This is a genomic window from Cruoricaptor ignavus, assembly GCF_900141665.1.
Lineage (GTDB): Bacteria > Bacteroidota > Bacteroidia > Flavobacteriales > Weeksellaceae > Cruoricaptor > Cruoricaptor ignavus.
In genome coordinates, this window is record NZ_FQYI01000011.1 from 1 (window position 1) to 56,405 (window position 56,405).

Here is a 56,405-nt window from a genome sequence, read left to right on the forward strand (position 1 = left end):
CTATCTCGTTCCTCCAGAAGCAGGATTTGCAAGGATGTAGATTATGCTTATCCCAACAAAGGATTTTGTGCTTCGCAGAACCTGCATTTCTATGGATATAAACTACATGCTGTCTGTTCCATTTCTGGGGTTTTTCAGAGTTTTGATATTTCTCCTGCATCCGTTCACGACATCCACTACTTGCAAGATATAAAACTCCAAATGTCTGACTGTGTGTTGCTTGGGGACAAAGGCTATTTGTCCCAAACCATCCAGTTAGACTTATTCAATGAGGTAAATATAGAATTAGAAACTCCTAAAAGGAGAAATCAAAAAGACTACAAGCCACAGTTTTATCAATTCAAAAAATATCGGAAAAGAATCGAAACGTTATTTTCCCAACTTTGTGACCAATTTATGATTAGAAGGAACTATGCCAAAACTTTTCAAGGTTTTAAAACCAGAATTTTGGCTAAAATTGCAACACTAACAACTATTCAATATCTGAATAAATTTCTTTTCGGCAGAAATATAAACAACCTGAAAATAAATCTCGCGTGATAATGCACTACGGGTTAAAACAACTAAAGTTTCAGTATTTGAAAGCGAAGTACCGCAGGAAATACAGCTGGTAAAATCTAAACTGGCCGATGCCGGTATTGAAAACACGGTCGAAAATAAATAAATATATGACCTTCACCAGGACGCCGACGGCGAATACTTTGAAAATAATGGTAAGCCTCGAAGATGAAAAAAAGGCATTTGAAATCATTGATGCCTGGCTTCAAAAATCGGATAATGTTTAACCCAAAACAATCTCATAATTTTAAATTTTACTACTTTGACCGGAACATTTGGGGTTCCGGTTTTTTTTTTGAAATTTGTCAAAGGAATTTATTTGCAGCGGTCGCAAATTTGCACGTTCAATTTTACAAACAAACAGAAAATGAAAACTATACACAAATTCCTTATGGGCGCAGCTTTTTCGTTGCCGCTCACGCTTTATGCGCAGCAGGCACCTACGCTGCAGGAACTCATCAGCAGTGCGCTGCAGAATAATGAAACGCTGAACCAGCAGGTTTTAGAAAATAAGTATACGAAACTCGACGACGAAAAACTGAATGATGTGTTTCTCCCAAAAGTGGAGATTACCGGGAAAACAGGTTACATGTACACCTCGGCGCATATCAATTCACCGGAAATTAAAGTTCCGGCAGTTCCACCGGTTTTTCCGGGAGCGGTGGTGCCTGAAGGACAACTGAGCAATACATTCAATATTTCCGGTCTTTCTGCCTCTGCAAAAGCCGAAGCCAGTATGGTGATTTATTCCGGCGGAAAGGTGAAATATCTGAAGGAAGCCAACCGCGAGAAAAATCTTTCGGAAGAAGTGATGATGCAGAAAACCAAGGACGACGTCATCACCGAAATTTCCAAAGCATACGACCAATTGTCGCTGGTTTACGAATCCAAAAAAGTTCTCGATCAGTCCAAAAAACGTTTGGAAATCAATAAAAAAACGGCCGACAAAGCCTTGGGTTACGGTCTGATTACGCCTTACGACCACAAAAAAATCGAACTTGCACAGGCCACTTTGGATTCTAAAATGGTGGAATATGAAGGTAAAAAGGATCTTCTGATCACTCAGATCCATCTGTTGACCGGCATTGAAAGGGAGCGTATTGCCCTGATTGAACACGATCTTCAGCCGATAAACTACGAAGTTCTGAACGAATCCGTAGAAAACAGGGCAGAGGTGAAAGCGCTTCAACACGGCATTAACGCGACAGATTATAAAATTAAAGCCGAAGAGAGATGGTGGGTTCCGAAAGTGCAGGCGCAAACTTCGCTGTCGTATTTCGGGCTTTACAACAACCGCATTTCAACCTCGGATGAAATTTTTCCCGGCACTGGAAAAAAACTCGATTTGCATCCCAGTGCCATAAACGTATTTCCCATGTTTACCGCAGGAATTGGCTTCAAATGGGAGGTTTTCGACGGTAATGAAGGCAAACACGCCATCGAAAAAGCCAAAATAGATAAAGAAATTCTGGAGAGCAAACAGAAAGACGCAATTAAAAAATTGAACTTAAATCTCGCCAACAACCAAACCAATTACAACATCGCGAACGCACAAATCAAACTGAAAGAAAAGGCAAGACAAATCGCCGCCAAAGGTTTGGAACAGGTGGAAAAGGAATTCAGATACGGCACCAAAACCTCCGCCGCGCTTATCGAAGCAGAAACGGATTTACAGAATGCCGAACTGGAACTGCAGACCGCGATTTTCAATCAGAGAGTTTCCGCTATTGAACTGATGAAATCTACCCAAAACCTTAATCCTGAAAATCTTTAATTATTAAAAAAAAATTAAAAAACAAGCAAACGAAATGAAATCTACATCAAAAATACTTTCTGTTCTTACCCTGTTAACTTTAGTTAATTGCAACCAAAAGCCCACAGAACGTGCCATTGAAGGTAAAACGAGAAAAGAACTCGTTACTTTTTCACCAAAAGTAACCGGGCGAATCCTGGAAATTTATGTGGAAGAAGGGCAAACTGTAAAAGCCGGTGATACGCTGGCAAAGCTAGATGTACCTGAAGTTTCCGCAAAAATTGCACAGGCAAAGGGGGCGACTTCCGCAGCCAGGGCACAGGCTCAAATGGCAAGAAACGGTGCTACCGCCGACCAGTTGCGACAGTTGAGAGCCAAACAAAAAGGGCTGCAGGAGCAGTACCAGTATGCGCAGAAAGCCTACAACAGGGCTAGAAATATGTACCGTGACAGCGTGCTTTCGCCACAAAATTATGATGAAGCCTTTGCGAAATACCAGGGCGCCAAAGCACAGTTGGACGCTGCAAATGCCGAACTTCGCGATGTGCAGATCGGTACGCGATACGAAAAAATAGAAATGGCGGAAGGACAGGCTAATCAGGCGATGGGTGCGCTGCAGGAAGCGAATGTGGCTTATTCTGAAAGATATGTGATCGCTACAAACGATATGGAAATCGAAACCATTTCTTTGAACAAAGGCGAACTCGCGACTGCCGGTTTTGCGCTCTTTTCAGGCTATATTCCGGACACGACTTATTTCAGATTCACCGTTCCGGAAAGTAAAATTTCATCTTATCAAAAAGGGAAAACCGTAAAAGTGGTGGTGAATTACAACCAAAAAGAAATTACCGGCCGCATCGTTTCCATCAAACAACTGGCAAGATACGCCGATATCACGGCGGCTTTTCCGGATTATAATCCTGAAGATGCGGTTTATGAGATTAAAGTGATTCCAGACAATCGGGCCCAGTTGGGCAATATTCTGGTGAACTCCAATGTGGTTTTAAAATAAGTGACGGAATTTTTATTCTATTAAAATGAAACAGTTAAGATACTTACTGAAAAGAGAATTTCGGCTCTTTTTTACCAATAAAACCATGCTATCGGTGTTCTTTATGGCGCCGGCATTCTACGCATTGCTTATTGGGTTCACTTATAAAGAAGGTAAGGTTGAAAATATTCCGGTAATCCTCATCAACCACGATAAAACACCTCTTTCCGACCAGGTAACCCAAATGTTTGAGGACAACCACACCATCAAAGTCCTGAATTATATCGATGAGTCGGCTCCCCTGAAAGACGAGGTCATCAAGACCGAAGCTGCGGCTGTTGTCATCATTCCGGAGCGGTTTGAAGCGCTGATGCTCCAGAAAAAATATCCGGAAATTACGGTTTACATCAACACGTCCAATGTCCTCACCGCGAATTTTGCTTCGAAAGCGATTCAGCAGATCTTGGGAACATTTTCGGCAGGTGCAGAGATCCAGGCGCTGCAGAAAAAAGGCATGAATGCAGAAATTGCGAAAACCCAGTACGAACCGTTTAAAGCCAATTACATCACGCTATTCAACACCACGAGTAATTACCTGATTTTTATGTGGCCTCCGATGATGGCGGTGGTACTGCAGCAGGTCATTTTGATGGCAATGGCCGTAACTTTTGCCGAGGAGTTCAAGCGCGACAGTTTTAAACGTGATTTTGTCGGTAAACACAAATATGCGGTGCTGGTGATGGCTATAAAATGCCTTCCGGTGTGGATTTTCGCCAATTTCAACATCCTGTTTTTCTACCTGTGCAGCCTTTATTTTAAAATTCCGTCACCGGTAAATGTGCCCAACTTCTTCCTTCTGACCGCAATTTTCGTGCTGGCATCAACCAATTTGGGCGTGCTGTTCAGTATTTTGGTTCCTGATGCGCTGAAGGCGACACAATATCTGATGGTGATTGCTTCTCCGGCGTTCATTGTAAGTGGATTTACGTGGCCAACATCGGCGATGCCTCAGTTTGTGCAGTATTTCAATTCCATTATTCCCTTGACTCCTTATCTGGAGGCATTGAAAATCATGGTTGTGGGGCGTGGTTCAGATTATTTAACCCAAAAATACTTCATCCATCTTTTAATTTTGGCGTTAGTGTATTTTGTATTAGGCTGGATTGCGCTTAAAATTAAAATCAATTCACTTTACAAAAAGTACCATATTTCAGAAGATGATGAAAGCGATGATTTCGATGAAATTACAGAATCAGAAAATAACCTCAAAGAAAACGGCTCAACACCGCAAGAAATATAAAGTTTTCATTTCTTTATAGTTTGTTTGTTCGTCCGGGAAGCAATTTCCCGGACTTTTTTTTAGTTTTTGAAAGGATGTAGGAAAGAAATGTAATCTAAATTCTCTCCAAGTAATTTGAGATAGGTATTTAACCTCATAAGCGACCTATTATTTCGGTTGTTTCGCCTCTTAATAAGTGGATCTCCCTGTCTTGCTTCTTTGGTTTTATCGATTCTTTTTTTTAATTTTTTATTGAAACCTAATGTCGAGCTCATAAGTAAAAGATTTATTTTAATTTTTTTTAGTTTCCTCCTCAAACGCAAACAGCTTCATTATATCAATGTTTAGAGCTTGGGCAATTCGATAGATATTTTGCAGAGTTATATTTTTCTCTCCGCGTTCAATCATTCCGATATAAGTACGATGCAAATCTGCTTTATCCGCCAAATCTTCTTGCGACAGCCCTTCGGTTTTTCGCAATTCCCTAACTCTGCTGCCAAACTGAATTAATATTTCACTTCTCATTCTGCTAACTTGAGTATTCAAATCTACAATCAAAAGCATTGGCAAATCAACATACTATAGTTAGCAATTTAATATTTACAAAATTTTTATCTTTGCAAAATAATTATGTCAATACAGGTCAATAACATTAAGGTTGGTAATACGTTAATTTATTTAAGAAATAGATTACCAGAACTGTATTTAACTAAGGCTCTTAAACTTCTGTATATTCTTGACGAAACTTCTATTAAAGAAACTGGAGTACCTTTCACTTGGATGGACTACAAGGCTTGGAAGATGGGACCAGTGCCTAGTGAATTATATGATGAATTACAGTATAAAATCCCGGCAGGCGAAAGTGATAGTGTTTTATCAAAATTTGTTGATGTAAAGAAAATTTCTGCGCCACCTCACTATGAATCAGATCTCCTTTATCCAATTGAAAGTGTTAGCGAGTTTTGTGATGATGAATTTTCAGATTACGAGATAGAATTAATGGATAGGATTCTTAATGAATATGGTGATAAATCCGCTTCTGATATTATACGGATGCTTCACGAAAAAGGTTCCTTATGGGATAAAGTTGTGCAGGATAATAATTTGGAATATCAATTTCGTTTAATGCAGAATAAGAGCAATTTTACAATTCCTTTCACTGACCTGCTTAAAGATGACGAATTAAAACAGATGGCTTACGCATCGGCTTTTGATTCAAATGATATTTTTTCAGAATTTTCTATATAAAAGTGTTTACACCTGGAAGTATCTATTTTATTAAAAAGTATGAATATGAAGATGGTGGTGCTCCTTCTGATAAATTGTTAATCGTCGTCTGCATTGATTCTGAAAATTCTTTGATTTTAAGGGCTCTTACTACTTCACAACAGAAGGTTCCTGATTCAATGTTAAATCACGGTTGTACCACCAATGATATTTTTTCTTTTTATCTTTTCTTAGGAAACAGAATTGTTGGTGTTGATAAAGATGGTAATGATTTTTCCTTCGATCTTAATACTTTTGTTTTTTTTAGAGACAATGTTAAAATTATTCCATATGCAAAAATTTTAAATTACTATCCCGATAGAATAAATTTACTTGCTACACTAAAGAATGACGAATTGAAAAGATTTTTGAAATGTATCACTTCAAGTAAATTATTAGGTCGAAAAGAAAAAAAATTCCTCTTAGAACATAAATAGCCTCACTGCCACAGTCAAGTAACATAATCGAAATTATAGAAATTGTCCACCGGCAAACGGCCGTTTCCGCTAGGCTACATCGTCAGCCAGCCTATTCCTATAATTTGGGATTATGTTAAATACTTTCCCACCATTCGGGCGCAGCCCTCATTCCTCATCCGCCTTGCCATCGCTAATTTCCCACCCACCCATTTCAGCGGTTGCGGAAAAAATGCCGTGCTGAATACTGATTTTTTCGGTGGCTTACAGCTGCTATTCCGCAGGGGAGTGCGGTCTTGCATCCTCCGGTGCCGATAGCCTTCACAGCAGTTCCGGCTTCCGCCACTCAGCCACCTATTTTTCAGCGGACATCCCGGCATTTTTTCCGCGGATTTTTTGTCCCGCTTTATCGTAGCACCTCTTAATTTCCCACCCACCCATTCCAGCGGAGCTCTTTCAGGCTGCTGTTCTTTTCTATTTCCCTTCGTGCTGCGCCAGGTTTCTTCGGTGCATCAGAATTTTAGTGGTCTGATGCGGTTTCTGCACCTCATCCACCAGCCTCGCACACGCGCATACCAGCCTTCCTTGCTTCCGTCGCTAAATATCGGTCAGGCAGTCAGGCATCCTTTTTTTTCAGCGGCTAAAGGTTTGTTTTGTTGGTCTGCCGGCCGCCTTACCGCTACCGCTCCATTCGCTGCATCAGGCAGCTATTTTTCCCTCCGCCGTTTTTGGTCAGCAGCCTTCTTTCGCGGATTTATTTACCCTCTCATTTTAGCACCACACTATATACTTTTTCCTTTCGCCTTTTTCCTTTTGACTTGGCTCTTGGCTCTTATATCTAATATCTGAAATCTAATTTCGGTTTCCCACCCACCCGTTTATAGGTGCGCGGTTATGCTGCTCCCTGATAGTATCGCGGCGCTATCGGTGCAGCACTACACGCCGGTGTAGGTCTGCACCTGGTGTGCCGTATGCCTTCACAGCAGTTTAGGCAGCCGCCACACCGCCAGCCGCTAAAGTCAGCGGTGCAGCATTCACCGCGCGCCATTTTTGTCCCACTGTTTTTTCCCAACTTGTTCCCAACCTTCTTTTTCAGCGGAAGTCTAAAATTCAAAAAAAGGAAAGCAATTTAGACGGTTCCCTTTTTCCTTTCCTTCCGTGCTGTAAAGGTCAAGCCCTCCGGGTTTTTCAATAAAATCTGCATCCTGCGGATAGTATTTTTCAAAAAAACCTTGACAGCACTTCCCACACCGTCTGAAAATTGGCTTTCTTTTTTCTTTTTTTTCCGTTTTTTTCTTTTTTCTTTTGAAAAATTTTCGCCTTCCGCACAAAAATTTCCCAAAAACCAACCGCCAGCTTTAATTTTGCCCAAAAAAAAAGCCCTCCATATCGGAAGGCCTAAAAATGTTCCCTAAAAGTCACCACAACTTATACCTGGAACAAAGATTTTTAAAAAATTTTATCATTATCCGCCACAAAACCGTTGCGGTAAAACTGCATATTCCGCCCAGCGAAGCCAAAACCGCGGTTTTTATTATATCCTCGCTGTTTATGTTTACAAAGATAGTTAAAAGTGCGCCAAACGCTGTGCTTATTTTCATTGAATTATCCACAACCTCTCTTGTTTCTTGGCTCTTTTGCCTTTTCCTTTTTACTTGGCTCTTGGCATTTTTGCTTTTTGCCTTTTGCCTTTTGCCTTTTTCCTTTTTACTTGGCTCTTGCATTTTTGCCTACTCATCTTCATATACTGCCGCCTGGCTTACAGCGGATGCAATGCCACCGGCAACAGCCAGATATCCAGCTATTTTAACTATTAACGCTGGAAGTCCAATTTCTGCAGATAAAACTACACTCCCAGCTGCAGTAAGCCCAAGTCCAATATTTCGCAAACGCTTGAAAAATTTTGGTGTCGGCTCTTTCAGCCGTTCAATTAAATTTGCTTTCATCGCGCTTTCCTTATCGTTAAAATCACATCTTTTTTGGCTTCCAGCAGCGGAAAAACCATCTTTTTCACCTTCTCGTTGGCAACGCGGGATCGTAGTCCCACGCCTTCACCAACAAGTTCAGAAACCGGCGCTATGCAGCCGTGCAGTTCCTTTAAGGCATTATTTGCAGGATGAAACAAAATAAGAGCCCTGCCTGGAACATCACTCACCAGCAAATGGTAACCTCTTTTTTCGGTATATCGCTTTTTTAAACGATAACTTCCTTCCGGAATGCAGGATTTGCCACGCATATTGTCACGCCACGGCAACTCAATCGTTTTGCAGATTTCTTCCGCTGATAAATACAGCGTTCCGTTCGTTCCGCCTTTATAATACCGCCGCTCTAAAATAAGTTCCATATCCCGCACCATTATTTCCAGCCCTTTTGCCTTTTGCCTTTTGCCTTTTGCCTTTTGCCTTTTTACTTTTTACTTTTTCCTTGGCTCTTGGCTCTTTCTACACCACCTCAACAATCTGCAAACTGTTAAATGCACCGTTTTTTAGTGGGTACATCTCATTGTTCACCTCTTGCAGGAATTCCACGCCAAGCACCAGGAAGGCAGTATTTGGCGTTCCTGCAGGTAAAGTCAAATCCAGGTTAAGCCCCTGCACAGTAGAAGCTTCCCACGGCATTATCGCAGTTTCCTGGGAGGATACCTCATAAGTTTCTTCATCAAAATCCACCGCTGCAGCTGCCGCCAGGATTCGGAAGTGCGTAGTTCCGCCCGGTGCGTTCACCATCGTAGTAGGAGAGAAGTCAGGGATGCTTACAGAAGCAGTTCCTGCCGCTTTATCCAGTGCTTTATTCCACGGCATATAAAGCGTAGTCCCCAATTTACCGTTAATATTGAAGTCAAAACCAATCAAAATTTTAGGATCGCCATCCTTCACCGTTCTTTCGCCTCTTGGGTTGGTCGTGTCCGCCTGGATTACCGTTACCATATCCTTTGTTAATCGGCTCACCATTCGGGAATCGCTTGCCTTCTGCAATTGCGGCCTGATGGAATTCCTCAGAGCCTTACCAGCTTTTCCTGCACGGCCAAATTCATTTCCGTTCTCTCTCGTTCTTTGAAACTTCGGGTCATTTTTAATCCTTTCCGCGGAAACGCCACCTTTTTCTCTTGCCAAATAACCATCCTGGGATTTGTAGAAGGTAATATCTCCAATCGTCCCATCCAGCTTGATAATACTTTTTTGTCTTGCCATTTTTTTAAGTTTTTTTAATGTTAAAATTCATCGGGATTCTGCGCCCAATCCCAAACACACTGTGATACCACACCGCAAAATTTCAAATAATATCAACGCCAGCCACCACAGCACCGCCGCACACGGCAGAAAATGCCGTTTTTTCCGCATTATATCCTATCGCCCTCTATTGCATAGGTTTACCTTTGTAATGCCTTATAATCCACCCCTATATAAAGTATAGCCTAAGTATGGATAGTGTATAGTATTAATATGAAAAGAATGTGCATTTACCCAAAGGACATTATGCAAATCACTGGCAGAAGTGAGCGATACAGCCGCGAATTATTGCAGAAAATCCGCACGGATTTAGGCAAGAATGAGCATCAGTTTATAAGTGTCCGGGAGTTCTGCAGTTGGGCAGGCCTCAATTACGAAGAAGTTCGCCAAATTCTTAAAAATTAACCTGTTCAAAATTCATACAGGTATCAGTTTATTTATTACCTTTGTCGCATCTGCTGACGAAAAAATTCAGAAAGTGGAAAAGGTTACCGATTCGGATACCTGTTTTGTTTAACTTAAAGCAACTGTTAATATTACTGATTTAATGGGGTGGTGGCATCTTCCTGGAGAAACCACAAGAAATTAAACGGGAAAGACGCTGGTAAATTACTATATTTATCAGCGTTTATTTTTTACTGAAACTTATGAGCAATATTGTGGCAATTGTCGGCCGGCCGAATGTCGGGAAATCTACCCTGTTCAACAGACTGCTGGAAAGGCGGGAAGCCATTGTGGACAGCACTTCTGGTGTGACGAGAGACCGGCATTACGGAAAATCCGACTGGAACGGCGTGGAGTTTACCGTGATTGATACCGGTGGCTACGAAGTGAATACGGGTGATATTTTTCAGGAGGAAATCGATAAGCAGGTGGAGCTTGCTGTGGATGAGGCCACATCCATCATCTTCCTCGTAAATGTGGAGGAAGGCCTTACCGAAACCGATAAGGAAATGTTCCGGATGCTGCGGCAGAGCGGAAAACCCTTCTATACCGTGGTGAACAAAGTAGATTCCGCCAAGGAAGAATTGCCTGCCACGGAATTTTATCAGCTGGGCATCGAAAAATATTATACCATTTCTTCCGCCACAGGTTCTGGAACCGGAGAACTGCTGGACGATATTGTGAAGGATTTCCCGACCACAGATTACACCGATCCGTTCGAAGGCCTGCCAAGAATCACGATAGCAGGCAGACCGAATGTCGGGAAATCTACCCTGACCAACGCTTTGCTGGATGCGGAAAGAAACATCGTAACGGATATTGCCGGCACAACGAGGGATTCCATCGAAACGCTTTACAACAAGTTCGGCCACGAATTTGTGCTGGTGGATACTGCGGGAATGCGCCGCAAAGCCAGGGTGAAGGAGGACCTGGAATTCTACTCCGTGATGCGCAGTGTGAGGGCGATCGAGCATTCTGATGTGGTGATAATAATGGTGGATGCCACGCAAGGCTGGGAAAGCCAGGATATGAATATTTTCGGCATTGCGCAACGCAACAGAAAGGGCATCGTAATCCTGGTGAACAAATGGGATCTGGTGGAAAAGGAAACCAATACGATGCGCGATTTTGAGAAAGGCATCCGCGAAAAACTCGGGCAGTTTCAGGACATCCCGATACTTTTCGTGTCGGCAAAAAACAAGCAGCGCATCCTGAAAGCCGTGGAAACGGCAATGGAAGTTTACGAAAACCGCAGCAAAAAAATCAAAACATCCCAGCTGAACGAGGTGATGCTGCCAATATTTGAGGAAAATCCACCACCAGCTTTGAAGGGCAAATACATCAAAATAAAATATTGCGTGCAGCTGGGAACGCCATCGCCACAGTTTGTATTTTTCTGCAACCTGCCGCAGTATGTGAAGGAGCCTTATAAACGCTTCACGGAGAATCAGCTGCGGAAAAATTTTGGCTTCACCGGAGTTCCGCTTGAGGTGTATTTCAGGCAGAAATAAAATTGAAAAGTATGACCATCCTTTCCCAAAATTTTTCGCTGGTAAATTCCTGGGTGAACGAACTACGTGATGTGGGCGTGCAGCAAGACAGACTTCGCTTCCGCAGAAATCTAGAACGCATCGGCGAAGTTGCGGCCTACGAAATTTCTAAAACGCTGGATTTTTCGGAAAAGAAGATCCAGACGCCTTTGGACAAAATCACGGTGAAGGAAATCGCAGTGCAGCCTGTGATCGTCACTATTCTTCGTGCTGGTGTACCGCTGTTTCAGGGCGTACTGAATTATTTCGACAAAGCGGATTGCGGTTTTGTGGCGGCATACCGAAAGCACGATGCCAACGATTATTTCTCCATCAAGCAGGATTATCTCACCTGCCCGAATATTGACGGCAGGCCTCTAATCGTTGCCGATCCAATGTTGGCAACAGGTGCAAGCTTAATCGAAGCGCTGAAGGATTTGCTCAATCACGGTACGCCGTCGCAAATTCACATCGTGGCGGCAATTGCAGCGCAGCAGGGTGTGGATGCATTGCAGGAAGCCTTTCCAAAGGCCAAGCTTTGGATAGGTGCATTAGACCAAAACCTGACGGCGAAAGGCTACATCACGCCTGGCCTTGGCGATGCCGGCGATTTATCTTTCGGAGAAAAACTACAGCGCTAATCCATTGCCATTACCAAAACGCTCACCCTGTTGCCCTCTGATTTCAGGAATTCCCACGCAATGCTTGCCATCGTATTGCCCGTGGTGAATACATCATCTACAACCATAATGTGCTGATTTTCAATTGTTTTGGTGAGGCTAAAAAGGTTTTGTGTTTTAAATCTCTCGTCAAATTTACTTGTGGCTTGGGATTTTTTGTGGATGTTTCTTTTCAGCAAATTTTTATCGTGCGGAATTTTCCATTTTTCCGACAAAGCATCCGCAAAAAGATGCAGCTGATTGTAGCCACGCTGGCGGAGTTTTTTAGGATGAAGTGGCACCGATGCTATCAGCTGCGGTTTATCGTCATCAAAAACAATTCGCTCGGCAACGCGCTCGGCAAGCATTTTACCAAGAATTTCGCGCTGCCTGTATTTCAGGCTGTGGATGAGTTCGCGGCTCAATCCTTCCTTGCCGAAATGCATTAGCGCGAAGGCTTTTTCGGTAGGGAAGAGCATCCGGCATTTTTGTGCCAGCGGATTTTTACCGTCGAAATTCCAGTGGGTGTAATGGATTTGCGCTTCGCAGGCTTCGCAAACCGGCATTGCAGCAGGGATGATGCGGTTGCAATGCAGGCAGCGGTTCGGTAGCAGCAAATCGAGAAGCATATTCTTGAGCTAGGTTTTGGCTTTAATTGATGAGCGAAATTTATCAAAAAATTTTATAGAAATTTTATTGATTTCCATTTCTCCGCGTTTCCCATTATCATCGTAAATTTGCGGGATGATACGCGTTACCAAAATTTTTTCCTTCGAAACTGCACACATCCTTTTTAATTACGACGGCAAGTGCAAAAATATGCATGGCCATTCCTACAAGCTTTTCGTGACCGTGAAAGGTGAGCCGATACAGGATTTAGACCACCCGAAAAACGGTATGGTGGTGGATTTTGCCGACATTAAATCCATCGTGGATGAGCACATCGTAAAGGTATGGGACCACGCCGTTCTGCTGAATGCACAATCGCCGCACAAAGATTTGGGCAAAAACCTGGAAGAGCAGGGGCACCGCGTGATCTACTGCAACTTTCAGCCAACCTGTGAAAATATGCTGTATGCCATCGCTGCTATTTTGCGGCGGAATTTGCCGGAAACCGTGCAGCTTGCCTACCTGAAGCTTCACGAGACGGAAAATTCCTACGGAGAATGGTTTGCAGAAGAAAATTGAAATGAAACGCATTGATTTACAGCCTGGTAAGAAAATTTACTTCTGTTCCGATCAGCATTTTGGAGCGCCGGATTTTCAGTCGAGCAAAAAGCGGGAAGCAAAGTTCGTACGCTGGCTGGAAATGATAAAGCCAGATGCCCAGGCGCTATTTCTGCTCGGCGATTTGTTTGATTTCTGGCACGAGTGGGAAACCGTGGTGCCCAGAGGTTTTGTGCGCGTTCTGGGAAAACTGGCAGAGCTGAAAGACAGCGGCGTAGAAATGTATTTCTTCGTGGGCAACCACGATTTGTGGATGACGGATTATTTCGAAAAAGAGCTGGGCATCACGGTTTTTTTCGAAAAGCAGGAATTTGAAATCGGCGGGAAAAAATTCCTGATTGCGCACGGTGATGGATTAGGGCCTGGCGACAAAGGCTACAAAAGGATGAAGAGGCTTTTCACGAATCCCTTGGCACAGCTGGCTTTCCGCTGGATTCACCCGGATATTTCGGTGAAGATTGCCACGCATCTTTCACAGAAAAACAAGCTGATTTCCGGCGCGGAAGATTTAAAATTTCTCGGCGAAGAGAATGAATTTTTAATACTTTACGCCAAAGAAAAACTGAAAACGCAGCACTTCGATTATTTTATTTTCGGCCACCGCCATTTACCGATGGAGCTGGATTTGGACGGCGGAAAGTCCAAATACATCAACCTTGGCGACTGGATTTCGTATTTCACTTACGGCGTTTTCACAGATAAATTTGAATTGCTGGAATTTGAGAATGATTAACACGGAGGCACGGAATTTTTTTAATGTTGTGAAAAAGACACGGAAACACAGGCCTTTTGATTTAAACAAATTATTGGAAAATGGATTTGCACGAGAATGAAATTTCACAAATAGTTTTCGATTGCGGGCTTCGTATGCACCGCGAGCTTGGGCCAGGGCTGTTGGAAAGCATTTATGAAGAATGTCTTTTTTATGAGCTGAGCGAAAGCGGTCTGTTTGTTGAAAGACAAAAAGCGTTGCCCGTGGTTTACAAAGGTAGAACGATGGAACATTTCTATCGTGTGGATTTGCTGTTGAACGGAAAGGTGATTGTCGAGGTGAAGGCCTGCGATGCATTGCACAATTTGCACTTGGCGCAAGTTCTCACATACTTGAAGCTCAGCAAATGCCGTTTAGGCTTGCTCATCAACTTCAATGTCTCGTATTTCAAAACTGGTTACAAAAGGGTAATTCACGGCGATGTAGCGTTATAGAAGCACCGTGATAGGAACTTCTTTACAGAATCCCGTGCCTCTTTGTCAAAGAGATTTTCACCAGAATCCGTGTCTCAGTGTTTTATCGATATAATTGAAAAAAATCCGTGTCTCAGTGTTAGAGAAAAACTCACCAGAATCCGTGTCTCGGTGTTTTTAACCAAAATAATTGACAAACAATCCGTGTCTCAGTGTTAAAGAAAAAAATAAAAACTTGAAAAATATTTTCTCAATCAAAAATCAGTCGGGATTTCTGGAAGCCTGCCTGGAAACTTTCAGGTTTCAGTATGAAAATGTGCCTATTTATAGGCGGTTTGTGGAGTTGCTAAATATTAATCCAACTGAAGTTCGCAGCTTGGAACAAATTCCATTTCTGCCGATCGAAGCCTTCAAGAAGCATCAGATTATCGATAAAAATTTTTCGCCGAAACATTATTTCCAAAGTTCTGGGACTACGAATATTCAAACGAAATCCCGCCACTTTGTCGCAGATTTTCAGCTTTACGAAGAGAGCATTGAACGAAGTTTCCGCCATTTCATCGGCAATCCGGAAGATTTTATTTTTGTAGGATTGCTGCCAAATTATTCGGAAAATCCGCATTCTTCGCTGATTTATATGGTAGATTTTCTGATGAAAAAATCCGGCAGAAAAGAAAACGGCTATTTCCTATATAATCACCAAGAACTTTTTAATTTATTGCAAAGCATTGATAATCAAAAAGTTATACTGTTTGGCGTTTCTTTTGCATTGCTGGATTTTCTGGATTTTTTAAATTTATCGCAAAAGAAAATTAGCTTTTCGGAAAATTTAACCGTGATAGAAACCGGCGGAATGAAGGGCAGGAAGGAAGAAATGACGAAGGATGAGCTGCTGGATTCGCTAAAGAGCGGCTTCCAAACCGAGCGGATTTTTTCGGAATATTCAATGACGGAGCTGCTTTCCCAGGCGTATTCTTTGGGCGGAAACATTTACGAAACGCCGAACTGGATGAGGATTCTGGTGCGCAGCCTGGAAGACCCCATGGCATATATGCCGCCCGGAAAAAACGGCGCCATCAGCATTATCGATTTGGCGAACCGCCATTCCTGCGCGTTCATAGCCACGCAGGATTTGGGCATTCTGCACGAAAATTCCGCAGGCCTTCACCCGAAATTTTCTGTTGCCGGAAGGATAGACCACTCTGATATCCGTGGTTGCAGTTTGCTGGTGAGCTGATGAAAAAGCGTATAAACATTGACGAAATCGTTTACAACTTCCTGCATTCTCAGTGCGATTTTGCGGAAGAAATTCTGCTGACGAATTTTTTCCACGGCGATTGGGAAGCCGATATTCTGAGAATTGGCAGGGATGGCTTCAGCCACGAAATCGAGATTAAACTTTCAAAATCGGATTTCCGCAATGATTTTAAAAAATTCTATACCCACCAAAAAACCGGCGAGAAATTCCTGAAGCACGATAAAATCTGCTGTGGCGATTTTGTGTGCAACCGCTTCAGTTTCCTTTTGCCGATGGGCTTGGTGCCGCAGTCTGAAATCCCGGAACATTGCGGCATCATCGAATTTTACCACAATCCTGATTCCTGGAAAACGGAATTTTTCAATGTGCGCGAAGCGAAACTCCTGCACGAAGATCCTTACTGGAAATTGGTGGATAAAGATTTGTTTATCAGGAAATTAGCGCAAAATCTTTTAGCCAAAAAGCTGGAGCTGAAAGGCAGGGCGGAAGAATTGATTTTGCCAAATCCTTCGGAACTGAAGCGGAAATGATGCCGAAAGTTTTCCGCTGATTATCTTTGCAAAAAAAATAGAAGTGAAAAACGCGAAATACTGGGTTTGGGGCTTGGGCATTGCAGCGGTGCTTGTGCTGGGCTACTTTATTTATCAGATGGGGCAGGGCAACCAGAACCTTACTATTTTAATAATGCTGCTCATCGGGCTTTTGCTGGGCGGCCTGATTGTTTTCCTGATTTCCGGGAAGAAATCCGAACCACCTGTAGTGCTGGAAAGTTCGCACACCGTGATTGAAAGTATGCGGAAGGTTTTCAAGATTGTTTCGGCGGAAGGGCAGTTCAACGAGATTTATAATTACGAAGAGCAGTCGAAACTTCTCCGCGTAATTCCGCAGACGAAAAAAGCGCTGGTGATCGTGAAGGCGAAAGTTCTCGTAGGTTACGATTTCGAGAAATTCAAATGGGCTGTGGATGAGGAGAGCCGGAAAATCCGCCTGCTGGAATTTCCTGCGCCGGAAATACTTTCCACGGAAACCGATTACAAATATTACAACATCGAGGAGCAGCCATTCAACCTTTTCAGCAAGGATGATCTGGCGAAAATTCAGGAAAACGGCAAAAAGCAGGTGATAGAGGCCGCGAAAAATTCAGACCTGCCAAGAATTGCGGCAGAGCAGATGCAGACGATGCTCACGGAACTTGTGCGCAGCAACCACTTCGTTTTGGAAAATCCCGAAAAAATTTCAGAATCCCGCAAGAAAATCGGCTTCGATGCGGTGGTTTCGGAAAATACGGAGAATATTGAGGCGTGAGGATTTATTTGTCATCATAATGTCCAAGAAATTGGACGACAATAATAACTTTCTCGCTCTCTAAGATTTCATAAACCAGCCTATCTTTCTTGTTAATTGTTCGGCTATAAATTTCGCCGTTGTAATACTTTAAGCGCTCAGGCGAACCAATTCCTTTTCTCGGGTGGTTTTCAAGTTCTTCCAGAAGGTTTTCAATTTTTTTCTTAATTGCCGGTGAACTGGATGTGGAGAGGCTCTTTAAATCTTTTGCAGCGCGCTTTGAATATTCTATAAAGTATTGTCCCATAGGTTCTTACGGTCAATTCTCACAGTTCGTCCGGCTTCATAATCAGCTCTTGCTTCTTCCACTTTATTTGAAAGTTCTTCAGAGATTTCACCACTTTTCACCGGCTTGAATGCAATGTGGATTTCCTTCAAAAAAGCCTTTATTTTTTCAAGTTCGCTTTCATTTTTCGGCATTACCAAGATGTTTTCCATAGCCAATTTTTTTACAAAAGTAAGAAAATCTTTCCCTGCAAATTTCCCTATTTTTGCGGATTAAATACGCTTGAAGTATGCTTTCAGTTCAGGGCCTTGGGCTGCATCATTCCGGGAATTATCTTTTCCGGGATGTGAATTTTACGATTAAAAAAGATGATAAAATCGGGCTGGTCGGGAAGAACGGCGCAGGAAAATCTACGCTGCTGAAAATCCTTTCCAACGAGATTAATTTCTACGAAGGCAATGTGGTGCCGGAAGGCAATATTTCCATCGGCGTTCTGAAGCAGGACCTGGATTTCGTGAAAGGCCGCACAGTGTGGGATGAAACGATGCAGGCCTTCGAGCAGATTAATCTCTGGAAAAACGAACTAGAAGATGTTGAAAACCAGCTGGCTACAAGAACGGACTACGAAAGCGACGATTATGCAAAACTCATCGACAGGCTTACGGAGCTGAACGACCTGCTGTTCCACCACGATGCCTACAACCTGGAGGGCGATATGGAAAAAGTGCTTCTTGGGCTGGGTTTCAAGGCGGAGGATTTCGATAAAATCACCGATGAATTTTCCGGAGGTTGGCGGATGAGAATTGAACTGGCGAAACTTCTTCTGCAGAAAAACGACCTGATGCTGCTGGACGAGCCCACGAACCACCTTGATATGGAATCTATAATGTGGCTGGAGAATTTCCTGAAAGATTATCCAGGTGCCATCGTTCTGGTAAGCCACGACAAGCAGTTTATGACGGCGGTTTGCAACAGAACTTTTGATGTCAACAATAAAAAAATTGACGATTATAAGGCGAATTATTCGAAATATTTGGAACTTCGCAAAGAAAGGCGTGAAAAACTGGAGCAGGCAAAAAAGAATCAGGATGCGGAAATCAAGCAGATGGAGGACAATATCAACAGGTTCCGCGCTTCTGCAACGAAGGCAAGTTTTGCGCAATCATTAATCAAAAAATTAGAAAAAATTGAAAGAATTGAGCTTGATAATGAAGATGTTTCAAAGTTCAACATCCGGTTCGTTCAGAGCATCGTTCCTGGAAAAGTAATCTTCAAGGCTGAAAATCTGGGCAAAAGCTATGGCGAAAAATTAGTTTTCGATGGTGTAGATTTCTTCGTGGAAAGAGGCGACAGAATTGCGCTTCTTGGGCAGAATGGCCAGGGCAAGACTACGCTTGCGAAAATTTTAGCCGGCGTCACCAAAGATTTCAGCGGAAATTTGGAGGATGGGCATAATGTTCGAATTGGCTATTTCGCCCAAAATCAGGAGGAAGTACTGGATCCGGAGAAAACCGTGCAGCAGGAAGCGGAAGATGCGGCAACCGAGGAAACGAGGCCAAGGGTGCGGGATTTGCTAGGCAGTTTTCTTTTTCAGGGTGAGGCCGTGAATAAGAAAACGAAGGTGCTTTCTGGCGGTGAACGGAACAGGCTTGCGCTGTGCAAACTGCTGCTGCAGCCGTTCAATGTGCTGATAATGGACGAGCCTACGAACCATTTGGATATCCAGTCGAAGGAAATTATAAAGCTGGCGCTGCAGAAATTTGACGGCACGCTGATTGTGATTTCGCACGACAGGGAATTCCTGCAGGGCCTCAGCGATAAAATCTTTGAATTCCGCAACGGAAAGATGAAGGAATTCCTCGGAAACATCGATGAATACCTGGAATACCGGCAGAAAGAAAGTTTGCGCGAAGTGTCTTTAGAAAAAGCAAAACTCGAGCAGAAACATTCTCAGGAATCTAAACCTGAACCTCAACCTCAACCTCAACCTCAGAGTAAAGAACAAAAAAATCTTCAGAACAAAATCAAAAAAGCAGAAGAGCAGATTGAAGATTTTGAGCAAAAAATTGCCGACCTGGAAGCAGATTTTACCAAAGAAAATCCTTCGCCCGAAAAACTGGCCAACTACGAAAAACTGAAAGCGGAACTCGAGAAAGTAATGGAAGATTGGGAGGCGCTGAATCTTCAGCTGGAAGCATAAAAAAACAAGCAGCAATTGGCTTTTGCTGCTTGCTTTTGTGTCTGGTATCTTGAATCTCGGCTCTTATTTAATAAAGCCTCTGTTTCTCAGCAGCGGTTTAATATCCGGATTTCTTCCGGCAAAATCACGGTAGGCTTCGTTCAAATCCTTGGAATTGCCTACGGAAAGGATGTATTTCCGGAATCTGTCCCCGTTTTCACGAGTAATGCCACCGTTCGCCTTTATCCATTCCCAAGCATCGGCATCCAAAGTTTCCGACCAAATGTAGGCGTAGTAGCCAGCCGAATATCCGCCGCCAAAAATGTGCGAGAAGTACGGAGAATGGTATCTCGGCGGAACAGCGCTAAGCGTAAAGCCATTTTTCGCGAGCGATGCCTTCTCAAATTCCAGCACTGGTTTCAGCTGGCTTTCGGAAGTCACAGTGTGCCAGTCCATATCCACCATCGCTGCAGAAACCAGTTCCGTAGTGCGGTAGCCTTGGTTGAAGGTGCTTGCCCGCTTGATTTTATCCACCAAATCCTGAGGGATCGGCTTTTTCGTTTGGTAATGGATGGCGTAGTTTTTCAGAATTTCCGGCTCAAGCGCAAAATGCTCGTTGATTTGCGAAGGGAATTCCACGAAGTCTCGTGGCACCGCTGTTCCGGAAAGCGTCGCATATTTTTGGTCGGCAAAAATTCCGTGGATGCTATGCCCAAATTCGTGAAACATCGTCTCCACATTGTCATAGCTTATCAGCGAAGGCTTTCCTGGTGCAGGTTTTTGGTAATTGTAGCAGTTCACCACCACAGGTTTTTTGCCCAGTAGATGAGACTGTTCTACGAAATTATTCATCCAGGCACCGCCTTGTTTGCTATCTCTCGTGTAAAAATCCAGGAAGTAAAGCGCCAGCGATTTGCCATCCCAATCGAAAACTTCGTAAACCATCACATCAGGATGATAAACCGGGATGTCCGTTCTTCGCTTGAAGGTGATGCCGTAAAATTTTTCCGCAGCGTAGAACACGCCCTTTTCCAATACGGTTGTCAGCTCGAAATACGGCTTGATTTCATTTTCATCCAAATCAAATTTCGCCTTCCGTACCTGCTCTGCATAAAAATCCCAATCCCAAGGCTCCACCTTGAAATTGCCGCCCTGCTGATTGATAAGTGCCTGAATATCAGCTTGTTCTCTTTTCGCAGTTTCGATGGCAGGCTGCGCCAATTGCTTCATCAAATTCATCGCCGCTTCAGGATTTTTCGCCATCTGATCCTGAAGTTTCCATTCTGCAAAATTTTTCTTGCCTAAAATCTGTGCCTTTTTCAGCCGAAGTTTTGCCAGCTGTTCCACGGTTTTCCTCGTATCATTGGCATCGCCTTTTTCCGCGCGGTACCAGGATGCCTTGAAGAGTTTTTCCCTTGTAGCGCGGTTTTTCAGGCTTGCCAGCAAAGGCTGCTGCGTTGTATTTTGCAGAGAAATCAGGTACTTGCCATTCTGCCCGGCCTTTTCCGCTGCAGCTGCCGCCGCTGCAATCTGGTCTTCCGTGAGCCCGTCCAGCTCACGAACATCGGTGATGATGAGTGCCGCATTTTTCCGCGCTTCCAGCAATTGATTGCCGAATTTCGTGGAAAGCGCCGCCAGCTCTTTGTTAATCTTTTTCAGCTCGGCCTTTTTTGCTGGTGGAAGCGCAGCACCAGCCTTCTCGAAATTTTCACGGTAATGCTGCAGAAGCCTTTTCCCTTCGGCATCCAGGTTGTCCGCCTTTATCACCAGAATTCTTTTGTAGAGTAAATCGTTCAGATAGATTCTGTCTGAATGCTCGGCGAAAATTGGTGCGAAATCCTGACTGATTTTCTGCATCGTAGGGTTGGTATCCGAACCGTTCAGGTTGTAAAAAACCGACTGTGCCCTGCCCAAAATCTCGCCGGATTTTTCCAGTGCAACTATCGTGTTGCTGAAGCTCGGCGTTTCAGGATTGTTGGCAATCTGCTCGATTTCCTGCTGGTGAATTTTTAGCCCGTATTCAAAAGCCGGCCTGTAATGCTCGTCCCGAATTTTGTCAAACTGCGGCGTTTCGTATTGCAGCGGGCTTTTATACATCAAAGGATTATCCGCCAAATGTGCCGGGATTTTCGCATCAGCGTTCTGCGCCGTATTCATAGTGGTTTCAGTGTTTTTTACAGTTTTCTGAGATTCGCAGGAAAGCGCCGAAAAAGCAAGGCTTCCCGCGAAAAAGTAAGTTGCGATATTTTTCATTTTTGCCTGAATTTATTGTAAAGATAATAATTTGGCGCGAATTTTCAGCTAAGTTGTTTTGGAGTAAACCGTTCGGAAAATCTCATCCTTGATTTCGTCTAAATTTTCTGTCGAAAAATTAGCCATTAAAAATAACAGAACTTGGTGATTATCATTTCGGTAGGATGGTTGCAGATAATGTTTATCAATGATCTTGAAGCCGTTTTTCTCGTAAAATTTGATGCGGTTTTCTGCAATTTTATTCAAGTGAGAAGGTTCAGATTCCAAAATTATTTTTGGGAAGATATCAGAAATTTTTGCAAGGATTTTACTGCCGAAGCCTTTGCTTCGAAATTTTTCATAAACCTCAAAATGTTCTATGAAATAAAAATCGGAAAGCTTCCAAATCACGATGTAGCCGATGTTTTCAAAATCTCCCTGAATGCTGAAAACCGCCGCTTTTTCATTTTGCAAAATCGCGGAAAACTGCGCTTCGTCTCTTCGCTCTTCTTCCGGAAATGTTTTGGAATAAGCCGAAAAAATTTCCAGTATCAGTGCTGGGTTTTCCGGCTTAACTTTCTGAAAATCCATCAGTTACAAATCGAAAACGCTTGGCCTTCTTGTGATGAAAATATCCTTTACCCAAAGCATAAAAGCGAGCGCCAAATATACGAGAAAAAAGATGCCTGCCGTAGCGAAAGTGCTGTAAATGAAGAAGATACGCAGCTTGGAAACCGGAATGCCGAGCTTTGCGCCGTACCTTGTAAGCACGCCAAACCATTGTCTTTCGGCGCGGTGCCGAATTTCTGCGAAGATTTTGGGCTCTCTCATTGTTTCAAAAGTTGAAATCCGATGCTGCAATTTAGGCAATTTTTCGAAAGGCACATCGTCTTGTAGTGGTAATTGTATGCTTGGCTTTCCAGCGCGGTTTTCACGCTGATTTTCAATGACTTCCAGTTGCCAATCACCGAATTTTTCTCGGGCTGAAGCTGCGCATAAAAATCCACAATGCTGTCTGCAATGTCCTCCCGAAAATTGAGATTGTAGAAAAATTTCACCGGGAGAACGGAATTTATCAGAACCAAATCGATGAAGCTTTTGCTGAGATTTTTCGGCGAAAAAGAAGAGGCCTTTCCGAAGTTAAACTTGTCGTCCCAATATTCTGATGCTGCGATGCCGTCAAAAATTCTATAAAGTTCGGTGATGCTTTCCGCTTCGGTTATTTTTGAAAATAAATTCGGTTCACGATGATAAAGCTGCGCCAATTGAGAAAGCCGGATTGTAGGGAAGTTTGGCGGTCGAAGCCGTAGAAATTTTGGTGGAATTTTTTCGCCGGAGAGTTGGAATTTCGTCTGCAGAAAATTGTATTCTTTCTGCCAGATTTTCGTTTGTTCATCAGTCGGATTTTCCAGCCAACCGGCTTTCCCGAAGAGCAGCGCTTCCAGCTGCACCGCATTTTGCCTAACTTTCCGAATGACTGAAAATGGAATATTTTCCGCTAACTGACGGAAAATTTCCGAATTGATCTTCAAGCCAAATGCTGCGGCAATTTCCTGCAACATCAGCGCTTCATAATTATTGCCGTTGTTCTGAAGCCTTTCGGAAAGCAGTTGAGATTTTTCTGAAAGCTTTTTCAGTAATGAATTTTCTGCAAAACCGAACGGGATTTTTTCCGGCTTGAAAATTTTTTCGCAGGGAATAAATTGCGTTGCCGCATCGAATTTCTGAAATTTCCGAAGCGTTTCCGCAGAGATGTAATTTTTCAGTTCAATCGTTGGAATCCCTTTGTTAATAAGGCTTTCAACTTCTGCATCGTGAAGGAAGACGGCGTGCAGAATCACATTCTGATAAGCCGAATCGTCATCGTGATTGTGCAAAATCCAGTCGGAAGAGCGAAGGTGCAGTTCAATATTTCCAACGATTTCCACGCCATTTTGCCGAATTTTGCCCATAGAAAAATCTGGTCCGGAATCGTGGTTCCACTTCCCGAAATCCAGAATTTCCAGCGCATGGCCTTCCACATCGCGAAAATCAAAATTTTCGAAAATCTTGAAATTCCAGATGTATTGCAGGTGTTTTTCGGTCACTTTATTAATTTAAAGTTTAAAGTTTAAAGCTGCACGAAATACTACTTTTTAAAATCTTCAATCGTCCTCTGATACATCGCTTCGTACTTTGGTATAATATTTTGAATATCAAAGCGTTGCGCTTGTTTTAGTGCATTCTGTTTCATTTGCGAAAGCAGGTTTTCATCCTGCAGAAGTTTGATGCAGTAGTTGCTCATCGCTTCCACATTTCCGGTTTCCGCGAGAAATCCGGTCTCACCCTGAATATTCACCTCCGAAATTCCGCCAGCGTTGGAGCTTACCACCGCTGTTCCCGCTGCCATCGCTTCCAGCGCTGCAAGCCCGAAACTTTCCTGCTCTGATGGCAACAGAAAAACATCCGACAATTCCAGGATTCTGTAAAGATCGTTCACTTTTCCAAGTAGCCGGATTTTGTCAATCAGGTGTGGATTTTCCTCCAGAAAAAGATTGATGCGCTCCATTTCAGGACCTTCACCAATGATGATTAGTTTGGATTTTATCTTGGCTTCTACATTTTTGAAAATTCTCAAGACATCGGCAATTCTTTTAACAGGTCTTAAATTTGAGACATGGATTAAAATCTTCTCATCAGGATTGGCAAACTGCTTCCTTTGGCAAGGATTTTCCGCCTGAGCAAAATCACCATTGTCAATGAAATTATAAATAACCTGGATGTCTTTTTTAATGTTAAAAAACTTCAGGGTATCAGCCTTCAAACTCTCTGATACTGTGGTAATTGTATCGCTTTTGTTGATGGAAAATTCCACAGCGTGCTTGTAGGACGGATGTTGGCCAACCAGCGTAATGTCCGTGCCGTGAAGCGTGGTAACCAGCGGAACATCCAGCCCTTCATCCTTCAGCATTTGCTTCGCGGTGTACGCAGCGTAGGCGTAGGGCACGGCATAATGGGCGTGAAGCAAATCCAGCTTGTAAAGCTTCACCACACGGTATATCATCGATGAGAGCGCAATCTCGTACGGCTGATATTTGAACAGCGGATATGACTGTAAATCAACACGATGAAAGAAGATATTAGGGTTAGTAATGTCCAATCTTGCAGGAAGATTTCCCGAAATAAAATGAATTTCGTAGCCTTTTTTTGCGAGAGACATTCCCAGTTCTGTTGCCACAATTCCGCTGCCACCGTAAGTAGGATAGCAGATGATTCCTATTTTCATTTTCGTAAAAATATGTGCTTTATTTTAGAAATTACTCAATATCCCTGTTGGCGAAACCAATCATTCCAGGATTTCTGCCAGCCTTTGTGCAAACCGTGGTTGGTTTGGTTATCATACTTTTTATCCATAGCATTGTAGTAGCGCTGAAATTCAATGTACATCTTCTTTATTTCGTTGTGGTAATTTGCACGGGAAAATGTGGCGGCCTCGGCTTTTCGCCGGAAGTCATCCGCAAAAATCTGGCAGATGTTGAAGTGCCCCTGTTCATGCCGCAGAAGTTCCGCCGTTTTTTGGTTGGGCTTTACCCAGGATCTTTTCGAAACAAGCGGCGTGGTTTTCATCCGCACTTTTACGATATTGCGGTCGTAGTACGCCACATCGTATTGGTAGTACACGTTTGTGTAGATGTAGGCGGCGAAATTGGCCTTAGGGTCGGGCTTTCCGCTGAAATGCCCCCAGTGAATTTTACCACCATCAGCCGTCCAGTAATCCGACCAGTTTTGCGCGAAGGCCACCACAGAAAATAGCAGCAAAAAAGGCAGCAGGATTTTTTTCAATCGTTTCATTATTTGGTGTTTTTTGGGTTACTTACCGGAATTTAAATGCAAAATTTTTTCCCAATTTATATTCCCCTTTTCATCACAAAATTCTTCTAGAAATTCTTTCGTAAATTTATTGATGGCCTGCACATAAGAGTTTTGAAAATCTTCGTTTCTTTCTTTTGCGCTCGCACCCAAAGGTTTGATAATTTCCAAATAAAGGTTTTCATCATTTGAAATAAATTCCCAGAATCTTTGTCCGCAAAATTTGAAGTGGGTGCCTTTATCAGGTCTGCTGTCCCTGCCAGTGCAGCAGCCATTTACTGCAGTTACATTAATATTCGAGCCGCTGGTTCTCAGCACCTTTTTTGCCGATGAAAAGTCCGAAAGCATCTTTTTGATTTGAGATGAATTTCCCCAGTTAGGTCCAGATTTTATCGTTACAATGTACCTGGTATTATCCTTATCAAATTCCAAATCAATGCCGTTTATTCCGGATTTTCGTCCGCCGAAAACTTGTTCATTGATGAAGATTGCCAAGCCTTCTAGCCAGTTTCCAAAAATAGTTTCTTCACTGGAAGAAATATGAGCATCAGTAATAGTTTTTACGATTTCGCCGGCTGTCAATACATTTTTTGCCTTGAAAAGATAGGGATTTTTTCGCTTGAGAACATCCTTAAGCTTGAGTCTTTTCAGGCTTGCAATTCGGTTTTCGTGGAATTTCCCGATATTTAATTCCACATATTCTGTAACTTTTTGAATGTCAATCTTTTCCATACTTTGCTCTGTCTTCAAAAAGTAATAATTCCACAGGAAAAAGCTGTTCCTTCACCATCTCATAATATTCTGGAAGAATCTCTATGCCGATTGATTTCCGCGCCATTCTTTTGGCTACAAACAGCGTGGTACCAGAGCCTGCAAAAGGATCCAGAACCATATCGCCTTCCTTTGTAAAAAGTTTTATAAACCATTCCGGTAATTCTTCGGGAAACGCCGCACTGTGATTTTTATTGTTGCATTCGGTGGCTAAATGTAGAACATTTGTAGGATAGACAGTGTCCTTTCCAAGCCAGTTGGAAACATTTTTTCCAAAGCCGCTGCCGTTCTTTGCATTGTCACGGATTTTATCGGTATCGCTCAGGTTTTTCAATCTGCTTTTCGCCCAATCACCAATCGGAATCTTCACCGCATCCTGATACATATTAAAGTTCTTACTCTTATTGAATTGCAGCAATCTTTCCCAGCTATCACGAAATCTGTTGGGCCATTTCCCCGGAAAAGAATTCTTTTTATGCCAGATGAATTCTTCCGTCCAAAGCCATCCCTGCTTTCTCATTTCCAAAATTAATTCAAGAACATATGTGCTTCTTTCGCCGTCAACCACTTTTTCTTTGATGTTTAGAATGAAGGTTCCCGAAGGTTTCAGCACGCGTAAAAGTTCTTTTGAAATCGGCAAAAACCATTGTACATATTTCGCCGGAGAAATTCCGCCATAAGTGTTTTTCCGCTGGTCAGCATATGGCGGCGAAGTTACAATCAGGTCAATCGAGTTACTCGGAATTCCCCTTAGTTCTTCAGCACAGTCACCTAAAATTAAATCTGTCGTTATCTCTCTCATTGTCCTACATTTAATTAATTTGTTATTCCTCTTCCAAATCTATTCCTGTTCCAGCTTTCAGGCTGTCGTCCACCAAGACTGGAAGCCTGCCGTGAATTTTTGTTTTGCCAAGGAAAGCCTTTGCTGCGGCAATCATCGAATCATCGTTGTTTTCGTAAGCCACGGCAACTGCCGGAATTCTGCCGATGTCAATATCGCGCAAAGCGTAAGGACTACCGAAAACATTGAGAATTACCTGATGATTTTTCGCCATTTCTTTCAGAATTGCTTGGCTTTCGTCTGAGATTTTGTAAGGTTTGTACGCCGTGGAATTGTCCTTGTGGAAACACACCAGCACTTTTGAATTGTGAGGAATGCTGCCGATTTCGGACGGTTTTTTCAGAATAATTTTTGCGCCGCGCTTTTCAAGCTCGCTGTAAAATGTGTTGTAATCCGCTTCTTCCAAAGGCACGAAATAATAAGTTTCCGAGGTTTTCAGCGGTAAAAGCTTGCCTTCATTTTTGATTAAAGTTAAAGCATTGGCATAAATTTTCTGCGCCAGTTTCCGATGAGAATTATTGTTGATTTCCGCCAAAATATTTCCGGAATTTCTTGGCTGAAGGTCATTTAATCCCAAATAATACTTCGTCAGAAGAATTTTTTTCACGCTCTCTTTCAATCGCCATTTTGGGATTTCGTTTTTGTCTAACTCATTCTGAATCAGCTTCTTACCTTTCTTTACATCTTGGGAAAAAAGCATTATATCATTTCCCGCCTTAAAGGCTAAAGCATCCAGCTCGCCAGCTTTGTAGCGGTCAGCCACCGCATTCATATTCAGCGCATCGGTGATGATCAGGCCATTATATTTCAGTTGGTTTTTCAGAATTCCCGTCACTATTTTTTCTGAAACTGATGCCGGAACACCCTGCCGATTTTCCAGCGCAGGCACATAAAGGTGCGCCACCATCACACCGCCGATTTTCTCATTCATCAAATTTCGGAACGGCGCCATTTCCACATTTTCCAGCCGCTGAATATCGTGCGAAACCACCGGCAATTCCAGGTGAGAATCGGTATCCGTATCGCCGTGCCCAGGGAAATGCTTGATGGCCGCCAGCACGCCATTATCCTGCAAACCTTTGGCGTAGGCCAGCGCAGAAGCCGTGACATTCCCAACTTCCGAGCCGAAGCTTCGGTTGCCAATTATCGGGTTTTGCGGATTGGTATTCACATCTACAACCGGTGCAAAATCCCAGTTCACGCCGATTTTCTTCGCATCTTCCGCAATTTTTGAGGACATTTCGTAAATCAAACTTTTATCCTGAACAGCGCCCAGCGTAATGGCCCACGGCAATTTGTGCGCCGCAGGAATCCTTTGGAAAAGCCCCCATTCTGCATCCATCCCGATCAGCATTTTTACTTTCGATTTTCGCTGAAATTCATTTACCAGATTAATGTGCCGCCCAGCATCATCCTGCATCAGGATCAGGCCGCCAATTTGCTCATTTTCAATGATTTGCCTTACGCTTTGAATATGCTCCTCACCTTTGTTGGTGTAAAGTGCCACGATGAAAAGCTGGCCAAGTTTCTCATCCTGAGAAAGCGAGCGGTAAGTTTTGTTCACCCATTTTTTTGCGGCGCGGTTTTCCTTTGAAGAAAGGTTTGTTGGCAAAAATTGAGCCGCTGAAAACTGGGGGATTTGTGAGAAAAATATTGCGAGAATGATGGGCAGTCGTTTCATCGGAAGAATGCTTGATAAGCAAATTTACAACTTTGCCCTTCACGGCAGTATGCTGGCGAAAAATAATTTTATTGAGAAATTATGTATCGGACAATTTTCATAGATTGCCAAAAAAATGCCCGAAATAGTTTTTTTTCACCTCAAGATAATTGGCATCATCTTCATTTGGCTCAATAATCAGCGGAATTCTTGATTTTAATTCAATAGAGCTTTCTTCTATGAAACGGAGTTTTTCAGGGTTGTTCGTCAGAAGGTTGATGGAGGTAACGCCCAAGTCATCAAGTATTTCCACCGCAATTCCGAAATCTCGGGCATCAGGTAAAAGTCCAAGCTCAACATTTGCCTGTACGGTATCGAAACCTTTTTCCTGTAGTGCGTAGGCTTTTAGTTTGTTAATAATCCCTATATTCCGGCCTTCCTGCCGAAGATAAATAATAACGCCGCCATTTTCGTGAATGAATTTTATAGCGGCATCCAGCTGCGGTCCGCATTCGCACTTCCTTGAATGGAAAACTTCGCCTGTAATGCATTCGGAGTGGATGCGCACATTCACTGTTTTGCTCAGGTCAGTCCCTTCCGAGATCAGGGCGAGGTGCGGCATCCAGTCATCTGGTTTTTCGGAATATGCCAGAATGCTGAATTTACCAAAATCGGTCGGAACATTTGCCTCTGCCTGCCGCCTAATCATCAGTTAGTTGTGAATCGTGTTTTCAGATGAGATATGTTCTATCTGGGAAATATTCCCCTTGATCCTTACCAGATACCGGCTTATCACGGCGCTGTCGTCTCCCTGCATATAATTCCTAAGCCCTTCTATATTGTAGTAAGATTTTTGAACCTTTTTTAGCGCAGATTTCCGTTCCCGTGCGTCATAAGATCTCACAGCCACCACATAGTCTTTGAGATTGCTTTTCAGTACGCCAATTTCCTTATTGATGGCGTGATTTTCAAATTTTGGGAAAGAGGAAACCTGTCCGGTAATTTCAGAAGCATAGAAAATCTCGTCCAGAACAATCCCAAAGCTCTCCGGGCGGGGGTCTCCAGTATCAGTATTCAGATCATAAATTGGCGAAAGCGAAACTTTTTCCGACGAGCACGAAATCCCGAACAATCCTGCAGCTGCCAGCATCAGAAGCCTTTTCATCATGTTTTGTTTTGGTAAAGGACTGGGTTCAGCGCCTCATCGTTGTACATCTTCATTTGGCGGTAGAGTTTCATTTCCACCTTTCCGGCCTCAATATCGGCAAGAAGCTCGTCAATTGCTAGGCTTAAATCTTGGTGCTGTATTTCCAGCGTTTCCAATTTTGCCCTGCATTTTTCACGGTGCTGCTCATCTGCACTTTCCCGCTCAACTTCTGCCTTCATATGGAAGATTTTCAAAGCCAGAATTGAAAGGCGATCTATTGCCCAAGCAGGTGTTTCCGTATTGATTCGTGCATCTTCGTTCAGCTGGCTTTTGCTGAATTTTGCAAAAAACCAGTCGTCCAACTGTTCTACCAAATCCGTTCGTTTTTGGTTGGATGCATCGATTCTTCGCTTCAATTCTATGGCAAATCCCGGAGCAATGTCCTTTGCCCGGATTTCATCTTCCAGATGCCACTGAACCGTATCAATCCAGTTTTTCGCATACAAAAGCCGTTCCAAACTGCCTTCTGCAAATGGATTTTTTTCTTCAGCGTTGATGTCGTCCCATTGATGGTAATCTTCAACCGCCCGATTGAAGATTTCCCAAGCCTTCGCCGTGAAACTCAAAATTTAAGCATTTGGGTTCGATGAAGTAGTTTCCGTAGTTTTAGTAGGCTCGGAAACTGTAGTATTCATCGTGTTTTTCGGCATCTTTTCATCTTCCTTCATCGCATCTTTGAATTCCTTGATTCCGGAACCCATACCACGCATCATTTCAGGAATTTTTTTACCGCCAAAAAGTAATAGCACAATCAGCGCAACTATTAGGATGTGCTGCCAGGAAAGCGCAAGTATTGTGAGTGTGAACATTTTTTGAAAATTTTTGGTAAAGTTAAGACTTAAATTTTAATATGAAATCCAGCCCAGCGGATCCACGGGCGTTGTGCCGTTCCAGATTTGGAAATCCAGTGTGTAGCTGCCGTCAAAATCCGTACCGATGGTTCCTAGATTTGTTCCTGCGGAAACCTGCTGATTTGCTGCCACAGAAGTGCTTTCCAGGTTGGAATAAATCGTGAAGTAGCCACCGTGCCGTACGATTACGGTTTTCGTGCCGCCATCTACAAACACGCGGGAAACCACGCCAGGAAATACGCACCTTGCCTGAGTTCCCGGCGATACGGAAATTTTAATTCCGTTGTTTTCTTCCACGATGTTTTTGAAAACAGGGTGCGGCTGCCTACCAAAGCGGTGCGTGATGTGGCCTTTGGCAACTGGGAAGCCTATCCTGCCACGGTTTTCCGCAAAATTGCTTCCGGAAACTGCGCCTACGCCATAGGCCGTCATCGTTTTGGCTTCGGCCGCTTTTTTGGCCTCCTCGTTTTTGCGCGCCAGTTCTGCTTCTGCGGCTTTTGCTGCCGCTGCTTTTTCCTCCGCAGCCTTCGCTTTTGCCGCTGCTTCTGCGGCCTGCCTTGCTGCCGCTATTCTCTTGGCTTCCGCTTTTTCGGCTTCGGCTGCTTTTCGCGCATCTTCCGCGCTTTTCCGTGCGGCTTCTTCCGCAAGCCTTGCCCGTTCTGCTTCTTCAGCGGCTCTTTTATCGGCTATTTCTTTCAGCTTTCTCGCTTCCTCGTCGGCCTTTCGTTTGGCTTCTGCAGCCGCTGCAATTCTCGCACGGTTTTCCGCCTCTATCCTTGCTTTTTCGCGCTCTGCCGCTATTTTTGCCTGCCGTTCTTTTTCCAGTCTTTCGGCTCTTTCTCTCGCTTCTTTTTCCTTGGCGATGCGAATTTCTTCCGCAATTATCGCGCGGATTTTCGCTTCCAAGGCCTTGGATTCCTGCTGTTTCTGCTTAAGTTCAACGGTAAGCTTCGCTTCATTTTGGCGGAATTCTTTCAGCAGAATTTCCTTCTGCGCTTTTTCCGCCTCTATCACCTTCAAATCGCGCTGCTGAGATGCCAGCAGGTTTTCCTTTTCCTTTACGGATTTCTGCCTTTGGTCTATGCTTCGCTGAATGTTTGCTGCAGCCTGCATTATCTCGTCCGATTTTTTTTTCTGATAATCGGAATAGGTCCTCAGATACTGTACCCTTCGGATGGCCTGCCCTAAATTCTGAGCGGAAAGGATGAAGGTCACCTTATTCTGTATGCCCTTGTTTTTATAGGCATTTACCAGGACTTCGGCGTAGTTTTTCCTGAGCGCTTCCAGCTCTTTTTTCTGCCTGTTGATTTCCTTTTGCTTCAGGTAAATATCGTCCTCAATGAAAACCTTTTCTTTCTGAGTGTTGCGGTAAACCTTTTCCCGAAGTTCAATTTTTTTACCAACTTCTGCCAAGTAAGCCACCGAAAGCTTCGCTTCGTTTTTCGTTTTCGCAAGGTTGGCATTTATTTCGGCAATCTGCTTCTTCAGTTCATTATTCTGCCGCTGTAGTTTTTCCTTTTCCTGCCCGAAGGAAAGCGTAAACGCAGCGGTGAAGACAAGCAAGCAGATTTTTTTCCACATCATCTGATTTCTTTTTTCTTGTAATTTTGCGGCACGGAAAACGGCGCGTTCATTTTAGCGAAGTCAAATTTCGTATTTTCCAAAGAAATCTCTACCGGTTTCTTTCCTTTTGTGATTATTTTAACATTTTTTGGGAGGCTTCCGGCAGAAGTTTCCATCCGGTTTCCATATTGGATGAATACGCTTTCGCCGTAGTTTTTCTCGTTGATTTCCACCGAGTTAAGCTCGAAATTTTTATTGTAAACAAGTTTGGCGGTGTACTCGAAAGTTTTGCCGTCCGCACTTATTTTGTTGGGTTTGGTGGATGAAAAAATGTAGCCTTGCGATGTTTCCGCCACGCTGAATTCACGGGCGTTCACATCGATGAAAGTTCTTCCCAGAAGCAAATCCTGGAAGGATTGATAGTTGATGAAATTCGTGCTCAGCAGCTTGTTCAGGTAGCTGAAATCTTCATCCACAAATTCCTTGTTGATTGATTCATAGGCCTTTACACCCTGGTTTGTGATGAGTGCCCTTGCCACATTGATGAACGCCGCCGAAACATTTACCCATATTTTCTGCCCTTCTTCAATGTAAATCGTGCCGTTCAGCCTTGGCACGGTTCTATCGGTCTCCACATTTATTTTGCTACTGATTTTCACCTGGCCGAAATTTTTCTTTCGGTTCGCAGCGCTGAACAGTTCAGCTTTGGAATTTACAGAAACAGTAGGCGTTTCTTGCGGATGAGATTTCGGTACGGAATTGCAGGCGGCTAAAAGCGAAGCGGTTGCAATGATGAGCGCTAATTTTTTCATTGGTAAAAATCTTGTGAAAATAACGGAAAGCCACGCTGTAAATTGCGCGGCTTTTCCTGAATTTTTCGTTTTAAATTATTTGGAAAGGAAATCCAGCACGGAATAGTCGCCCAGCGAAATTTCCCTTGCAACGCCGTAGTATTGGGCATTGTTGCCAATCATCGAGTTCGATAGGTTGCCGTGGTCTATCACCGTTTTATCCTGAATCAGGGAGTTATCGATGTTTGAATTGATGACCTTCGTGCCTTTGCCCAGCGAAACATACGGCCCGATTTTAGAATTCGTGATTTCCACGCCTTCCCCAATGAAGCACGGTGGAATAATCAGCGAATTTTCAATCTTTGCGTTTTCCGGCAGGTTGGAAAATTCATCCTTCTCGTATTCCAAAATTTTCCCGTTGGTTTCTACGGTAGCATTTTTGTTGCCACAGTCCATCCAGTCATCCACCTTTCCGAGCGAGAATTTCGCGCCCTTCTGCCGAAGGTTTTCCAGCGCTGTAGTCAGCTGATATTCACCGCCTTCCTTAATATCATTGTCGATGAGGTAGTTGATTTCCGACATCAGCTTTTCCGCCGATTGAAAATAGTAAATCCCGATGATTGCCAGGTCTGAAACGAACTGCTTTGGCTTTTCCACAAAATCTGTGATGAAGCCATAATCATCCAGCTTCACTACGCCGAAAGCCGAAGGATTTTCCACCTTCTTTACCCAGATTACGCCGTCAGAATTTTTGTCCAGCGAAAAATCTGCGCGGAAAAGCGTATCGGCAAAAGCCACTACCACATCGCCCTGCATAGAATCTTCTGCGCATTTTATGGCGTGCGCCGTTCCCAGCGGCTCGTTCTGCATATACACCGAACCTTTTGCCCCAAGGCTTTCCGCGATTTTCACCAGCGATTCTTCCACTTCCGTTCCGAAATCACCGATGATGAAGGCTATTTCGTCAATTTTTTCACCCGCAACTTTTGCGATGTCTTCCACAAGTCTTTGCACGATGGGTTTTCCGGCGATAGGTATAAGCGGTTTTGGCACGGTAAGCGTGTGTGGGCGCAGCCTGGAACCTCGGCCAGCCATAGGAACGATGATTTTCATAATCTCAACTCAGTTTCATAAACACTGGCAAATTTAGAGAAAAAGTTTTCAATTAATTTTTTTTTAATTCTTAATTTTCAACCGGCTCAAAATGAAATCTTTCTCGCTGAAAATTAGGATGGCGGTGTATAGCAGGAAGAGCAGGTTGCCAATCCAGAAGTTGTAATTGAAGATTTTGACGCTGATGAAGGCGAAAATTGTAAGCAAAATTAAAAATGCTGAAATTTTGCGGCTGCGGTAAGGTATCGGGTAGTGCTTCTGCCCAAGGAAGTAGGAGGTGAGCATCATTACAAAATAGGCGAAAAGCGTAATCCAGGCTGATGCCATAAAGCCGTATTTTTCCAGGAACAAAAAGTGTAACGCAATGGTTATCAGGGCGCCAAGCCAGGAAATCACGGTGCCGTACTTCGTTTGGTCGGTCACCTTGTACCAGGTGGAAAGGTTGTAATAAATCCCGAAAAACAGGTTGGCAATCACGATAATCGGCACGATGTCAATCGCCGTCCAGTAAGAGCTGTCCGGGATGAAAAGCCTTTTCAGCCAGGAAATATTGGCAATAATTCCCATAGCCACTATGCTTGCGAAAAATGCAAAATATTCCGTGATTTTTGCATAAGTGATTTTTGCATTGTCGTTCTTCATCTGCTTGAAGAAAAATGGCTCGATGCCCATTCTGTAGGCAGTTACAAATAGCGTCATCAGCACGGCAAGCTTGTAGCAGCCCGAATAAGCGCCGGCATCAGCTTTAGGGATTTTGTAATATTGGATGAGTTTATCGAAATTTTCGTTAAACATAAAAGCCAGCCCTGCAATCATCACAGGCCAGGAATACCGGAACATCCTGCCGAAAAGTTCCCGGGAAAATTCCAATTTTACTTTTAGTGCAATGGGCAGCAGCATCAGAAATGTGGCGATGCTTGCCACCATATTGCTGAAAAATGGGTAGGCCACCTGGGTTTTCATCCCGAGTAGCTCGCTGGTTTCTTTGGGGATGAAACGGAACAGCGCAATTACGATAACTGTCTGAATTACAATGGATAACAGCCTAATTGCAGAGTAGCGCACCGGCATATTGTGGAAGCGCAGCCAGGCAAATGGGATGGTGCAAATGGCATCGAAAAATGCAATGATGGCGCACCACCGAATGAATTCCGGATTATCGGCGTAGTCCATCATCACGGAAAGCGGATTGCTGAAAAGCAGCACCATCACAAGGAATGAAGCGGCAAGACCGAAGATGAACCAGTACGAAGTGTTGAAGGCTTTTTTACGGTTTTCATCTTCTGCGGAAAAACGGAAAAATGAAGTCTCAAAACCGAAAGTCAGCAGGATATTCACATAAGCAATCCAGGCGTAAAGATTTCCAAATTGCGCAAAGGATTCCTTATCTATATAATTGATATACAGCGGATTAAGCAAGAAGGTAATAACCCGCGGCAAAATTGCACCGATGCCGTAAATTATCGTTTCGCCGAGAAGCTTCTTCAAAATTGAAATTTTGGCAAAGGTAATTATAAAGGTTGAGGTTAAGGTTGAGATTGAGTTTGACATTGAGGTGAATTTTTAGCAGACTAAGTAATCATCTTGGAAATTCTACTCAACATTAACCTCAACCTCAATCTAATTTTTTCCTAAATTTGCTTCAATGAGAACGCTGATAAAGAATGCGAGAATTGTAAACGAAGGCAGGATTTTCGAAAGCGATTTGCTGATTGAAAATGGCCTGATTGCAAAGATTGCCAAAAATATCGCCGAAGTTGATTCGGATAAAATCATCGATGCTTCGGGAAAGATGCTAATCCCAGGAATCATTGATGACCAGGTGCATTTCCGTGAACCAGGATTAACGCACAAGGGCGATATCGAAAGCGAATCCAGGGCTGCTGTTGCAGGCGGCGTCACGAGTTTTTTCGATCAGCCGAACACCGTTCCCAATACGGTTTCGCAGGAATTATTGGAAGAAAAAAATCAGCTGGCGGAAGGAAATTCCTACGCCAATTTCGGATTTTCAATGGGCGGTACCAATGATAATCTTGACGAAATCCTGAAAACCAATCCGCTGAAAACGCCTGCTGTAAAGCTGTTTCTCGGCTCTTCCACTGGAAATATGCTGGTGGATAATCCCGAAGTTTTGGAGGAAATTTTCTCAAAAGTGGCGATGCCAATTTGCGTGCATTGCGAAGACGAAGCCACAATCCGGGAAAATACCGATAGGTTTAAGGCAGAATTTGGGGATGATATTCCGGTGAAGTTTCATCCAGAAATCCGAAGCGCCGAAGCCTGCTACATTTCTTCCTCAAAAGCCGTGGAACTCGCCGAAAAAACCGGCGCTAAACTTCACATCTACCATATTTCAACAGCGAAGGAAACCGAGCTTTTCCGCAATGATATTCCGCTGAAAGACAAGAGAATAACGACGGAAGTCTGCGTGCATCACCTTCATTTCTGTGATGAAGATTATTCGGAAAAAGGCACGCTCATCAAGTGGAACCCTGCCGTGAAAACGAAGGCTGACCGTGAAGCGCTGTGGCAGGCACTTTTGGACGACCGCATCGACATCATCGCTACAGACCACGCACCGCACACCTTTGAAGAAAAGCAGCAGCCCTACACCAAATGCCCTTCCGGCGCACCTTTGGTGCAGCATTCGCTGAATGTGATGCTGGAATATCATCGCCAGGGAAAAATTTCGCTGGAAAAGATTGTGGAGAAAATGTGCCACAATCCTGCAATCTTATTTCAGGTGGAAAGGCGCGGCTTCATCAGGGAAGGCTACTTTGCCGATTTAGTTCTGGTAGATTTAGGTGCGGAATTTACCGTGGGCAAGGACAATATTCTTTACAAATGCGGCTGGAGTCCGCTGGAAGGCGAGACTTTCCATTCACAAATCACGCACACTTTCGTGAACGGAAATTTAGCCTGCGAAAACGGGAAATTCAGCGATAAAAAGTTCGGCGAAAGGCTTAGATTTGAAAGAAATTTTTGATGTTTACACAAAATTGATATCTTTAAGCCAAAAATAATTTAAAATGAAATACACAGAAGGAATGCTGCGCGAGGATGCGCTGGCTGGTAAAGTGGCAATAGTGACAGGGGGCGGCAGCGGCCTCGGTAAGGCAATGACGAGGTATTTTCTTCAGCTGGGGGCAAAGGTGGCTATCACTTCCCGGAATTTGGAAAAACTACAGAATACAGCCAGGGAACTCGAAGCGGAAACCGGCGGAAAAGTACTCGCCGTACAGTGCGATGTGCGCAACTGGGATGAGGTAGTGGCAATGAAAGACGCTGTGTTGGAGGAATTTGGCAAAGTGGATATCCTCCTGAACAATGCTGCGGGAAACTTTATCTCGCCGACCGAAAGACTTTCTCATTCAGCTTTTGACACGATTTTGGACATCGTGCTGAAGGGAACCAAAAACTGCACGCTAGCGCTCGGCAAGCATTGGATTGAGCAGAAAAGTCCTGCGACCGTGCTGAACATTGTGACTACTTATTCCTGGACTGGCTCAGCATATGTGGTTCCGTCAGCGTGTGCTAAGGCGGGCGTCCTTGCGATGACACGCAGCCTCGCGGTGGAGTGGGCGAAATACGGCATCCGTTTCAATGCGATAGCCCCGGGACCTTTCCCGACTAAGGGTGCCTGGGACAGACTTTTACCGGGCAACCTTCAGGAGAAATTTGATATGAGCAAAAAAGTACCTCTGCGCCGCGTGGGAGATCATCAGGAGCTTGCCAACCTTGCGGCTTTCCTCGTTTCTGATTTTTCAGCCTATATAAATGGAGAAGTGGTGACAATCGATGGTGGTGAGTGGCTTCAGGGCGCGGGCGAATTCAATATGCTGGAGCACATTCCTGCGGAGATGTGGGACGCTCTGGAAGCTCAAATCAAGGGCAGCAAGTAATTTTAAAAAGAAAAAGACCGCGGATTTTGCGGTCTTTTTTCAAATATATCAATCACATCATCAATCCTTTACTCCGTAGGCCGAAAAACCAGGCCGCTTTCCTCGAAATAATCCAGCGTGATGCGTTGGTTCTCCTCGATGTTTCCGGCGAGCAATTCTTTCGAAAGTCTGTTCAGCACTTCCTGCTGTAGCACCCGCTTCAAAGGCCTTGCGCCGAAAGCCGGATCGTAGCCCTTCTCCATAATGTAGTTCACGGCGTCTTCCGTGGCAGTCAGGATGATGCCTCTGCGTTGCAGCATTTCGTTGAAGCCGCGAAGTTGAAACTGCACGATTTTCCCGATTTCCTTCTTGTTCAGCGGCTGGAAAAGCACCACCTCATCTATCCTGTTCAGGAATTCTGGGCGAAGCGTTTGCTTCAGCAGTTCGAAAACCTCATCCTTCGTCTGCTCCACCACTTCCTGCGGAATTTCATCCGCATACTTTTGGTTTGCCTCGTCAAATCTTTCCTGAATAATGGGCGAGCCCAGGTTGGAAGTCATAATGATGATGCTGTTCTTGAAGTTCACCAAGCGGCCTTTATTGTCGGTGAGCCTGCCGTCATCCAGCACCTGCAGCAGCGTATTGAAAACATCTGGGTGCGCTTTCTCGATTTCGTCCAGAAGCACCACGGAATAAGGCCTTCTGCGCACAGCCTCCGTCAGCTGGCCGCCCTCATCGTAGCCCACATATCCAGGCGGCGCACCTACAAGCCGCGAAACCGAGTGCCTTTCCTGATATTCGCTCATATCAATCCGCGTCATATTATTTTCATCATCGAAGAGGAATTCTGCCAAAGCCTTTGCCAGCTCGGTTTTTCCGACTCCGGTAGTTCCAAGGAATAGAAAAGAGCCAATCGGCTTTTTCTCATCGCTCAATCCTGCGCGGTTTCTTCGGATGGCGTTCGCCACGGCTTCTATCGCCTTATCCTGCCCAACTACTCTTTTGTGAAGCTCGTCCTCCAGGTTCAGCAGTTTTTCGCGTTCGGTCTGCATCAGCTTCGTTACGGGGATTCCCGTCCATTTGGAAATCACTTCGGAAATATTTTCAGAAGTTACCTCCTCCTGTATCAGCTCGTTCTGCTCATTCTGCATTGCCAGCTCCAGCTGCTGTAGTTCGTCCTCTTTTTCGCGAAGTTTACCGTATTGTATTTCAGCAACTTTCGCATAATCTCCCACTCTTGAAGCGCGCTCTGCCTCAAGTTTCAGTGCCTCGATTTCTTTTTTAACATTGGTTAAATCCTCAGACTTCTGCTTTTCGCTTAACCATTTGGCATTCAGTTCATTGCGCTCTTCCTGAACCTTGGCGATGTCTTCTTTCAGATGGTCGATTTTCGTTTGATTGCCTTCCCGCGAAATTGCTGCAAGCTCGATTTCCATCTGCATTAATCTTCTGTCAAGAACATCCAGCTCCTCAGGTTTTGAGTTGATTTCCATCCGAAGTTTTGCGGAAGCCTCATCAATCAAATCGATGGCTTTGTCCGGAAGAAAACGGTCAGAAATATAGCGCTGAGACATTTCCACAGCGGCAATTATCGCCTCATCCTTGATGCGCACCTTGTGATGCGCCTCGTATTTATCCTTGATGCCGCGCAGTATGGAAATCGCCGATTCTGTATCCGGTTCTTCCACCATCACCTTTTGGAAGCGGCGTTCCAGAGCCTTATCCTTTTCAAAGTATTTCTGATATTCGTTCAGCGTTGTTGCCCCAATTGCACGAAGTTCACCTCTTGCCAAAGCAGGTTTCAGGATGTTCGCCGCATCCATCGCCCCTTCACCTCCACCAGCACCAACCAGGGTGTGGATTTCATCAATGAAAAGTATAATTTGCCCGTCGGATTTTATCACCTCGTTCACCACGGATTTCAGGCGTTCTTCAAATTCACCCTTGTATTTTGCGCCGGCAATTAGTGCACCCATATCCAGCGAGTAAAGCGTTTTATCCATCAGGTTTTCAGGCACATCGCCAGAAATTATCCGGTGTGCGATACCCTCTGCAATCGCCGTTTTTCCGACGCCTGGTTCACCGATAAGAATCGGGTTGTTCTTCGTTCTTCTCGACAAAATCTGAAGAACGCGGCGGATTTCCTCATCCCTTCCGATCACAGGGTCCAGCTTTCCATCGGCAGCCAGCTCGTTGAAATTCTTCGCATATTTGTTCAGCGATTGGTAAGTTTCCTCCGAGCTTGCAGAAGTAGCCTTCGCACCTTTGCGCAGTTCTTTGATGCCGCCTTCCAAAAGCGATTTCGTAACGCCCATATCTTTCAGCATCTTGGAAACTGGCGAATCCACATCGATGAGCGAAAGCCAGAGATGCTCGATGGTTACGAATTCATCGCCCATTTTTTTGGCAATGTTTGGCGCATCCAGCAGCACTTTGTTGGCACTTTGGCTAAGGTAAAAATTCCCGCCCTGTACTTTCGGCAAGGCCTCGATGCTTTCGCGGTTTCTGCTTCGCACAAGCTGGGCATCGGCTTCAGATTTTTTCAGAAGAAAATTGGAAATCGTTTCATCCACCTGGAAAATGCCTTCCAGGATGTGCTGTGGCTCGATGCTCTGGTTGCTGAATTCCATCGCAGTTTGCTGCGCCGCCTGGATTGCTTCCTGAGATTTTACTGTAAATTGGTTAAGATTCATATTTAAAATTCGGTGTTTAAAAATTATCAACCAGCTATCAGCAAAAAACATTCAGAAACTTAATCTCTTGAAAATTAGGACAAAATGACAGGTTTTTAAAGTGAATTGATGTGGATTAAGGAGAAAAATTACCAGTTTTATGACATATTTTTCTAGATTAGTTATCACTAAGAATTTTTCCTTCCCAAATTCAGCCACAGCAGATAGATTCCAACCAAGACATCCACGATGTTCCAGAGACTTCTGCCCAAAGCAATTTTAAAAAATGGCTGAAAGAGAAGGGTGAGAAAAATGAATATCCAAAAATGGATGTCCTTTTCCTGAGAACGGTAAAATGCAAGCATAATGAAAACCACCATCGCGAAAACCCGCAAAAGCTGGTAGTAGCCGTAAGGCAACGGTGCCAGGCAGAGAAACAGCATCGCAGCAAGTATAACCGATAAAGTTTTGAGTAAGTTGTTTGGCATATTTAATATCTTGTTGTTGTAATGTAGTAAACTACAGAGTAGTCTCCGGCAAGGTTTTCGGCGCCGGCGTAGTTATAGCCGCAGGCTTGCGCCGCCACACGGTAATTTCCGCTGCGCATGCTGAACTTCTGCTTGCTGTTCGGCGCTATTGATATCCTCAACGCGTCTGTTCCGCTGTAGAGCAGGGTGAGTTCGCAGGAGGTGTTGTTCTCCACAATCATTGTGGATACTTCCTGATCGCCGCCACGCAACGCTTCTGACTGTGGAATTTCCCCTGTATCCCCGGAACGGATGATTTCATCCACTTCCGCGCGGATGATTCTCTCCTCAATTTCCTTTTTATTCTCATAGTTCGGATTGTCGGCAAGGAATTTTTTCCACCCATCCGAAGTGTTCAGGCGCTGTGCAGTTTCGTAATCCATTAAATTTGGCGGCAAATTAACTGTTATAGGATCCGTAACTTCCAACGGAACCTGAGCAGAATCTACTTCCACAAATGCCGTATCAGCAATTACGCTGTCGGTTTCCGCGATTTCTTTTTTGAAACAGGAGGATAAGGTGCAGAATGCGGCTGAATAAATGATAAATTTTTTCATATTAATTGATTTCCGGTTGTGCTAATACGGTGTAGAAATTATCCAGGATAAAATCCAGAACAGGGTAGAAGGCTACGGAGAGTGCAATAAAAATTATGGCCGAGAGTATGGTTTTCGAAAACGGACTGTTCTCCGAATACCTGCTGCCCATCACATTGGCAAACCGCCCGGAAAACCATATCCATAAAAAACCTATCGCCATATAGATGCACGATGCCCTCAGCATTTCTGGGCTGTAGCCATATTCCGCTTTTCCGCTCGTGAAAATTTTTTGAAAATCAAAACCATACTGATCGATAACATCGTACAGATAAGATATTTTTTGAAAAAGCAGGTTCATCGTGATGCTAATGGCAATAAAAATTCCGCTCATTCTCACCAGATTTTCATAAGGCTGCCGGTTTTCATCTTTATTTTTGAACAATGTGCGCTTCGCGATACCAAAACTCACAGCAAACGCGCAGAATGCGAAGAGCATGATGGAGAGGATTTTTAAAGTATTCATAAATCGTTATTTTAATGTTAATGTCCAGTAATTCAGGTTCGTAATTTCGGGAGGTAGAACGCCGGGCGGCCATTTTGAAGTGGTTTCCCAGAGCGCATAATGCCTGCCGCCGCTGCTGTAGTTTATTCCCTGATATGGCAGTGCTACACCAAGGATGGAATGCGCATAATATTCGCTTGTAAAAATAGCAACATCATAGCCATAATGTTTCAGAATCGTGTACAGCAGCACAGTGCGGGAATCGCAGTCTCCCTGCCCCGTCGCCATAAATTCTGCGGGTGAAGTGATTCCAAATTTCTGATAAGGCACGCAGTTTTGAGGATGCTCTCGCATTACTTCCTGAATCTGTGGGGAGTACAGTTGCGGGTTGCAGCTCTGGTTTACTATGAGATGATAAGGAAAATGCTGAGCAAAACTTACAATCATCTCCGCAAACTTCCTGTCGCTGAGCTTCCGCCCGGCGCGGATTTCGTCAAACATTCGGTAAACACCCTCCAGCTTTTCATCATCATTTCTGCTGAGATTGTAATAAATATTCGGGAATGAAAGTTCTGAGCTGAGGTTGTTTTTAAAATTCCGCGAGGCATCCAGGTCACTTTTTTTAATGGAATACTCACCGGCATATTCCTCTCCGTGGTAGCCTTTCCACCTAATGTTATGAGAAATCAGCAAGTCTTCATTCTGGTTTTTATCGATGTAGGTTATCACTTTTACCAGCCGGGGTTTGCCCTGTTCTTTTGGCGGGACATAGGTCTTCGCCCTTCTGTTGAAATCTATAGTGAAAAGCGCAAACAAAAGCCCTGCGAAAAACAGCAGAAGGAAGGCGTAGAACAAATACAATACCCAGCGGAAATAGCATTTGAAAACCGTGTAAACCAGCCAGAGAAACCCGGCGAAAACGCCTGGCACGAAGCCGAAAATCAGCGATAACGAGAGGAGTGCCAAGGAATAAAGCAGATTCTTTTGGCAGGCTGAAAGCGCATTTTTTTCGGTTGGATGAACATTATCAAATTCAACTTTTCCGCCCACTTTTTTTCTTTCATCAGCCGTCTTCTCTGCTTCTTTTTTTGGTTTTGGCGGAGGTACAATATCCGGATTTTCAGTCTGTTTATTTAGATAATTTTTTCTGAAATCAATTTCTTCCCGAAAAGTATACAAGATGCCATACACATCACCTTCCACCGTCCCAAAAGCCTCGGTGTCCTCATTCTGCTGAAGCATCCGCACAAAATGAAAATTCCGGAATTCCTGCTGCTGCAGGCTGATGTCGTAATAAATTTTCTCGTTCCCGGTTTTTTCAAAATAATAAGTTTTCTCGGGAAGCTGTTCCTTCGCAATGACTATGGCTGCCGTACTTTCTGGTGGAATCTCCAGCGGTGCCCTGCTTTTTGCAAGGATTTCTACTTCCGCTTCGTAGATTTTAAATTCATAGAAGTCGTTTTTTTCGTTTGCCGTCTCTACCTTGTCTGAATGAAATTTCCCGCTGAATTTTCCGTGTACATAGTGCGGCACCGGAATTTTTTTGGTGAAAAATTCCTTGCGGTACGCTCTTCCGCTAAGCTCGTAATAAATCTCTTCCGCCATCTATTCCTCCCTGTATAATTCTGCCAGAAAATCTTTCTGAGACCTTTCCCTTATTGTCTTTTTCCGCTCTATAAGATTGAACGGCGGATCGGCATATTTCTCATAAAATTCCGGCACTGCACTGTATCTTCCGCCGATTTCTTCACGGATTGCCCTCGCTTTTTCAGGTTTTATTTTTTCCAGAATCGTCAGGTCTTTATGCAAAACAGCCAAGGCTCTGCCGTGATAAACCTGCTGATTTTCAGTAAAGATTTCGCCAAAGCGCCGTTTGAACTTCCGGTAGTTTTTCAGCACGATATCGTGCTCCGCCTGTTGCTTTACAGTATAGAAACTTTCATTTTTTCCAAAGCGAATCTGCCGAATTTGAAATTTCAGAATAATCGGCACCAGAAAAACGATCAGTGAAATAAAGGTCAGCAGTTTTGCCTGAGGCAAAGTTTCGTACACCAGCATTATCTTCCGGATATAAAAATTATTATTGTCTATCACCGTGGCTGTGCGCTGATTGCTGATGTGTTTTTGGGTAATGATTCCCCGAAGCTTTTCTGCATAGCCGTCAAACCTTTTCTGCAATAATGGATCGGAAAGATTTACGCTGATCTGGTTCTCCAGAAATTCGGCATCGCTCGCAATTTGCTGTTCGGTGATTTCGCTGAAGCTCCGCAGAATGCCTTCCTTTCTCACCTGAGAGGCCATATCCGTTTTTCCGGAAAGCAGCGCTAAATTCCTTTTCAATCGTGAAGCCTGCTGAAGATACGCCCAGTCTTTTTCTGCCTTTTCATCCACGGTGGTGGCATGGCGTGCAAGTTCTGTACTGTCTGCTTTGGAAATAAAAACGGCTGAGTTGTGAAATTCGTCGAACAATTTCTTCTCATCCAAAATTCTAAGGCTGTCCGCCGAAAGAATCATTTCCGATTTTAAATGCATTTTATAGGCATCGATCTCGGTCTGGATTTCCTTTTCAAAGAATAAAACATTCAGCGGCTGCGCCAAAATCACTGCAAACAGGATGATAAAGCCCACCCTCAGCAGTAGTGATGGTGTGAGCCATTCTCTGAAGCGTCTCGTGTTTTCCTGAAAAACGAAATTTTTCTCATTTTTTTGCTTTCTGCTCAGCATCGATTTGTCGAACAACAAGGGCGGCGAGATGGTGTATAGCAGAAGGATGTAAATGTTGGTAACCGCAAGCCCGAAAAACAAGGCTGCAGGTACGGACATCAGCTTCGATGATCCCTCGAGAATATTAATGGTAAACGCCAGTACGCTGAGGATGCAGCCTATCAAAATGAGCATTACCAGGAAACCAATGACGTTGAAATTCCGGTTGATTTTCGGCGCGTTTATCTGGGTGATGAGATTCACATCTTCCCCGGAGAGTGCGTGCAGGCCGCGGTGTGGCTTATGCAAAATGCCCATCTTTTTTATACATTTTTACTGATGTAGTCGTCCAGGTTTTCATCTATGTTCTGCATTTCGCGCTCTTTGTATTTCTGCACAGCGTATTCTGTAAGTTCCCTTTGGATCTCGCTGAGTTTTACTTTTTCGTACATCATATTTTCAGCATCGTGGTTTATTACCAAGTGCCTTTCCAAGCCCTTTTTATCCTTATAATAATCGTACTTCACTTCTATGCCGTCTCTCGCCCGGATCTCATCTTCCAGGTTATCCTTCATATAATCGTACGGCGATTTCACCAGCATCAGCTTAAAAAACACCGGGGTAAGCTCTATGGCGAGGAAGAGCAGGGTGATGAAAGTAGTGATCCAGGGAAAATGTTTCACGCCATCGATATCTGTAGACGCTACCTCATCTGCCAACTGGATTCTCCTCAGCAATCCATCCTCTGCGGCTGCTTTATTTTCCTCTCTTGCGATTTCTTCTGCCTCATTTTTTTCAAGATTTTTTAATTTTTCCTGTATTTCCATATACTCCGGGCTCTCCAGTAGCTTCTGCCTTCGTGCTTTTGTTTCATTCTGCCGCCTCTCCAGATCCCTGGCATTATTTCCATATCCTCTTCCTGCTGTATTCCTGCCCATTATTTCATTATCGATATCGATGGCCTGTTTTGTAATTAACGAGTCAAGATTTTTAATTTGGTTTTGAAGATCTTGGTTTTGCGCCATCACATCTTTCCTTTTAGTATCATAATTCTTTTTTACTTTTTCGATGGATTTTTCTTTGCTGTCCAGCTGGTATTTCGCAAGCTGCGCATCAATTTCACCTTTGAACATTCTAATTTCAATGGGCTTAGAAATTGTAATGGCGATGATGGTTCCCATAATTATCCGTGGTATGGCTCCCAAAAACTCCTGCTTCGTGATATTCTCCGTACCGTCTCCTTTTCCTGTTGCTGCCACAATAAATCTGTCTATGTTAAGGATTATTGCACCCCAGATTATTCCGAACAGAACAGATAAAATTGTGATGAGTGTAGTGGACTGTTCAGAAGGCTGCAGAACATCGGCATCTTTCGGGCTGAAGATGGTATAGAACGCGTATCCGCCTGCCAAGCCAGCCATCATACCTGTAGCCAGCACGATTCCTCCGAGGCACATATACTTTACCTGGTCGGAGTAGGTAGCCCTCTGCAGTAGGAAGCGGTCTCCTCCGGCGCAAGCCCAAAGCATTTTCTGAAACCAGGATGCCTTCGGGATCTGATAATCGAGTTCTGCTGTTTTCATAGGAAATCTGATGTTTTAAATTTTTTGAATTTAAGTTTTTCTATTTTTAATGAATTCGTTTCCAGCTGATTAGGTTGTACGAATTTAATTTTATTGAAATTAAAATCCGGAAATATCAGCGAAACTTTAGCTTCCGGCGAAAAAAGATTTAGTACCGGCATCCTGAAATGTCGCTTCAGATTTAGTTCTCTTTTGAACGAATTCAGGCTCACTTCTGAAAACTCGTCAGAGTTCAGTAAGTTTTCAAATTTTGGCTGAGGAATCTCCCGCACCGTTTTTCCAGATGCGGTATGTATCGTGATTTTATAAGGATATTTTAGTTTAGCGGCATTCAGCAGGATTACTCCATTGTAAATCTTCTTCCCAACTTGCGGAAATTCAGCATAAATTAGGTCAGGGAAATTAAAACCGAATTTTAACGACTGAATTTGCAAAGCCATCATCGAATTCTATTTCAAAAAATCCCTCAGAATTTCCATTTCGGAAGAATAAATAATAAATTCTTCGCCACAAAATAGCGCTGCGATACCCGAAGAAATCAAGAAATTGAGTAATTAAACTCCTTTTCAATTTGAAAATTTAATGCGCTAAATTTAAAAGATTTTGGACAATCAAAATCAAATTTGCAACATTGCAAAAACAAAAAAATCCCTCGACTTTTTGCCGAGGGATTTTTTATTTTAAATGAAAAAAATTTACTCTTCCGCTGCTTCTTCGTTGATGAAGTCTTCGGCAAGTTTCGTAAGCGCTACATCGGTAGCCTTCTCGTTTTCCAGGATTTCCGTTAGCAGTTTTTCCGCTTCCTTGTGGTCCATATGTTTCGCGAAAACGCGCAGCGTTCCGTAGTTTGCGATCTCGTAGTGCTCGGCTTTTTGCGCCGCCAAAATCAGGCCTGCATCCCGCGTCATCGTATCTTTCTCCGTATCTTCTATGATGCCCTTGCCCTCTTCCAAAATGCCTGCCATCGCTTCGCATTTTTTCGCAGCAGCCTTTTCACCGATGGATTCGAACACCTTCTCCAAAGTTTCGATGTGGCCCTCCGTTTCCTTCGTATGTTTCTCAAAAGCCTTCGCTAGCTCTTTGCTTGTCGCCGCCTTCTGCATTTTCGGCAGTTCTTTTACCAGTGCTTTTTCCGCCCAGTACACATCCTTCAGCTCATCCACGAAGAACTCGTGAAACTCTGAATTATCCATTTTCTTAGTTGCCATAATTTTTATTTTAATGTTGACGGAGTGATATTATCAAAATCCTCACCAATCTGCAGAAGAATTTGTTAAGTTTTTGTTAAAACAACTGGTGTTTATAAAAGAAAATTTATATTTGGAAAACTAAATCTTCGACAAAATGGAATACGAATTTATTCAAGTAGAAAATCAGGCGGAGGGTAAGATTAGAATCGCCTTCCTGAACAACCCTGAAACCTTCAACAGCCTCAATCCTAAAATGCTTATGGAGCTTGCCGATTTCGTTCAGGCAGCAAATGCAGCTGAGGAGGTGCGCTGCATCGCGATTTCCGGCAGGGGCAAGGCGTTCTGCTCGGGGCAGAATCTGCAGCTGTTTATGAGTCCCGAGCTCGCAACCAAGGAAAAGCCTGTCGTTTATGTCCTAGAGAAATATTACAATCCTCTTATTTCTGGTATTTACCATAGCAAAAAGCCGGTAGTAGCGCTGGTAAACGGCCCCGCTGTGGGCGCAGGGGCGATGCTCTCTCTGCTTTGCGACATTACACTAGCCACGGAGTCCGCATATTTTTCTCAGGCATTTGTAAATATTGGCCTCATCCCAGATACCGCGGGTACCTACTGGCTGCCGAAACTTGTGGGCAGGCAGCAGGCAAATTATCTAGCATTCACGGGGAAGAAAATTTCCTCTGCTGAAGCCAAAAACCTTGGTCTCATCTCGGATAGTTTTCCTGATAATGAATTTCAGCAAAAATCTGCAGAAGTTTTGGAAGTCATTGCTAATCAGCCAACTGCAGCTATTTCCCTGATAAAGAAAGCCTTTAACGAATCCTATACCAACGATCTGGATGCCCAGCTTGCGCTTGAGGCAGAGTATCAGCAGAAAGCCGCTGAAACGGCAGACTTCCGCGAGGGCGTACAGGCGTTTATGGAAAAAAGAAAAGCCAACTTTACCGGGAAATAATCCTTATTAAAGATGGAAAACTCAGTAAAATAAACTTAAATTTAGTCAGGGCAAAAGCCTTCTTCATTAGCTTTCTGCTAAAACTTTTTTAGTATGGAGGATTTCGTAATATCAGAAGTTGCCGGAGGCGTTTCGGTCATCACATTCGGAACGCCGAAAAGCAACTCGCTCCCCGGGCACATCCTCGAAAAACTTGCGCAAACCATCCTGGAAGAAGCGGCAAAGCCCGAAGTGAAAGCCATCCTGCTGAAATCTGCCGGCGAAAGGGCGTTCTGTGCCGGTGCAAGTTTCGATGAGCTTTTGGCGGTGCAGGATATTACCGAATCCAGGAACTTTTTTGGCGGCTTTGCGAAGGTTCTCACAGCGATGCGAACCTGCGGGAAAATCGTAGTGGTAAGGGTTCAGGGCAAGGTAACTGGTGGTGGTGTGGGCATAGCTTGTGCCGCGGATTATTGCTTTGCCACGAATGATGCATCTTTAGCTCTCACCGAAATCAATCTTGGCATCGGGCCTTTCGTCATCGGTCCTTTCGTGCAAAGGAAAATCGGCGTTTCGCAATTTACGGCTATGGCCTTGGATGCGGAATTCCGCAGCGCAGAATGGGCGATGCAGCACGGCATTTACCATTCCGTTTCGGAAAATATTCCTGAGATGGATGGGAAGATTGCGGCGTTTCTGCAGACCTTGGCCGGACGAAGCGGCGAGGCTTTATCGCTGATAAAAAAGGTGAGCTGGGAGGGCACGGCGCAATTTGACGAAATAATGCCGGAACGCACTTTTATGAGTGCATCGCTGGTATTGGAAGACGAGGCGAGGCGCAGAATTGAGAATTTGAGAGTGAAAAAATAGAAGTTCAAGAGCCAAGGCAAAAGGAAAAAGAGCCAAGTAGTTTCACATTAATTAAGCCTTAGCCTTAATCTCAACCTTTTTCCTTAGATTCCATCACAATCGTCACAGGGCCATCGTTGGTTAGGGAGACCTTCATATCGGCACCGAAAATTCCGCTCTGGATTTTCAGTCCAGATTTTGCAAGTTCACTTTTGAAATATTCAAAAAGTGGGACGGCTTTTTCCGGTCTTGCTGCCGAAATAAAACTCGGGCGGTGGCCTTTCTTGTAATCGGCAAGCAGCGTAAACTGGCTTACGCAGAGGATGTCGCCGCAAATATCTTTTACCGATAAATTCATCTTGCCGGCATCATCACTGAAAATCCGCAGGCTCAGGATTTTCTGCACGAGCCAATCGGCATCGCTTTCATCATCATCCTGATGAACGCCGATGAGCAGCAATAAGCCTTGCGAAATTTCGCCAACAATTTTGCCATCAACATTCACTGAGGCTTCCGAAACACGCTGGATGACGATTTTCATAATTCGTTGTTAAAGAGCCAAGGCAAAAGTAAAAAGAACCAAGTAATTTTAGGTTGAGGTGAAGGTTAAGGTTGAGCAAATCAATCATCAATTATCAAATCAATCGTCAATTATCACCCATCATTCAATAAACGCTTAGCGTTTTTGTGGCGGCATCGTAGGCTGTGCGGTAGGTTTTCAGCGGTTTTTTGGCGGCCTGGTTGTTGGGCTGGCCAGTCAGCAAAATCCATTCTGCGCCGTCTTTCGGGCAGCGGATTTTAATATTTTCCACAACTTGCAGGGTGGTATCATCCGCTGGGCAGATGTGCGGTGCATTGCGGTCGTAAGCGTGGAAGGCATTACCAGAATTAATGACGATGAGCCCGCGGGTTCCTGCCAGCGCAGCATCCACATAAATCCAGCCGCCTGCATTCTGCAGCTGGTAGTATGCGGGAAGGTTGAGGTTCAGCGAGATATTGACAGGAACATTCGGGAAGCAGCTAACGGTGTGCTCCCTCTCATCACAGCTGTTTAGGGTTAATAAACTGAAAATCAGCAATTTCAAGATTAAGATTTGGCGGAAGTAGTTTTTCATTTAAAATAAATTTATATCTTTGCAGAACGAATTTACACAAGCGAAAATTGTCCGGCAAGCCTCGTCGGATAATTTTTTTATTTTAAAAACAAAAAGAAGATTATGGCAAGCTATGTAACACAGGAGGGACTGGACAAGATGAAGGCCGAGCTGGAGCAGCTGGAGAGCGTAGAAAGACCGCGGATAACGCAGCAGATAGCGGAGGCAAGGGATAAGGGCGACCTATCGGAAAATGCGGAGTACGATGCGGCGAAGGAAGCGCAGGGAATGCTGGAGATGCGGATTTCTAAGCTGAAGGATGCCATTGCCACGAGTAAAGTGATCAACGAAGCGACGCTGGATACATCGAAGGTTTCAATCCTGACGACGGTAAGGCTGAAAAACTTGGCTACGAAACAGGAGCAGAAATTTACGCTGGTGCCTGATAATGAGAGCGATTTGAAGAGCGGGAAGATTTCCGTGAACACGCCGATTGCCAAAGGGCTACTGGGCAAGGCGGTAGGAGAGCAGGCGGAGATTGTGCTGCCGAACGGAAATAAGCTGGCTTTTGAAGTGCTGGAAATTTCTTTGTAGGTAAAAAGTAAAAAGTAAAAAGTAAAAAGTAAAAAGGTTGAGGCTTAGGCTGAGTTACTTGGCTCATTTTACTTTTGCCTTGGCTCTTGCATCTTGTGTCTAAAATCTTAAGTCAAAAAAATGAGTTCCGTATTTACTAAAATAGTTCAGGGTGAAATTCCGGCGTATAAAATCGCTGAGGATGATAAGCACCTGGCTTTCCTGGATGTGCAGCCCTTGGTGAAAGGGCATACCCTGGTAATACCGAAAAGGGAGGTGGATTTAATTTTCGACCTTGAAAGCGAGGAGTTCAAAAACCTGTGGGCATTTGCGCAAAAAGTGGCGAAGCAAATTCAGGCAGCAATTTCTTGCGAAAGGGTGGGGATTGCAGTGATAGGGCTGGAGGTTCCGCACGCACACATTCACCTGGTACCGCTGAATTCTATGCAGGATTTGAACTTCGGCAACGAAAGGCTGAAACTGAGCGAGGCAGAGTTCAAGGAGGTGCAGGAGAGGATTATCAGTGATAATTAATATTTATCCTAATGTTAGCCTCGACCTTAATTAATATTAATCTCAAATAAAATCTTCGATTTTCGTATTTTTGCGCGATGAATAAAAACCAATGTTCGTTCTGCGGAAGGAGTAGGAACGAAGTGCAGATGCTGATTTCCGGGCAGAATGGCTTTATTTGCGAAAACTGTGCAGAGCAGGCACACCACATCGTTCTGGAAAGTAGCACCGCTGCCAAGCCGGTAGAAACCACGGTGGATGAACTGAAAAAGCCGAAGGAAATAAAGGCCTTCCTGGATCAGTATGTCATCGGGCAGGATCAGGCGAAAAAGCAGTTGAGCATCGCCGTTTACAATCATTACAAAAGGCTGCTTCACGCCGGAAGGGAAGACCGCGAGGTAGAAATTGAGAAATCGAACATCATAATGATTGGCGAAACCGGCACGGGAAAAACGCTGCTGGCAAAAACCATCGCACGGGAACTGAATGTGCCGTTCTGCATAGTGGACGCCACGATTCTCACAGAGGCAGGCTATGTGGGTGAGGATGTGGAGAGCATACTTTCCCGGTTGCTGATGGTGGCGGATTATGATGTGGAAAAGGCGGAGAAAGGCATCGTGTTCATCGATGAGATTGACAAGATTGCGCGCAAAGCCGATAACCCGAGCATTACGCGTGATGTTTCCGGCGAGGGCGTGCAGCAAGGGCTGCTGAAACTTCTGGAGGGCAGCATCGTGAATGTGCCGCCACAAGGCGGAAGGAAGCACCCGGATCAGAAATATATCCAGGTGAATACGCAGAATATCCTGTTCATTGCTGGTGGAGCTTTCGACGGGATTTCCGAAATCATCGAGCGCAGGCTGAACAAGCAGGCGATAGGCTTCAGCGCGGAAAAACTTGCAAAAGCGGAGGATGAGGATAATTTGCTGAGCCAGATAACCGCTATAGATTTGCGGAAATTCGGGCTAATACCGGAGCTTCTGGGAAGGTTCCCAATCATCACGCATCTTGACAAGCTGACGAAGGAAACGATGATCCGGATAATGAAGGAGCCGAAAAATTCAATCGTGAATCAGTTTGTTGAACTTTTCGCGATGGATGGCATAACTCTTGAATTCACTGATGCCGCTATTGAAAAAATAGTGGAGGAAACGATGGAGAAAGGCCTTGGTGCAAGAGGACTACGCGGCACCACGGAAAAAATGCTGGAGGACTATATGTATAATATAGGAGAGCAGGATGAGATAATTTTAAGTTAATTTTTCTTAACATTGCTTCTTCATATAAAAATATCAAAAAAAAAATATAAATTTGCAGCAAGGAAATACACCTTTAAAATATGAGAAAAAAAATACTTTCGGTAGCTTTGGTTGCCGCAGCATTTTCTGCTAAGGCCCAATTTATATCATATGTTGGAAATAATGCATCTTTTTCCATTGGTAAAGGTGCGCTAGTCTATAACGGTGGCGGTATGAAAACCGTAGGAAGCGGAAAAGTGGTGAACCGGGGTAATATAATGCTTGTAGGTGATGCCAATTCCAAATTGCAAACTGTTGCGACAGATGGCGGTGAAAAGACAGATGGTGGAAACATCATTATGAAACTTAATGATGCTGCCAATTTTGCTTCGTCAACATATGGGCAACTTTATATCTCTGGAATTCCACAGGCTAATATTACTGCTATCGTGGATAAGGAATATGCCGCTACGAAGAATGGCACAATGCAGCAGATGTCGATCCCTTTTAAGGGAAAAACCATCTCTTCTCTTGCGACGGAACTTGGTAATACTGGGGGGTTTTCTAATGTAAGAAATACTAATGCAATAGGTTATTGGGAAAATGAGCGCGTTGTAATGCATAATCTTCCTGGTACAGCTAAGTCGAATGATAATGCGTCGAAAGATAATAGAGCGAGTCTTTATGATAATGCGCTGCGCTATTACGCAATTGGTACAGCGAATTGGAACCCAGAAAAAGTTAATACTGTAAAGGGTGTTCCATTTTCAGATGTTACTGAGATGAAGGTGGGATTAACTGGTGCTGGTGCTGGTATTGATTTTGGAGCGAACGGTGCGGCTCGTAATATGTACAACGAAAGGTACAATACTTACCTTCAGGATAATTTTGAAACAGGAACGGTTTTTACTGGTAATTTTGGAAAAAATATATATCAATTTGGTAATCCTTTCCTTACGAATCTGAACCTTAGCAAGCTTAACCCCACAACTGTTTCTAACATTCACGGTATTAGATATGAAGCTACTGGTGTGACGACTACAGGGAGAGGCAGTACCAAATCGAGTGACTTCAAGTATTTGATGTATGAGGCCAGTGGCACTGCTGTTGGTGATACGCAGGATGCTTACATAAAGCCTATGGGCACTGTAGTTATCAAACTTAAAAATGCAAATGCTACCCCTGAAATAAATTTTAATAATTTAAGAAGGTTTGCTTATTCGTTTACGGCTGGAGATGCTGGCGTTACTTCAAGAAACGGTAACTCTGTAAAGCAATTAAGGGTTATTGGTCTTAATAGCAATGGTGAAGAAGTTGCAAGAACTTATTTCGTGGTTTCATCAAATCTCGTAACTGGTATCAATACGGACCTTAATAATGTTCAAGTAGCAGCATTCAGTGAAAACCTTTATACTATAGAGGAAACTGCGGAAGGCAATATTCGTGACGATGCTGAATGGCTATATATTAACCAAGCTAACGAAATTGATTATCAGGGTAAGCCAATCCTGATGATGGCTAAAATTGATAAAATCGCGAGTTACAAATTTGAGCTTGAAGAAAATGCACAGAAGGCGGATAATTTCACTAGCGGTAAAAAGTTTTATATTAACCAAAATGGAAGAACTTTGGCCATTAGCAATGGCCTGGTGGTTCCTGCAGAAAGTGAGAAAGCAACATTATCCTATGGGGAAGTTTCTGCTATGTTGGCAACAGCAAATGAGGCAGGAAATAATGGAACGATTATTGTAAGAGATCAGTTCGCTGGAATTTATAAAGTACTTTTCGGTGCAGATTACAAGAATGCAATTATCGAGATATTTGATGCTAGTGGAAGAATAGTGAGAACATTTAATAATGTTAAAGCTTCAGGTTCTTACGATTTGAATACTGCTAATTTAGCTGAAGGAGTGTATACTGTGAAGATTACTTCAAAAGATGGCTTGTCTCACATTCAAAAAATTATCATAGAAAATTAAGAAGATGAAAAAGTATATTTTAACTTGCTTGATGGTTTTACTTTCTGTAGTAGCCTTCGCTGAAGAACCCCCTATGCCAAGCGAAACTGGCCGGCCTGGTGGTGTTGGTGGTGTAGGTTTTGGTGAGGTAGAGCCAGATGTTCCAATTGAGATGTATATTCCTGTATTATTAGTCGTAGCGATTTGTCTGGTCTTCTTCTATTCGAGAAAGATGACCATCTCGGCTAAGAAATAATTTTTTCCCGCGCTTTCAGCGGGATTTTTTATTTTTACGCTATGAAAAAGTTGGTTATTATTCCGCTGAGTGTAGCGTCTTTCGTTAGTGCACAGTTCAGCGTGCAGATTTCGGCAGATGAAAGGTTTCCTGCAAAGGAAATGCTCGTCTATACAATAAACGGCTCGAAGGAAATCCTCATTGCCAAGCAACAGAAAAGCGGCAATACCTGGCAAATCAAGCATCCGCAGAAATATGTGGGTATGATGAAGGCGTATTTTCCGGAAAGCAATAGCACGCTGAATTTCGTTTCGGAAAATAAGGATGTTAAAATTTCCTTCGTTTCAGAAAACGGAAAAATCAAGGACATCAATTATCACGATGAAGCCAATCGCCTAATGAACGATGCCCAATCTCTGAACAGCCAGCAAAGCACGATACTACCGGTACTGGAGCAAATCAAGGGATATTACAACCCAAGCTCAGAATTTTATCAGGCACTGCAGAAGGAAACGCTGCGGCTGAATTCCGCAAAGGTAAGCGTGGATAAAGCGCAGCATCCTTTCGTGCATTTTTATCTCGACAATTACAACCGCTACCTCAACGAGAATTTGGTAAACACGCCAAGCCAGCAAGATTTATTGAATTTCCTTGTAAAAAGCGATGATTTGCTGGAAACTTCATTGCAGGTTCGGCCGGTTTTAGTGGCTTATCTTCAGTCCGCAGGAAATGCCAATTCGGAAAGCGCCGCGCAGAAATTGCTGGATGCTGCCGATGTTGAAAGTCCGCGCGGACAAATGCTTCTTTCCGAGCTTATCGATATTTTCGATGCCTATGGAATGTCCAACCTAAAACAGAAATTTCTGGCGCAGGCTAACGGACTGAAATGCACGATTACGGATAGGCTGGCTGCTACAATAAAGCTAAACAAGAATACGGAAATTGGCGCCATCTTCCCAGATTACAAATTCGTGCAGGCTACCAACACCAAG

Annotated in this window: 62 protein-coding genes (1 of these 62 running past the window's edge); 27 read left to right on the forward strand and 35 right to left on the reverse strand. The window is 43.8% G+C overall.

The annotated features are described in order from the left end of the window. From BUB43_RS09775 to BUB43_RS09795, 4 genes are all read left to right on the forward strand, one after another. Positions 1-540, forward strand: a 540-nt coding sequence (locus tag BUB43_RS09775) for an IS982 family transposase (protein WP_143154092.1), incomplete at its 5' end; no start/stop codon positions are given. A gap of 385 nt (positions 541-925) precedes the next feature. Continuing rightward, positions 926-2,332 (forward strand): TolC family protein, encoded by a 1,407-nt coding sequence (locus tag BUB43_RS09785; protein WP_185113771.1) that lies wholly within the window; start codon positions 926-928, stop codon positions 2,330-2,332. Between the two features lie 34 nt (positions 2,333-2,366). Next, positions 2,367-3,323, forward strand: a complete 957-nt coding sequence (locus BUB43_RS09790) for an HlyD family secretion protein (RefSeq protein ID WP_073180647.1) — start codon at positions 2,367-2,369, stop codon at positions 3,321-3,323. A gap of 25 nt (positions 3,324-3,348) precedes the next feature. Next, positions 3,349-4,602, forward strand: coding sequence for an ABC transporter permease (locus BUB43_RS09795; RefSeq protein WP_073180649.1), 1,254 nt, complete (start codon positions 3,349-3,351; stop codon positions 4,600-4,602). 270 nt (positions 4,603-4,872) lie between these two features. Here the strand turns inward: BUB43_RS09795 and BUB43_RS09805 are convergent, their stop codons facing one another. Next, a complete protein-coding gene (locus tag BUB43_RS09805; RefSeq protein ID WP_073180780.1) occupies positions 4,873-5,106 on the reverse strand; it encodes a helix-turn-helix domain-containing protein in 234 nt (77 codons plus the stop codon). A 105-nt stretch (positions 5,107-5,211) separates the two neighbouring features. Here BUB43_RS09805 and BUB43_RS09810 point away from each other — a divergent pair, with 105 nt between their 5' ends. From BUB43_RS09810 to BUB43_RS11295, 3 genes are read left to right on the forward strand one after another with little or no spacing between them, the layout of a single operon-like run. After that, the gene (locus BUB43_RS09810) at positions 5,212-5,829 is read left to right on the forward strand and encodes a Panacea domain-containing protein (protein WP_073180653.1); all 618 of its coding nucleotides are present in this window, start codon (positions 5,212-5,214) and stop codon (positions 5,827-5,829) included. A 2-nt stretch (positions 5,830-5,831) separates the two neighbouring features. Next, complete coding sequence (locus BUB43_RS09815; protein ID WP_073180655.1) at positions 5,832-6,284, forward strand: hypothetical protein; 453 nt, start codon at positions 5,832-5,834, stop codon at positions 6,282-6,284. A gap of 42 nt (positions 6,285-6,326) precedes the next feature. Continuing rightward, on the forward strand, positions 6,327-6,581 hold the full coding sequence (locus BUB43_RS11295; RefSeq protein ID WP_159430243.1) for a hypothetical protein: 255 nt from the start codon (positions 6,327-6,329) through the stop codon (positions 6,579-6,581). A gap of 1,412 nt (positions 6,582-7,993) precedes the next feature. Here BUB43_RS11295 and BUB43_RS09835 read toward each other — a convergent pair. The 3 genes from BUB43_RS09835 to BUB43_RS09845 form a co-directional block, all read right to left on the reverse strand. Next, entirely contained in the window at positions 7,994-8,209 is a 216-nt protein-coding gene (locus tag BUB43_RS09835) for a hypothetical protein (protein ID WP_073180661.1), read from the reverse strand. Then, entirely contained in the window at positions 8,206-8,607 is a 402-nt protein-coding gene (locus BUB43_RS09840) for a DUF5675 family protein (protein WP_073180663.1), read from the reverse strand. The genes BUB43_RS09835 and BUB43_RS09840 overlap by 4 nt, the downstream gene beginning before the upstream one ends. A 97-nt stretch (positions 8,608-8,704) precedes the next feature. Beyond that, on the reverse strand, positions 8,705-9,454 hold the full coding sequence (locus BUB43_RS09845; protein WP_073180665.1) for a hypothetical protein: 750 nt from the start codon (positions 9,452-9,454) through the stop codon (positions 8,705-8,707). A 261-nt stretch (positions 9,455-9,715) separates the two neighbouring features. Here BUB43_RS09845 and BUB43_RS09850 point away from each other — a divergent pair, with 261 nt between their 5' ends. The 3 genes from BUB43_RS09850 to upp all read left to right on the forward strand — a co-directional run bounded on the left by BUB43_RS09850 (position 9,716) and on the right by upp (position 12,107). Continuing rightward, a complete protein-coding gene (locus BUB43_RS09850) occupies positions 9,716-9,898 on the forward strand; it encodes a hypothetical protein (protein WP_260200772.1) in 183 nt (60 codons plus the stop codon). A gap of 242 nt (positions 9,899-10,140) precedes the next feature. Beyond that, on the forward strand, positions 10,141-11,448 hold the full coding sequence (gene der, locus BUB43_RS09855) for a ribosome biogenesis GTPase Der (RefSeq protein ID WP_073180669.1): 1,308 nt from the start codon (positions 10,141-10,143) through the stop codon (positions 11,446-11,448). An 11-nt stretch (positions 11,449-11,459) separates the two neighbouring features. Next, positions 11,460-12,107 (forward strand): uracil phosphoribosyltransferase, encoded by a 648-nt coding sequence (gene upp / locus BUB43_RS09860; RefSeq protein WP_073180671.1) that lies wholly within the window; start codon positions 11,460-11,462, stop codon positions 12,105-12,107. Here upp and BUB43_RS09865 read toward each other — a convergent pair. Continuing rightward, positions 12,104-12,754, reverse strand: coding sequence for a ComF family protein (locus BUB43_RS09865; RefSeq protein WP_073180673.1), 651 nt, complete (start codon positions 12,752-12,754; stop codon positions 12,104-12,106). The genes upp and BUB43_RS09865 overlap by 4 nt on opposite strands. 115 nt (positions 12,755-12,869) lie before the next feature. Between BUB43_RS09865 and BUB43_RS09870 the strand changes: the two genes are divergently transcribed. The 6 genes from BUB43_RS09870 (at position 12,870) to BUB43_RS09895 (ending at position 17,100) form a co-directional block, all read left to right on the forward strand. After that, positions 12,870-13,313 (forward strand): 6-pyruvoyl trahydropterin synthase family protein, encoded by a 444-nt coding sequence (locus BUB43_RS09870; protein WP_073180675.1) that lies wholly within the window; start codon positions 12,870-12,872, stop codon positions 13,311-13,313. A 1-nt stretch (position 13,314) separates the two neighbouring features. Next, on the forward strand, positions 13,315-14,085 hold the full coding sequence (locus BUB43_RS09875; RefSeq protein ID WP_073180677.1) for a UDP-2,3-diacylglucosamine diphosphatase: 771 nt from the start codon (positions 13,315-13,317) through the stop codon (positions 14,083-14,085). A gap of 80 nt (positions 14,086-14,165) precedes the next feature. After that, positions 14,166-14,558 carry a GxxExxY protein gene (locus BUB43_RS09880; protein ID WP_317615164.1) on the forward strand — a complete coding sequence of 131 codons (393 nt, stop codon included), beginning with the start codon at positions 14,166-14,168 and terminating at the stop codon, positions 14,556-14,558. A 214-nt stretch (positions 14,559-14,772) separates the two neighbouring features. After that, positions 14,773-15,774, forward strand: coding sequence for a LuxE/PaaK family acyltransferase (locus BUB43_RS09885; protein WP_073180785.1), 1,002 nt, complete (start codon positions 14,773-14,775; stop codon positions 15,772-15,774). Continuing rightward, positions 15,774-16,325 (forward strand): hypothetical protein, encoded by a 552-nt coding sequence (locus BUB43_RS09890; RefSeq protein ID WP_073180679.1) that lies wholly within the window; start codon positions 15,774-15,776, stop codon positions 16,323-16,325. Before BUB43_RS09885 ends, BUB43_RS09890 begins: the two co-directional genes overlap by 1 nt. A 43-nt stretch (positions 16,326-16,368) precedes the next feature. After that, complete coding sequence (locus tag BUB43_RS09895) at positions 16,369-17,100, forward strand: DUF4230 domain-containing protein (protein WP_083541277.1); 732 nt, start codon at positions 16,369-16,371, stop codon at positions 17,098-17,100. A 4-nt stretch (positions 17,101-17,104) separates the two neighbouring features. Here the strand turns inward: BUB43_RS09895 and BUB43_RS09900 are convergent, their stop codons facing one another. Continuing rightward, on the reverse strand, positions 17,105-17,386 hold the full coding sequence (locus BUB43_RS09900) for a Txe/YoeB family addiction module toxin (protein WP_073180681.1): 282 nt from the start codon (positions 17,384-17,386) through the stop codon (positions 17,105-17,107). Continuing rightward, positions 17,368-17,577: a DUF2683 family protein gene (locus BUB43_RS09905; RefSeq protein ID WP_073180683.1), complete on the reverse strand. Its 210-nt coding sequence runs from the start codon at positions 17,575-17,577 to the stop codon at positions 17,368-17,370. The genes BUB43_RS09900 and BUB43_RS09905 overlap by 19 nt, the downstream gene beginning before the upstream one ends. Positions 17,578-17,654: 77 nt before the next feature. Between BUB43_RS09905 and BUB43_RS09910 the strand changes: the two genes are divergently transcribed. Further along, entirely contained in the window at positions 17,655-19,565 is a 1,911-nt protein-coding gene (locus BUB43_RS09910; RefSeq protein ID WP_073180685.1) for an ABC-F family ATP-binding cassette domain-containing protein, read from the forward strand. Between the two features lie 63 nt (positions 19,566-19,628). Here BUB43_RS09910 and BUB43_RS09915 read toward each other — a convergent pair whose 3' ends face one another. The 17 genes from BUB43_RS09915 to BUB43_RS09995 form a co-directional block, all read right to left on the reverse strand. Further along, positions 19,629-21,797, reverse strand: a complete 2,169-nt coding sequence (locus BUB43_RS09915) for a M3 family metallopeptidase (protein ID WP_073180686.1) — start codon at positions 21,795-21,797, stop codon at positions 19,629-19,631. A 48-nt stretch (positions 21,798-21,845) separates the two neighbouring features. Beyond that, positions 21,846-22,367 carry a GNAT family N-acetyltransferase gene (locus BUB43_RS09920; RefSeq protein WP_073180687.1) on the reverse strand — a complete coding sequence of 174 codons (522 nt, stop codon included), beginning with the start codon at positions 22,365-22,367 and terminating at the stop codon, positions 21,846-21,848. 3 nt (positions 22,368-22,370) lie between these two features. Next, on the reverse strand, positions 22,371-22,592 hold the full coding sequence (locus tag BUB43_RS09925; protein ID WP_185113772.1) for a PspC domain-containing protein: 222 nt from the start codon (positions 22,590-22,592) through the stop codon (positions 22,371-22,373). Positions 22,593-22,603: 11 nt separating this feature from the next. After that, on the reverse strand, positions 22,604-23,863 hold the full coding sequence (locus BUB43_RS09930; protein WP_073180691.1) for a DUF2851 family protein: 1,260 nt from the start codon (positions 23,861-23,863) through the stop codon (positions 22,604-22,606). A 41-nt stretch (positions 23,864-23,904) separates the two neighbouring features. After that, a complete protein-coding gene (gene bshA / locus BUB43_RS09935) occupies positions 23,905-25,041 on the reverse strand; it encodes an N-acetyl-alpha-D-glucosaminyl L-malate synthase BshA (RefSeq protein WP_073180693.1) in 1,137 nt (378 codons plus the stop codon). A 35-nt stretch (positions 25,042-25,076) separates the two neighbouring features. Further along, positions 25,077-25,607 (reverse strand): DUF922 domain-containing protein, encoded by a 531-nt coding sequence (locus BUB43_RS09940; RefSeq protein ID WP_073180695.1) that lies wholly within the window; start codon positions 25,605-25,607, stop codon positions 25,077-25,079. Positions 25,608-25,625: 18 nt separating this feature from the next. Continuing rightward, on the reverse strand, positions 25,626-26,375 hold the full coding sequence (locus BUB43_RS09945) for a PmeII family type II restriction endonuclease (protein WP_260200776.1): 750 nt from the start codon (positions 26,373-26,375) through the stop codon (positions 25,626-25,628). Further along, positions 26,344-27,198: a DNA-methyltransferase gene (locus tag BUB43_RS09950; RefSeq protein ID WP_073180699.1), complete on the reverse strand. Its 855-nt coding sequence runs from the start codon at positions 27,196-27,198 to the stop codon at positions 26,344-26,346. Before BUB43_RS09950 ends, BUB43_RS09945 begins: the two co-directional genes overlap by 32 nt. Before the next feature lie 22 nt (positions 27,199-27,220). Beyond that, a complete protein-coding gene (locus tag BUB43_RS09955) occupies positions 27,221-28,918 on the reverse strand; it encodes a glycoside hydrolase family 3 protein (RefSeq protein WP_073180701.1) in 1,698 nt (565 codons plus the stop codon). Between the two features lie 97 nt (positions 28,919-29,015). Next, positions 29,016-29,606, reverse strand: a complete 591-nt coding sequence (ribA, locus tag BUB43_RS09960) for a GTP cyclohydrolase II (protein WP_073180703.1) — start codon at positions 29,604-29,606, stop codon at positions 29,016-29,018. 3 nt (positions 29,607-29,609) lie between these two features. Further along, a complete protein-coding gene (locus tag BUB43_RS09965) occupies positions 29,610-30,065 on the reverse strand; it encodes a hypothetical protein (RefSeq protein WP_159430244.1) in 456 nt (151 codons plus the stop codon). Further along, a complete protein-coding gene (locus BUB43_RS09970; protein WP_073180707.1) occupies positions 30,062-30,670 on the reverse strand; it encodes a DUF4254 domain-containing protein in 609 nt (202 codons plus the stop codon). Before BUB43_RS09970 ends, BUB43_RS09965 begins: the two co-directional genes overlap by 4 nt. A gap of 3 nt (positions 30,671-30,673) precedes the next feature. After that, on the reverse strand, positions 30,674-30,913 hold the full coding sequence (locus tag BUB43_RS09975) for a twin-arginine translocase TatA/TatE family subunit (RefSeq protein WP_073180709.1): 240 nt from the start codon (positions 30,911-30,913) through the stop codon (positions 30,674-30,676). A 36-nt stretch (positions 30,914-30,949) separates the two neighbouring features. Further along, on the reverse strand, positions 30,950-32,539 hold the full coding sequence (locus BUB43_RS09980; protein WP_073180711.1) for a M23 family metallopeptidase: 1,590 nt from the start codon (positions 32,537-32,539) through the stop codon (positions 30,950-30,952). Then, complete coding sequence (locus tag BUB43_RS09985) at positions 32,536-33,330, reverse strand: lipoprotein insertase outer membrane protein LolB1 (protein ID WP_073180713.1); 795 nt, start codon at positions 33,328-33,330, stop codon at positions 32,536-32,538. Before BUB43_RS09985 ends, BUB43_RS09980 begins: the two co-directional genes overlap by 4 nt. A gap of 75 nt (positions 33,331-33,405) precedes the next feature. Then, complete coding sequence (locus BUB43_RS09990; RefSeq protein ID WP_073180715.1) at positions 33,406-34,422, reverse strand: sugar phosphate nucleotidyltransferase; 1,017 nt, start codon at positions 34,420-34,422, stop codon at positions 33,406-33,408. Positions 34,423-34,485: 63 nt separating this feature from the next. Beyond that, on the reverse strand, positions 34,486-35,910 hold the full coding sequence (locus BUB43_RS09995; RefSeq protein ID WP_073180717.1) for a lipopolysaccharide biosynthesis protein: 1,425 nt from the start codon (positions 35,908-35,910) through the stop codon (positions 34,486-34,488). A 157-nt stretch (positions 35,911-36,067) separates the two neighbouring features. On the opposite strand from BUB43_RS09995, the gene BUB43_RS10000 reads away from it, so the two are divergent. Together BUB43_RS10000 and BUB43_RS10005 are read left to right on the forward strand one after the other, a co-directional pair. After that, positions 36,068-37,408 carry a dihydroorotase gene (locus BUB43_RS10000; RefSeq protein WP_073180719.1) on the forward strand — a complete coding sequence of 447 codons (1,341 nt, stop codon included), beginning with the start codon at positions 36,068-36,070 and terminating at the stop codon, positions 37,406-37,408. Between the two features lie 43 nt (positions 37,409-37,451). After that, complete coding sequence (locus tag BUB43_RS10005) at positions 37,452-38,324, forward strand: SDR family oxidoreductase (RefSeq protein ID WP_073180721.1); 873 nt, start codon at positions 37,452-37,454, stop codon at positions 38,322-38,324. A gap of 68 nt (positions 38,325-38,392) precedes the next feature. Here BUB43_RS10005 and clpB read toward each other — a convergent pair whose 3' ends face one another. From clpB to BUB43_RS10050, 9 genes are all read right to left on the reverse strand, one after another. Beyond that, the gene (gene clpB / locus BUB43_RS10010; protein ID WP_073180789.1) at positions 38,393-40,996 is read right to left on the reverse strand and encodes an ATP-dependent chaperone ClpB; all 2,604 of its coding nucleotides are present in this window, start codon (positions 40,994-40,996) and stop codon (positions 38,393-38,395) included. 167 nt (positions 40,997-41,163) lie between these two features. Beyond that, positions 41,164-41,463 (reverse strand): DUF6804 family protein, encoded by a 300-nt coding sequence (locus BUB43_RS10015; protein ID WP_073180723.1) that lies wholly within the window; start codon positions 41,461-41,463, stop codon positions 41,164-41,166. 2 nt (positions 41,464-41,465) lie between these two features. Beyond that, positions 41,466-42,059, reverse strand: coding sequence for a DUF6759 domain-containing protein (locus BUB43_RS10020; RefSeq protein ID WP_073180725.1), 594 nt, complete (start codon positions 42,057-42,059; stop codon positions 41,466-41,468). Position 42,060: 1 nt separating this feature from the next. After that, on the reverse strand, positions 42,061-42,564 hold the full coding sequence (locus tag BUB43_RS10025; RefSeq protein WP_073180727.1) for a hypothetical protein: 504 nt from the start codon (positions 42,562-42,564) through the stop codon (positions 42,061-42,063). A gap of 6 nt (positions 42,565-42,570) precedes the next feature. Beyond that, positions 42,571-44,148, reverse strand: coding sequence for a hypothetical protein (locus BUB43_RS10030; RefSeq protein WP_073180729.1), 1,578 nt, complete (start codon positions 44,146-44,148; stop codon positions 42,571-42,573). After that, positions 44,149-45,564, reverse strand: coding sequence for a DUF4407 domain-containing protein (locus BUB43_RS10035; protein ID WP_073180730.1), 1,416 nt, complete (start codon positions 45,562-45,564; stop codon positions 44,149-44,151). 5 nt (positions 45,565-45,569) lie between these two features. Further along, positions 45,570-46,829: a DUF4407 domain-containing protein gene (locus BUB43_RS10040; RefSeq protein ID WP_073180732.1), complete on the reverse strand. Its 1,260-nt coding sequence runs from the start codon at positions 46,827-46,829 to the stop codon at positions 45,570-45,572. After that, positions 46,826-47,272, reverse strand: coding sequence for a hypothetical protein (locus BUB43_RS10045; protein WP_143154093.1), 447 nt, complete (start codon positions 47,270-47,272; stop codon positions 46,826-46,828). Before BUB43_RS10045 ends, BUB43_RS10040 begins: the two co-directional genes overlap by 4 nt. 252 nt (positions 47,273-47,524) lie before the next feature. Beyond that, positions 47,525-48,037, reverse strand: coding sequence for a YciE/YciF ferroxidase family protein (locus BUB43_RS10050; protein WP_073180736.1), 513 nt, complete (start codon positions 48,035-48,037; stop codon positions 47,525-47,527). 136 nt (positions 48,038-48,173) lie between these two features. Between BUB43_RS10050 and BUB43_RS10055 the strand changes: the two genes are divergently transcribed. Further along, entirely contained in the window at positions 48,174-48,974 is an 801-nt protein-coding gene (locus tag BUB43_RS10055; protein WP_073180738.1) for an enoyl-CoA hydratase/isomerase family protein, read from the forward strand. A 93-nt stretch (positions 48,975-49,067) separates the two neighbouring features. Then, the gene (locus tag BUB43_RS10060; RefSeq protein ID WP_073180739.1) at positions 49,068-49,823 is read left to right on the forward strand and encodes an enoyl-CoA hydratase/isomerase family protein; all 756 of its coding nucleotides are present in this window, start codon (positions 49,068-49,070) and stop codon (positions 49,821-49,823) included. 70 nt (positions 49,824-49,893) lie between these two features. Here the strand turns inward: BUB43_RS10060 and dtd are convergent, their stop codons facing one another. Together dtd and BUB43_RS10070 are read right to left on the reverse strand one after the other, a co-directional pair. After that, a complete protein-coding gene (gene dtd, locus BUB43_RS10065) occupies positions 49,894-50,343 on the reverse strand; it encodes a D-aminoacyl-tRNA deacylase (protein WP_073180741.1) in 450 nt (149 codons plus the stop codon). 124 nt (positions 50,344-50,467) lie between these two features. Then, complete coding sequence (locus tag BUB43_RS10070; protein WP_083541279.1) at positions 50,468-50,917, reverse strand: Rieske (2Fe-2S) protein; 450 nt, start codon at positions 50,915-50,917, stop codon at positions 50,468-50,470. Positions 50,918-51,019: 102 nt separating this feature from the next. On the opposite strand from BUB43_RS10070, the gene greA reads away from it, so the two are divergent. The 6 genes from greA to BUB43_RS10100 all read left to right on the forward strand — a co-directional run. Then, complete coding sequence (gene greA / locus BUB43_RS10075) at positions 51,020-51,490, forward strand: transcription elongation factor GreA (RefSeq protein ID WP_073180743.1); 471 nt, start codon at positions 51,020-51,022, stop codon at positions 51,488-51,490. Positions 51,491-51,610: 120 nt separating this feature from the next. Further along, complete coding sequence (locus tag BUB43_RS10080; protein WP_073180745.1) at positions 51,611-52,003, forward strand: HIT family protein; 393 nt, start codon at positions 51,611-51,613, stop codon at positions 52,001-52,003. A gap of 77 nt (positions 52,004-52,080) precedes the next feature. Further along, entirely contained in the window at positions 52,081-53,241 is a 1,161-nt protein-coding gene (gene clpX / locus BUB43_RS10085; RefSeq protein ID WP_073180747.1) for an ATP-dependent Clp protease ATP-binding subunit ClpX, read from the forward strand. Between the two features lie 80 nt (positions 53,242-53,321). After that, complete coding sequence (locus BUB43_RS11135; protein ID WP_073180749.1) at positions 53,322-55,199, forward strand: T9SS type A sorting domain-containing protein; 1,878 nt, start codon at positions 53,322-53,324, stop codon at positions 55,197-55,199. Positions 55,200-55,203: 4 nt separating this feature from the next. Continuing rightward, a complete protein-coding gene (locus tag BUB43_RS10095) occupies positions 55,204-55,434 on the forward strand; it encodes a hypothetical protein (RefSeq protein WP_073180751.1) in 231 nt (76 codons plus the stop codon). A 41-nt stretch (positions 55,435-55,475) separates the two neighbouring features. Next, positions 55,476-56,405, forward strand: the 5' portion of a protein-coding gene (locus tag BUB43_RS10100; protein ID WP_073180753.1) for a peroxiredoxin family protein. Its footprint extends 354 nt past the window's final position; the window shows 930 of its 1,284 coding nt (coding positions 1-930); it begins with the start codon at positions 55,476-55,478; the stop codon falls past the right edge of the window.

Bases quoted from the DNA above. Each gene is read 5' to 3' on its own strand.
- BUB43_RS09785 (WP_185113771.1), top strand. From the start codon at position 926: ATGAAAACTATACACAAATTCCTTATGGGCGCAGCTTTTTCGTTGCCG.
- BUB43_RS09790 (WP_073180647.1), top strand. From the start codon at position 2,367: ATGAAATCTACATCAAAAATACTTTCTGTTCTTACCCTGTTAACTTTA.
- BUB43_RS09795 (WP_073180649.1), top strand. From the start codon at position 3,349: ATGAAACAGTTAAGATACTTACTGAAAAGAGAATTTCGGCTCTTTTTT.
- BUB43_RS09805 (WP_073180780.1), bottom strand. From the start codon at position 5,106: ATGAGAAGTGAAATATTAATTCAGTTTGGCAGCAGAGTTAGGGAATTG.
- BUB43_RS09810 (WP_073180653.1), top strand. From the start codon at position 5,212: ATGTCAATACAGGTCAATAACATTAAGGTTGGTAATACGTTAATTTAT.
- BUB43_RS09835 (WP_073180661.1), bottom strand. From the start codon at position 8,209: ATGAAAGCAAATTTAATTGAACGGCTGAAAGAGCCGACACCAAAATTT.
- BUB43_RS09840 (WP_073180663.1), bottom strand. From the start codon at position 8,607: ATGGAACTTATTTTAGAGCGGCGGTATTATAAAGGCGGAACGAACGGA.
- BUB43_RS09845 (WP_073180665.1), bottom strand. From the start codon at position 9,454: ATGGCAAGACAAAAAAGTATTATCAAGCTGGATGGGACGATTGGAGAT.
- BUB43_RS09850 (WP_260200772.1), top strand. From the start codon at position 9,716: ATGTGCATTTACCCAAAGGACATTATGCAAATCACTGGCAGAAGTGAG.
- der (WP_073180669.1), top strand. From the start codon at position 10,141: ATGAGCAATATTGTGGCAATTGTCGGCCGGCCGAATGTCGGGAAATCT.
- upp (WP_073180671.1), top strand. From the start codon at position 11,460: ATGACCATCCTTTCCCAAAATTTTTCGCTGGTAAATTCCTGGGTGAAC.
- BUB43_RS09865 (WP_073180673.1), bottom strand. From the start codon at position 12,754: ATGCTTCTCGATTTGCTGCTACCGAACCGCTGCCTGCATTGCAACCGC.
- BUB43_RS09870 (WP_073180675.1), top strand. From the start codon at position 12,870: ATGATACGCGTTACCAAAATTTTTTCCTTCGAAACTGCACACATCCTT.
- BUB43_RS09875 (WP_073180677.1), top strand. From the start codon at position 13,315: ATGAAACGCATTGATTTACAGCCTGGTAAGAAAATTTACTTCTGTTCC.
- BUB43_RS09880 (WP_317615164.1), top strand. From the start codon at position 14,166: ATGGATTTGCACGAGAATGAAATTTCACAAATAGTTTTCGATTGCGGG.
- BUB43_RS09890 (WP_073180679.1), top strand. From the start codon at position 15,774: ATGAAAAAGCGTATAAACATTGACGAAATCGTTTACAACTTCCTGCAT.
- BUB43_RS09900 (WP_073180681.1), bottom strand. From the start codon at position 17,386: ATGGGACAATACTTTATAGAATATTCAAAGCGCGCTGCAAAAGATTTA.
- BUB43_RS09905 (WP_073180683.1), bottom strand. From the start codon at position 17,577: ATGGAAAACATCTTGGTAATGCCGAAAAATGAAAGCGAACTTGAAAAA.
- BUB43_RS09910 (WP_073180685.1), top strand. From the start codon at position 17,655: ATGCTTTCAGTTCAGGGCCTTGGGCTGCATCATTCCGGGAATTATCTT.
- BUB43_RS09915 (WP_073180686.1), bottom strand. From the start codon at position 21,797: ATGAAAAATATCGCAACTTACTTTTTCGCGGGAAGCCTTGCTTTTTCG.
- BUB43_RS09920 (WP_073180687.1), bottom strand. From the start codon at position 22,367: ATGGATTTTCAGAAAGTTAAGCCGGAAAACCCAGCACTGATACTGGAA.
- bshA (WP_073180693.1), bottom strand. From the start codon at position 25,041: ATGAAAATAGGAATCATCTGCTATCCTACTTACGGTGGCAGCGGAATT.
- BUB43_RS09940 (WP_073180695.1), bottom strand. From the start codon at position 25,607: ATGAAACGATTGAAAAAAATCCTGCTGCCTTTTTTGCTGCTATTTTCT.
- BUB43_RS09950 (WP_073180699.1), bottom strand. From the start codon at position 27,198: ATGAGAGAGATAACGACAGATTTAATTTTAGGTGACTGTGCTGAAGAA.
- BUB43_RS09955 (WP_073180701.1), bottom strand. From the start codon at position 28,918: ATGAAACGACTGCCCATCATTCTCGCAATATTTTTCTCACAAATCCCC.
- ribA (WP_073180703.1), bottom strand. From the start codon at position 29,606: ATGATTAGGCGGCAGGCAGAGGCAAATGTTCCGACCGATTTTGGTAAA.
- BUB43_RS09965 (WP_159430244.1), bottom strand. From the start codon at position 30,065: ATGATGAAAAGGCTTCTGATGCTGGCAGCTGCAGGATTGTTCGGGATT.
- BUB43_RS09975 (WP_073180709.1), bottom strand. From the start codon at position 30,913: ATGTTCACACTCACAATACTTGCGCTTTCCTGGCAGCACATCCTAATA.
- BUB43_RS09980 (WP_073180711.1), bottom strand. From the start codon at position 32,539: ATGATGTGGAAAAAAATCTGCTTGCTTGTCTTCACCGCTGCGTTTACG.
- BUB43_RS09985 (WP_073180713.1), bottom strand. From the start codon at position 33,330: ATGAAAAAATTAGCGCTCATCATTGCAACCGCTTCGCTTTTAGCCGCC.
- BUB43_RS09990 (WP_073180715.1), bottom strand. From the start codon at position 34,422: ATGAAAATCATCGTTCCTATGGCTGGCCGAGGTTCCAGGCTGCGCCCA.
- BUB43_RS10000 (WP_073180719.1), top strand. From the start codon at position 36,068: ATGAGAACGCTGATAAAGAATGCGAGAATTGTAAACGAAGGCAGGATT.
- BUB43_RS10005 (WP_073180721.1), top strand. From the start codon at position 37,452: ATGAAATACACAGAAGGAATGCTGCGCGAGGATGCGCTGGCTGGTAAA.
- clpB (WP_073180789.1), bottom strand. From the start codon at position 40,996: ATGAATCTTAACCAATTTACAGTAAAATCTCAGGAAGCAATCCAGGCG.
- BUB43_RS10015 (WP_073180723.1), bottom strand. From the start codon at position 41,463: ATGCCAAACAACTTACTCAAAACTTTATCGGTTATACTTGCTGCGATG.
- BUB43_RS10020 (WP_073180725.1), bottom strand. From the start codon at position 42,059: ATGAAAAAATTTATCATTTATTCAGCCGCATTCTGCACCTTATCCTCC.
- BUB43_RS10025 (WP_073180727.1), bottom strand. From the start codon at position 42,564: ATGAATACTTTAAAAATCCTCTCCATCATGCTCTTCGCATTCTGCGCG.
- BUB43_RS10030 (WP_073180729.1), bottom strand. From the start codon at position 44,148: ATGGCGGAAGAGATTTATTACGAGCTTAGCGGAAGAGCGTACCGCAAG.
- BUB43_RS10035 (WP_073180730.1), bottom strand. From the start codon at position 45,564: ATGGGCATTTTGCATAAGCCACACCGCGGCCTGCACGCACTCTCCGGG.
- BUB43_RS10040 (WP_073180732.1), bottom strand. From the start codon at position 46,829: ATGAAAACAGCAGAACTCGATTATCAGATCCCGAAGGCATCCTGGTTT.
- BUB43_RS10045 (WP_143154093.1), bottom strand. From the start codon at position 47,272: ATGATGGCTTTGCAAATTCAGTCGTTAAAATTCGGTTTTAATTTCCCT.
- BUB43_RS10050 (WP_073180736.1), bottom strand. From the start codon at position 48,037: ATGGCAACTAAGAAAATGGATAATTCAGAGTTTCACGAGTTCTTCGTG.
- BUB43_RS10055 (WP_073180738.1), top strand. From the start codon at position 48,174: ATGGAATACGAATTTATTCAAGTAGAAAATCAGGCGGAGGGTAAGATT.
- BUB43_RS10060 (WP_073180739.1), top strand. From the start codon at position 49,068: ATGGAGGATTTCGTAATATCAGAAGTTGCCGGAGGCGTTTCGGTCATC.
- dtd (WP_073180741.1), bottom strand. From the start codon at position 50,343: ATGAAAATCGTCATCCAGCGTGTTTCGGAAGCCTCAGTGAATGTTGAT.
- BUB43_RS10070 (WP_083541279.1), bottom strand. From the start codon at position 50,917: ATGAAAAACTACTTCCGCCAAATCTTAATCTTGAAATTGCTGATTTTC.
- greA (WP_073180743.1), top strand. From the start codon at position 51,020: ATGGCAAGCTATGTAACACAGGAGGGACTGGACAAGATGAAGGCCGAG.
- BUB43_RS10080 (WP_073180745.1), top strand. From the start codon at position 51,611: ATGAGTTCCGTATTTACTAAAATAGTTCAGGGTGAAATTCCGGCGTAT.
- clpX (WP_073180747.1), top strand. From the start codon at position 52,081: ATGAATAAAAACCAATGTTCGTTCTGCGGAAGGAGTAGGAACGAAGTG.
- BUB43_RS11135 (WP_073180749.1), top strand. From the start codon at position 53,322: ATGAGAAAAAAAATACTTTCGGTAGCTTTGGTTGCCGCAGCATTTTCT.
- BUB43_RS10095 (WP_073180751.1), top strand. From the start codon at position 55,204: ATGAAAAAGTATATTTTAACTTGCTTGATGGTTTTACTTTCTGTAGTA.